Source organism: Paucilactobacillus kaifaensis (assembly GCF_005405145.1).
Classification (GTDB): domain Bacteria; phylum Bacillota; class Bacilli; order Lactobacillales; family Lactobacillaceae; genus Paucilactobacillus; species Paucilactobacillus kaifaensis.
Window position 1 is genome coordinate 1 of record NZ_BJDM01000012.1, and the last position, 52,467, is coordinate 52,467.

Here is a 52,467-nt window from a genome sequence, read left to right on the forward strand (position 1 = left end):
CATAAGGATGTCATGTCCTTTTAATATGCAAAAAAATCTGATATTGGTTATTTACCAACACCAGATAGTGTAGACCCGAAAATACTATATCTATTTTCTAATCACGCGTCCTATTTATTATGCATAATTGATGAGTTTAAATAACTACATTTTCATAAATGCTCCAGCATCACTTAAGATATTTACAAAATCATGTACAGTATCATGCCTGTTCCAGTCTCGTTGTAATTCACAGGCTAATTGGGCGATACTGGTTGGCTGTGCGCCAGCAGATTCAACGCGTCGCAATGCAGCCTCGTGTGCTACTAGTGATGTACCACCAACCGCATCCACAACGGGGTAAACTTCAAAACCTTCTTTCAAGGCATCTAAGGCTGGAAAGGTGAGACAAGCTTCAGTCCATAAAGCGGCAATAATTAGCTTATTACGACCGGTTTTTCTGACAGCTGCATTAAACTCTTTATCTTCCCAAGCGTTAATGGTTGTTCTATCATAACTCGGAACATTGGGCAATAAGTCCTTGATTGGCGCAACTGTTTCCTGATTTTGAGTAGTTCGTACATTGACTGTGGAGAGAATAATTGGGATTTTGAAAGCTTGCATCAATCTGACAGTATAAACAACATTCTTAACTAATTGAGACCGGTTCATTGAATTGATTGAATTAATTTGAGTTGGTTGATAATCAATTAGTAAAAAAGCTGAATTTGCTGGTGTTAGTAATTCATCATCAATAGGGTTTCGTTGTAGTTCACTTGTCATAATCAATCTACTCCTTTGAGTTGTTATTTAAAAATAGCAGTATCTGCGACCAAACCTGATCTAGATATCCTTTAGCATGTTGGGTTCCTGATAAAAAGATAGTTTGAACTGGAATATTAAACTTAATAAGTTGTTCACTAAGCCTCAAGACGCCAGATGTTGGTACAAATTCATTTAACGAATTAACTAGCAACATCGGACCTGTATCTTTATTTACATGATAGTATGGGGTAGCAGATTTAGTAACTGAAAGATCGTTATCTAAATAGTTTAGTACGAACCATTTATAAAATGCATCATTCTTGCCAGATTGGTTAATTGTAGCACTTGCTGAATTAACAAAATCTTGCTGTGAGTCTGGTTTAGCGATGACTTCTGGATGATTATTCAACCAACTATCAATATCTAGAATGCCGGATAGTGAGATACTTGGCAGGCCATATTTAATCCCCATTTCGACAGCCATATTACCACCAGCAGAAGAGCCAAGCACCATTATTTTTGGTTGTTCAAACTGATGTTTAATCCATCCAATTAAGATATCCATATCAACAAGAGGTGCTGGAAAGTGACTAGTGGGAGTTAAACGATAATTAGGAACTAATACGATATAGCCTTCACTTGCTAGTGAAGTTGCCATATCGGCATCCTTTTGTTTGTCACCACGAAACCAGCCGCCACCATGAATATCAATCACAACTGTTTTAGTTGAAGTCTTTACTGGTGTGTACCAGTCTAAGGTTAGCTGGTGTTGCTTGTCATATAAAAGATCGTGGTTTATTGTAATTTCGCTCATTGGCATTACTCCCTCCAAAAAACTAACTTTTCACAATAATATTAGCACCACATTGATTGATAGCGCTATCAATATCACTTACAAAAAAATTTTATTTGATGCAGACTAAATCTCGGTAATTTTAACGCCAATTTTTTTCCTATTCTTATCCATCACCATCAGAACACCATGGGTCATCCCGTGGTCAAAAACATATTTGTTGAAATTAGAGTAATCTGGGATACTCAGAATTTCTTGTTGCATTGGTTTAGTGAAGGTTACTGCAACTAGTCGATATTTAGTATCAATCCCCATCATAGTTGTTTCAATTGCTCGCAAGGCAACATTGCCTGAGGCTAGAAAGCGAGCGTTAGCTGTATTAATTTGCATTTTAATACGGCCATTAAAAATCTCTTCATTGTTTAGTGTGCTGGCATTATAGCAAACAACAACTGATGTCGTTGTTATCCGGTTCGTGAAAAATATTTTATATGGTGTCATCAGAGAAACTCCTTTATGTGAAATTACAAAATAAAAGTTATAGCAGATAGTCGTTTGCGTGGATGCAACAAAATGAATCAAGTCGGAATAAAGTACAGATATTATTTTCTTTAAATATTATAGTTTATATAAGAATCATAGCATATTTAGAAATTTCTTAATAAGAATTCGCTTAATTAATAGCGACATTATCGTACTATGATAAATAAATAGCTCCTGAATGGAGTTAATCCATGCAGGAGCTATTTAAAGTATTATTTACTTTTAACGACCATTTTTCGTGATTTAAGTCTTGGTACAATACGTAGATCAACTAGTATTAAGACCACTAATATTACTAAGCACACAATGCTAATAAGGAAACTGATCTTTAATAGTGGCGTTTGATAAACCAATTTGATCTGATTATGGCCCCGTTTAACTGGAATGCCAATAAAGGCCTCATTAACACGTGGTAGATTACTAGCAGAGCCTTTCAGATGCCAACCGCTAGAATAGGGAATAGTGGTTGCTAAAACTTCAGCATGTTTGGCCTGGTAACTTGCAGTAACTCCATTCTTTTGTACTTTAATATTATTAGCAGGTGTATTTTTGTTAATTGCCCTTGTGACAGTTGCTCCCGTTGGTACAGCCCAGAGTGTTAAATCAAACTCATATTTTCCACTAGAGGGTAATGATAATGCAATTAGGTTTTCTGAGGACTTGATTGTACCTAAGTTAAGCGTTGTTGACTCTTTGGGATCATAAAATGATAGGTTATCGTTACCCGTCTGTTCAAAGACATTGGTTGTTTTACCATATGCAAGTTGAATATTAAAAGCACCAGTGTTGCCACTCATACTGGTGGCATTTTTACGGAGCCAATTTAGCTTGAATAGTTGACTACTATACCGTAAGTCGGGATCCTCACCACTAAGCATCATATCTTCATTGTGAGTTTGAATATAGTTGTTAGTGGCCGTTTTGAAGCGCTTATTTAGTGAACCAGAATGAAAAGAGATGTTACTAATGCGCGCGTGTAACTCATACCCCTTTATGCTCTTTTGAGTTGAATCAATGGTGACAAACGGATCAATATTGGTTGAAGGCATTGTCACTGAAACATGTTTTTTTGTAACAACATTGCCATTGAGGTATGAGAAGGGAAGTTTAACCACCTTATTTAATAAGTTCTGATTTGAAGTGGTTGGGGCGTTTTTAGAAATCGTATTGCTAATTAGAGCGACTTCTTTTTGGCTGGGATCTAACTTACTAAATTGTTTTGTACTCATTGTGCTAGCAGAGTGATAAATTAACGGCATTGTTTGATCGTTAGTCAATAATTTTTGTGAGTTAACAACGGTTTTGGTGTCTTCATAACCGGCTGGTTCAAACTCACTAGTGGTATTTTTAAAGAAGCGAGAAACCCCAAAATATTGCAGGATAAGTGACCGATAGTCAGCGTTGTTAGTTACGTCGTTTGGGTTACCAGTATTATTCTCTAATTCACTATTTAATTTGCTTAGATAAGTGTTTTGCAGTGACCAGTAACTATTAATATTATTGGTTTTGGCCAGAATAGGAAGATTGTCTGCAGGGGCTTTACCAATATAATTTTGCAACTGTCCGTCAATTAGTGCGCGGGAATAATTGGCAGTAGTGGTTTTATCTTTTGAGTCTGTGGTGTTTTCGTAGGCTTTTTGTGCATTCGTTAATTGTTGGGTAGCTGATGAGGTCATCAGCATTGTTTCATCCTGTGAAAACTGGTTAGTATGACGATCACGCATAATAATGACAGCATTTAAACTGGTCAGTATAAGAATAACGGCAGTAATCTTGGGTGCTGTAATGTTAAGGGTGCGATTGCCTTGAACTAAAATTAACAAGACAACCAAACTACCATAAACTATTAGCACTCCGCCTAAATCAAATTTAAAACTGAAACTGTGCGTGATGAACAGACTAATGGCCATTATGAAACCAGCAATTGTAAAAATGATTAAGTCTTTCTTATCGATAGAAACTAAATTATCTAGTAAGAAGATCACAGCAATTGCAACAGGAAACATTACTAGAAATGTCCAGCGATTAGAAGGCGAAGTTCCTCCGTTCATTAAAGCTGCCAAAAAGGGAACCAACAAAATAAGGCCACTGATGGCAAATGTTAAATTGACTGTTTTAAATTGACGGAACCGTCTTAGCGACCAGAGCATTGCAATTACACCAATCGCTAAAATACCACCGGTTACCCAGTAAGGTCTGGAATAATTACTGATAGCCATTCCTGGTAAAGTTAAGTAATAAGCTAGTGGATAGAGTGTCATGCCATTAGCGACTTGACTGCTTGAGCGGGCAGAATTGATAAGCTGGTACATTGATGGAATAAATAGGACTGCACTTAACCCAATGCCACCAAGAACGCTTAAGATTAATTTTAGATTTTGTTTTAGTTGCCGAAATTGTGGCTTGGTGATTAATAAAATTAGCCAGTAAATAACCATACCAATGCCCATAACAGCTCCTAAATAAAAATTATTGAACAATGTCCATGCAGTCATGAAAAATAGCAATGCTGTTTTATTGGTAGTTAGTGCTTTATTAATTGAGTAAATTAATAGCGGTAAAATAATAAGTGGGTTTAAGAAGAACGGATGAGCAAACGTCACGTAAGCCGTATATCCAGAAAATATATACACAAAGCTAGCAGTTAAAATGGAGGCTGGTTTTGCGTGTGGTACTAATCGTTTGGCAGCAAAAATGAAAGCAATTCCGGCTAAAAATAGTCGTAATACAGTCATCACGGAGTAGTAGGCCGCCATATGAGCTTGTGAAAAAAAGATTGCTGGATAAGTGAAAATATCACCCATAACATAGTATGAAAACACTTGAAATGTGTCAGAACCTAAACCAATATTCCAATCCCACTGAGCAAATAAGTGATGATGAAAAATAAGGCCACGCAACAATTTACGCCAGTAGAGGAGTGCTGGATAATGTTGAGTAATTCCGTCTGAATTCCAAATGAGGGTTGATTTGGATAATGGTACGACGGCAAAAACTAAAATTCCAATAATGAAAAAACAAAGTGTATATTTAATGTAAATATTTCGACTTATTTTAAGATGCAATGGCATATCAGTATCGACCTTTAATTTAGTTTGATTTCAAAAATTTGGGATGAACCCATAACCGCTATTTTAGCGTACTTATGGTCCATCGGTCAAAGTTAGCTCTTAAACACAAATAAAAAAGTCTAACAACTTTTTTTGGCTGCCAGACTGATTATTATTTATTGTGTTATTCAATTTCTTCTTGTCGTGGACTGAGTTTGTTTTTAAGGTATGTCACAATCGCTGGTAGCAATGAAATTCCAATGATTCCAAAAATTACAAAGGTAAAGTTATCTTGTACGACTGGTAGATTACCAAAAAAGTATCCTGTTAGACAACAAATTATGACCCATAAAAAACCGCCAATGACGTTGTAGAATGCAAATTTACGATAATTCATATTGCTACCGCCTGAAACAAATGGTGCAAATGTCCGAATGAACGGCATAAACCTAGCAATAACGATTGTTTTACCACCATGACGATTGAAGAATGCTTCTGCTTTATCCAGTTTTTCTTGATTTAGCAAGCGTCCAAACAGTGAATTTTTACTAATTAATAAACCAGCATGTTTACCAATTTCGTAGTTCAGTGAATCACCTAGCACCGCGGCTACAAAGAAGGTGATGAGTAACCAAGCAAAGTTTAGATTAAATGCTTGGTTAGCCGCTAACGCACTGGCGGCGAACAATAATGAATCACCAGGTAAAAATGGCAATATTACCACACCAGTTTCGATGAATACTAGTGCAAATAAGATTAGGTAAGTCATTGAATCAAACTGGTTCACAATCGAAATTAAATGTTGATCAATGTGCATAATAAAGTCAATTAATTGAGGCATCGTTGTCTCCTAGTTTTAATTTATAGTGGGGGCAATTAGTAAGCTAAATGATACAGACTTTGGTGTAGATTGTAAAGATTATTAACTTTTATTTATGAACTACCTTAGAAAAATCATATTTATGAATTCGGTTTCAATGCTATAATTAAAGCGTTAAATGAATTGGAGACGAGGTTATATTATGAAAATTTTAACATTTGGAGAAATGATGTTACGTCTTAAAACACCAAATAATGAGCGAATTATGCAAGCTAGTCAATTTGAAGCAACTTATGGAGGAGCTGAAGCCAATGTAGCAGTTTCATTAGCATCTTTGGGTGATGGGGCCACATTTCTTACCAAATTTCCTGATAATTTATTAGGAGATCGTGGCGAAGCGACATTGGCACAATATCATGTTGATACTAGTGAAATAAGACGGGGAGGCACACGAATGGGAATTTACTTTTTTGAAAAAGGAGCTAGTGTCCGACCAACGAACGTCGTCTATGATCGTGCAGGAAGTGCGTTTGCTACCGCCACGGCGAGTGAATTTGACTGGGAAAATATTTTAACAGATGTTGACTACTTTTATTTTTCTGGTATTACTCCTGCATTATCAGCAGAATTGGAGTTAGCAGTGACGCAGGCTTGTCAATATTGTCAGATTCACCAAATACCAGTTATTTGTGATTTGAATTATCGCGCCAAGTTATGGTCACCAGAGAAAGCACAGGCGACGATGAATAAATTGATGCCATATGTAAATGTTTGTTTAGCACACGATGAGGATTTTGTTTCTTCATTAGGAATTGAAGCATTTGATGGGAATATGCGTCATGGTATTGAACAAAAAGATCAATTCAAAAGCGCAATGCAACAAGTAGTAGCAAAGTATCCGCAATGTCATACAATTGCTAGTGTATTAAGAGATATTAAATCTGTGGAGGATAGTCGATGGACTGCTACAATGTTGCACGATGGTAAATTCTACGATGCACCAACTTACCAAATGCATGTAATGGAAGGAGTAGCTGCGGGAGATGCTTTTGGTGCTGGAATTGTGCATGGCTTAGTCAATGGCTTTTTGCCGCAAGAACAAATTAATTATGCTATGGCGGCAAGTGTTTTGAAGTTAACTATTACTGGTGATTTAAACTTAGTTCGGGATCAAGAGATTCGCAACTTGATGAATGATCATGGTGGCGTGGGGATGCAACGATAACACACACTAGCATTATTAAAAATAAAAAGAGCCCAATTGGACTCTTTTTCAACTAACTACTAAGTTAATTAATTGGGGCTCTTAATTTTAAATTTCATTGCTTTACCGCTAAAAGTTTCATCGGAATGTAAATCGATAAATCTCTGAGCGATATCAGATTGTTGCTTAGTTTTTACATCGACAAATGAAACCTCGTAAGCAGATTCAATAAGTAATTGCATTCGGTTTTTTGTGGCGACATCTATTGCATAGTTAATTAATTCAACACGTGACATTTAACTGACCTCCATTCATTAACTACTAGTAATGTCTATAATGGAATTAGTAGCAATTAATGTCAACCAAATATTTTCATTATGATAACTATTAATTAGTTGAATTAACGATTTTTGCGTCTAAAAGGTCTTTCCAATTTGGAAGGGGTAGTGTAAACTAAAAGATGTTGTTTGCCCGAGTGGCGGAATTGGCAGACGCGCAGCGTTCAGGTCGCTGTATGGGTAACCATGTACAGGTTCGAATCCTGCCTCGGGCACTAAAACTAAATAAAAAATCAGCATTCTAACTGCAAAGAATGCTGGTTTTTTATTTAGTTTAGATTAATCTATCAAGCTGACCATCGTCCCATATCCCGTAACAACTAAGAATTTTGGCGCGACCTGAAGCTGTACAACTTCTGTATTGAATTTGATATCTACGATACCATCAGCATTATGATCCGTTGCAATTTGTTTCATTTTTTCTTCAACGTCTGGAAAAAGCTGCTCAATGGATTCAAACGCATCAATTGTCTCTGACGATAGCATTAAATGACTTGTGGCGTTGACAATTCCTTTAATGACATGTGGTTTATCGATACTGCCAGTGGTTAAAAACATTTATATCATCTCCCATATTTATTGGTAGAGGCGTAAAACAATAAAGTAGATTGCAGAAAAAGATAACGTAATTAAAAATGACAAAAAGCAGTAAATGCCGATGATTCGAGGATTACCATGCTTTGTAACTAGAAGCAAGATAGTACTTAATAGGACTAGTACAGCTATGATTAAGAAAACTAAAATGGTTAATTTAAATAGTTGCATGTTAAGTTCTCACTTTTCTATCGAAATTAAATTTATTTTACCATATTTAATCTAATAAACACGGATGATACATAAAAGAATAGCTTGTTAACAAAAAATGAATCCAACAAAGGATTCATTTTATTTGATGCGATTATTTATTTTTCTGTTCGTCTTCACGTTTCTCTGCATCTTGAAATCCGGATTTAACAGGATAGGTCAGACGAATGGTGCTTGGAATGATGATCGGAATAATAAATACTAAGATAATCAAACCAATAATCACCGCCATAGCAACTTCAATCAAGGTAGGAACACCAGACGGAATCAAGGCAGCAAATGTACCACACAAAATAATTGCCGCGGAAATTACCACGGTACCGATGATTCCAGCAGATTTAACGATTCGTTGTGATGGCATCATATTATCGCGACCGAACTCACGATATTTCATCATTAGGAAGATACTGTAGTCAACACCTAACGCGATTAGCATGATAAACGAGAAAAATGGTGTGTTCCAGGTTAACATGTCTTTACCTAAAATTAGGTGACTAAACCAACGAGTCAAGCTCAATGATGTCATGTAAGCCATCATTAGCGTACCAATGATATAGACAGGTTGTAGAAGTGACCTGGTAACAAAGACAAGGGCTAATGCTATTCCAATTAGCATAATTGCCGCTGTTCGGATGAAGTCTTGGCTAGCAAGGTTTTTAATGTCTGCTAGAGTAGATGACTGTCCACCCATCGCAACTGTTGCATTCTTCAAATCAGTTCCTTTGAGACTCTTCTTGGCCATATTGGATAGTGATCGAACTTTAGTTGTTGCTTTAGCATCACTTGGATTAGTTCCTAAAACAACGGTGATTTTAGCTGATTTTTTATCCTCAGAAAGATAGGCTTTAATCGCCGGTTTATATGATTTGCTATGCAAAACATTGTTAGGCACGTAGTAAGTATCAGCAGCAGCTGATTTTTTCAATGCTGTCAGATACTTGCCACCAGAACCCAAACCACTATTAACTTGGTCAATACCAGAGGTTAGTTTAGGCGATTGCTCTGCCAACTGATTAATACCAGTATTAATCTGAATTAGACCAGTCTGGCTGGCACCTAATGCAGATTGAACTTGATTGAGACCACTAGTAAGTTGAGTAAGGGCAGTGGCGGCGCCAGGAAGGGCTGTATTAGAAGCAGTGGCTAGTTGATTAACTTGAGTCTTTAATGTCGCTACTTGGCCCATCATACTATTTAATGAGGCGGCTGAATTACCGACATCTGTCATTGAGTTAGCTAAACTTTTATCTGCATTTCCAGCCGCTTGAATATTAGCAGCTACCGATGCCAATGAACCTTCAAGAGATTGAGTCTGCTGATCAAGCGCACTAGCTATAACTTTGTTTAAAATAGCTTGTTGTTGAGCATTCAAGCTCGCTCCATTTTGGTTGGCAGCCTGAATGATTGCATTAGCTGAATCACTTGAAGAAGTGCTTTGGCCTTGCAAACTTTGTAACGTGTTTCCGGCACTTGTTAAATTAGTGCCAATAATTTGTGCTTGGTTGCCAACATTAGTTAGCTCAGAAGTAAGACTACTAGTGTCAATTGAACTACCAGACTGTTGCAGCGCAGCATTTAATTGTTGGATACCGCTATTGATCTGTGGCAGACCACTTTCAAGCTGACTGATTTGAGCAGCATTACTACCCGATAACTGCCCATTTAACTGGCTAGTCAATTGAGAGACACCATCTACTAACTGTTGACTACCAGTTGATAGCTGGCCTAACCCATTTGTCATTTGTTGACTACCGTTAGATAACTGTCCCAGACCCTTTTGTGCTGATGATAGACCGGAGTTAACAGTTCCTAATTGATTAGATACATATAATTTTTTTACTTTTGTTCCACCCGGCTGGGTAACAGAAGCCACTGTTTTTACATCTGGATCGGCCTGTAATTTACGGGTTAGTTCGTCGATTAACTTTAGGTCTTTTTCATTATCTAATCGGTGGTTGGATCTGATATATAGCGTTGATGGTTCTGCCGTTCCTTTGGAAAAATGTTTTTGAACGGTTAAGAAACCTTGCTTTGCTGGCATTGAATTACTAATTTCATCAGTGTCATCATAATTTAATTGATTGTTGAAGGTAAAGTAGAAGGGTAACAAAATAACTATCACTAAGATTAACGAAATAATTGGGTGGAGCACGGAACTAGTTGATAGCCGATGCCATAAGGAACTAGTTCCTTCGCCATCAAAGTTTTTGGATGGCCAAAACATCTTTTTGCCCAAAACTGCCATAAAAAACGGATTGAGGGTTAATAAGACGATTAGTAGCACAGCCACACCAACAGCCACACCAATGGCAGACTGGTAAATGGAAAAATTGGCTAAGCCAAGAGCTGAAAAACCGATTAATACTGACGATCCAGAATAAAGAATGGTTTTACCAGCAACTCGTCTAGCTTGTTGAGTTGCTTTCCAATTAGATACACCACGGCTAAGTTCGTCTTTAAACTGATTGTAAAGCAATATATTATAATCGGTACCAATCCCGAAGAGCACAATCACCATGAAAACTTGCGTAAAGTTTGAAAATGGGAAATTAAATTTATCTACAAGGTTAGTGACGATACTTAATGAGGTCATGAATGAAACCCCAACTGTTAATAATGATACTAACGGGACAATTGGTGAACGAAAGACTAGGACTAAAACTAGAAAAATAAAGATCACGGAAATGATTTCAGTTTTCTTAATACCTTCTTGAATTGCACCAGAAAAGTCATCGTTCAAGATATCCGAGCCGGTAATATACGATTTAACACCGCTTGTTTTAATCGATTTAGACAACTGCTGATTGATTTTTTTAACTGTGCCATGATCTTTGCTAATCATTAGCTGAACCAGCTGGGTTGATTTGTCTTTAGAAATTAGTTGAGCTTTGGTTTCATCGTTATCATTTGGTGCGGTGATACTTTTGATACCGTATTTGTCTTTATGTCGTTTGAGATCATTAATGGTTGCCTGAACTTTTTGTTTGTCAGAATGTGACATCGCTGAATTACCATTATTAAAGACAGCAACGACTTGATAGGTATTACCTTGGTGGTAACCCCATTTTTTTTGAATGGTATTTGCAATTTGGCTTTGCGAATCTTTTGGTAGCTCAATAGTTGAATGATCGCGAGTTAGCTGATTGATGTTTGGTAACATGAAAACGGCTACTAATAAAATAGCAATCCAGGCGAGCAAAGCGCCCAAGTGATTTTTGAAAAATTTAGCCAATGGTTCTCCTCCTCTATTTATGCTTTATGTGTAAATAACATTTCCTTATGCCAGTTCACCACTAGGAGTGATGATTCGATTGATCATTTGATGATAGCTTTTTGTTGAACTAGCAAAAGTTTCATCTTTATAAAAACCAGAAGTTTCAATAAAAACGAATCCTAAAACTGATCCAATTAAAGCGTGCGAAAAAGGCTCATCATTTCCTTGATCGATATGTGAAGAGTCGATTACTTGGTTTAACAATTCGACGAGCATCTGGGCCTCGTGATTGAACGTTGATTCCTTAGGATATTCATGTAAATAAAAAATAACTATTCCTAACGTTCCTTCATCAATTAAAAAGTCACGGGCAATATCTGCGAATTTAATCAGAGCTTCAGTACCCGATAGTCCAACAATACCATCTTTAATCTTTTGGCGTAGTTTGTAGACCAAACGTGCACCAATTAATGAAATTAGTTCGTCTAAGTTGGCAATATAGTTGTACAATGATTGTGTTCTAATGTCTAACTCATGTGCCAATTTTGGTAGCGTGAGTGTTTTCAATCCTTCGTTACGCACAATATTAGTTGCTGCGGTCAAAACCTTGTCTTGATCTAAGGTTCTTTTTTTGGTCATTCCTTAGTTCACCTCCAACGAAAACGATAATTACTATATCACTACTAATTGCAGAAATCAATCTACATCTTGTAGTTTATTTTGAAAGGTGATTGCTACGATGAAAAAATGTGTCTTCTGTCAAAAGAATCATCGTGATTTTATACTAGAGAATAATTTAAGTGCCGCTTTTTTCGATTTCGCACCAGTTTCACTTGGACATACGTTGATTATTCCTAAACGGCATGTTGAACAAATCTGGCAACTAAATTCCACAGAATTAAACTCATTATGGGAATTGATAGAGCAGACTAAGCAATATTTAGATCGTCAATATCATCCGGATGGATATAATATAGGGATTAATGCTGGAAGAGCAGCTGGTCAAAGTGTGATGCATTGTCATGTTCATTTAATTCCACGGTATATGGGCAAAGGTCCATCGGTACCTGGGGTAGAGCACTTAATTCCACTAGAACGGTGATCACCAATATTTGAAAATTAAATTATATTTACTTTTCATCTGATAAGAGATATATTGTAGACGATGAAACTAATCTTTAAGGAGACTAGACTAATGACAGATGAAGTTGTGTTAGATAATCAATTGTGTTTTCAGATCAACAGAGCACACCAGTTGTTTAATCGTTTTTACCAATCTCCATTGAAAGAGTTTAAGCTAACCTATGTGCAATATACTGTATTATTAGCATTATGGGAACGACAGGGAGTCACAATTAATCAATTAGGCGATAAACTGGGCTTAGGAACAGGAACGTTAACACCTTTGTTAAAACGTATGGAGGTAGCGGGTTGGTTAACTAGAACGCGATCTACCGAAGATGAGCGACGTGTCATTGTTGAATTAACAGCTAAGGCGCAACAAAGTAAAGCTAAGATTTTGCAAGCTACCAGTGACTGTATCTCGCGACTGGGTTTTGATAAAGCAACTTACCAAGAGACAATGACGACTGTAGCTAATATCCAGCAACGTTTAGAACAAAGTGAGAAAGATTAACGAATCGATCAATTGTTAAGAATGCGCATCTAATTTTAGTCGAATTGGATGTGCACTTTTTTGTTTGTTGGCATGTTGAGTTCAATTTAACCAATTGTTGCGCAAAAATGATATCATATTAGATAAAGTGATGATTGAGGAAGTGGTCAAATGGGAAAGATTAGAATTAATAACATGAGTTTTCACACCTATAATGGTGTTTTTGCAGAAGAAAAGAAATTGGGGCAACGATTACAACTAGACGCAGAGTTGAGCTATCCAATTGAACAAGTTGTAAAACACGATAATCTTAAGGAAACAGTTAGCTATGCAGATGTATATCAAACAATCGAAGATTTTATTTTAACGAACAATTATAACTTAATTGAGAGTGTTGCCAACCAATTGTTAGCAAAACTGCTAAACACATATCCGACAATTCAAGCAATTACTTTACGAGTGCGTAAATATAGTGTGCCAATTGCGGGCATTTTTGATAACGTTGAAATTGAAGTTTCTGGGTCACAAGATAATGACCACTAGTCGTGTTTATCTTAGCGTCGGTTCTAATATTGGTGATCGTAGACAATATCTAAAGCAAGCAATCACGCAGTTAAAACAGAATGCAGCAATCGAAATTGTACGAGTATCTAGTATTTATGAAACTCAACCTGTTGGTGGCGTTAAACAAGACGACTTCCTTAATATTGCGGTGGCACTCCAAACAAGTTTAGCTCCACTGGAATTATTAGACTACTTACATCAAATCGAACAAATATTACATCGAAAACGATTGATTCATTGGGGACCAAGGACAATTGATTTAGATATTTTGTATTTTGATGATTTAGTAAGCCAAGATAAGACATTGACTTTGCCACATCCGGAGATAAAGAATCGACTGTTTGTACTTATTCCAATGAAAGAAATTACGACTGATGATCCCAAAATATTACATCAAATTGAAACGATGATTAGTGAGACTAGCGATCATAATATGGTTCAAAAATATAATAGTGGTGGTGAAAGTAATTAATGGATACGACAAGAATTGAAAAAGCGGTTCAGGAAATATTAAGTGCAATCGGTGATGATCCCACTAGAGAAGGATTAGTTGAAACCCCGGCACGTGTTGCTAAAATGTACAGCGAGGTTTTTGCCTCATTAGATGAAAATAAAGATTTTAATGATTACAAGGTGTTTCATGTTGATGAGGACCCAGGAATGGTGATGGTGCAGCAAATTCCATTTTATTCAATGTGTGAACACCATTTGCTGCCTTTCTTTGGCATGGCTAATGTTGCCTATGTTCCGCGTGATGGCAAAATAATTGGGTTAAGCAAAATACCACGTTTAGTTGATTTTGTGGCAAAACGACCTGGGGTTCAGGAACGAATTACAACTCAGATTGCGGCTCAAATGCAACGGATACTTCAACCTAAAGGAATCGCAGTCTCGTTGTCCGCTCGTCACATGTGTATGGAAATGCGTGGGATAAGCAAGTCAGGGCTGTTCACCTATACTTCTAAGTTTGATGGTGTTTTTAAAAGTGATTTAGAACTAAAAAATGAATTTTTACGACAAACAGGTAATCATAGTGAATAGCTACGAAGAATTAATTAAGCACATGAATCATGGCATGTTAGCAGCCGATGATGATCGTGTGGCATTATTGAAAAAAATTTTAGCTAAAATAGGTCACCCGGATCAACGTTATAAAGTGGTTCACTTAGCTGGCACCAATGGTAAGGGATCAACTGGAAGTTTAATCAGTCAGTTGTTGACGAATGCTGGTAATAAGGTCGGACACTTTGCGAGTCCGGCATTACATGATTTGAAGGAGCAAATAACAATTAATCAGCAAGTAATCAGTGAAGCTGATTTTATCCAAGTGTATGATTGGATTGAACAACGGCTTCCTGATGAAATTGTTGCCGCTGATTTAACAATCTTTGAATGGTTTGTGTTGGTTATGTTGCAGTGGTTTGCTAATCAACATGTTGATTGGGCGGTTATTGAAGCCGGATTGGGTGGCAGAGATGATGCTACTAACGCAATTAGTGCGCCCTTGCTAACTGTTTTTACACATATAGATCTTGATCACACTAAGATATTGGGTAATACAATTAAAAAGATTGCATATAACAAATCACAAATTATTAAACGTGATACAACTGTTTTTATTGCCCCAAATCAGCATGCTGATACAATTGAAGTTTTAAAAAGGACTGCAGTTAAGAACCAGGCCTGCGAAGTGAATGAGGCTAGTCAGATAAAAATAAAAATTAACTCACAAAGTATCGGCGGAAGTGATTTAATTGTTGATTCGTCATATTTAAAGCATGTCTCAGTAACATTAAAAATGATAGGTGAGTTCCAGGTTGATAACTTTAAAACAGTTGTCTCTATCTATGATTGGTTATTATCCCATGACTTTGTCAGCACCTCACAAGCTTTAATAGATGCGGCGCTTCAGGTATCAATACCTGGTCGCATGCAGGTTTTGCAAACTAATCCGGTTGTTATTTTAGATGGTGCCCATAACCCAGATGCTGCACAACAGCTGCTTAATTCGCTCAGTGATTTATTTTTTGATAAACATTTGATTTTTGTAATTGGTTTTTTGAAGGATAAAAACTATCAGATAATGGCACGACAGTACGAAGCGGTGGCAGATCATATTTTTGTGGTGACACCGGATAACGAAAGACGCGCATTATCGGCCAAACAGATTCAGCAAACTTTACCACAGAGCCAAGTTGTTGCTACCGTGCAACAAGGTGTTAATGCAGCTCTTAAAATTGCCGGCATACAGTCAGTAATCGTAGTAACTGGTTCATTTTACGTGGTGAAGGAGCTGACTAATAGATGAAAAGTTTCCCTACTTTTATCATTGCCTCAAATAATAAATCCAAAACAGAGGAATTAATTAAATGCTTTCGGTTTCTAGGACTACAGGCAAAATCATATCAAGATGAAATTGATGTTTTGAAGTTCCCGCCTGAAGGAACAAAAACTTATTTGGCTAATGCACGAAAAAAAGCACGGTTTGTAGCTCAATATTTACCGGATCAGTGGATTGTTGCTGATGATTCGGGGATGGTATTACAGGCGTTGCCAAAAAGGTTAGGAGTGACAACTGCGAGACAGCTGGAGCCATACCAAGATGTGGATGACTTAAATCAAAAAGTATTGAAATTAGTAGCCGGAAAAAGTCGATTAGTTAAGATGATAGCCCAATTAGTATTGGTAACACCTGATAAGGGCGAATTTGGCGGATACGGAGAGTTTAATGGTACGGTAGCTACATCTCAACGTGGTACAAATGGCTCCAGTTTTGATTTAATTTTGGAGCCACAAGGGATGAAGCAAACTATAGCTCAGTTACCAGATCAAGAAAAAATACCAATGTTGCATCGAACTAAAGCTATTTTAGATCTCATTAGTAAATTGGAGGGGTGATAACAATGCGGGTTCAAGAAATTACTTTTAATTCAACAGATGATTTTAAAAGCTTAGTAATGAGGGATATGGGTGTTCGTTCTCAGCAGATCTTTCTTAAATTTGATTTGATGTCTACAGTTGAGACCCAAGAGTTGAGGGTGCTGCTGGACCAGTTTGATCTTGTTCAACAAACGACTAGATCTGTGGTGACTTGTTCGCTAACATTGGATTTGTTGCCAGTTCTTCGTGAGAGACTGTGGGACCTCTGGCAAGATGAAGGCCTAAACGGTAATTTAGAGTTGATTGAAAAGCACCATGCCATTTATTGGCAAGCGGGACGTTTTAACTTTAATGTAACCAAAAAGCCATTAATTTATGGAATTTTAAATGTGACCCCCGATTCTTTTTATGATGGGGGCAGATTTGAAGGCCAGTCGCAAATGATGGAACAAATTGAAAAGATGGTAGTGGCAGGTGCTGATGTAATTGAAGTGGGTGGACAAACGACGCGCCCTGGGTTTCACGAAATTAGTGCGGAAACTGAAATTAATAAAATTGTGCCAGCAATTAAGATTATTCAGTCTAAGTTTCCTCAAGTTGCAGTTGCTGTTGATACTTATAAAATAGAAGTCATGCATGCTGTAATCAATTTGGGCATTGACATTATTAATGATGTTAACGCGTTTGTAGATGACGAGCGCAAGTTGTCACTCCTTGCTTCTAGCAACGTGGGCTTACTGACAATGCACAGTAGTCGTAATCATGAGTACGAAAACTTAACTTATGAAATGAAACTTTTTTTTGAGCAAAATATTGCTACACTTGTTGCACATGGGATTGATCGCCAGCGAATTGCATTAGATCAAGGAATCGGCTATTCGAAAGTGGAGGATGGATATCAGGACTATGCGATGATGCGCAATATCGATCAATTTAACTATTTAAAGCGGCCTATGATGATTGCCATTTCACGAAAAGGTTTTGGAGCAAAACTATTTGGGTTAGCTAAAGATGATCGCTTGCCAGTTACTTTAGTCGTGGAAGCATATATGTACTTACATGGTGGTAATATTTTGCGAGTTCATGATGTTACAGAAACGGTACAGTTGGTTAAAATGTTAGATACGATTAAACGTGGTGTGTGGCAAAAAGAAACAAAAGATTGATAGTTTTTAAAAAAGCGTTCAAATTATAGTCACTAATTTGAACGCTTTTTTATTAAAATTTCAAAGATAATAGCCACAAGCAAACGTTAAAATAAAAAATAGTGAGAGAATTGCCGACAAAGTAAATGTCATTTTGCGTTCTTGCTTTTGCGCAAACGACACTTCAATTAAGATTACTAGGCAAATTGCCAAAATAAACTTAAGTGTGGCTATCAGTGGAGCGGTAGGAAATACAAAGAACAGAATCACGCCGCCAGTGACTAACAAAAGAAGATAGAATATGCGACTTAAAATCATCCACTTTTTAATGCGTTTTTGCGATTTAGCGGTTAAGCCAGTTATGACTGTTACAACTAGTAAAAGTATTGTTCCTAAATGAATTAATGTCCACATACTTAGTGCTCTCCTTTTTAATCTATTTAGATTTTAACATGGTTTAACAATTTGAGTGCAAAGATTATGTAAAACTAATGAAAACGCCTTTTGTAACGATTTTGTGACTATTTGATTACAATGAAACTTTTCTCTTGTGTTTTCAAATGGATGGTCGTATACTTCCAATCATTGTGTTAAATTCAACGGAGGAGGAGTACTTCTATGCGCGATCTTACAAAGGGCAATCCAATCAAATTAATTTTGATGTTTACGATGCCACTATTTATTGGTAACTTATTTCAACAATTATACAATTTTTCTGATGTTTTGGTCGTTGGGCAAACCCTTGGTGTGAACGCATTAGCTGCGGTGGGATCAACGGGTAGCTTGAACTTTTTGATTATTGGGTTTGCATCTGGTTTAACAGCTGGATTATCAATTGTTACCGCACAACGCTTTGGTGCGCATGATTTTCGTGGTGTTCGCCGTAGTTTTGCTGCAAGCATTCTTATCAGTTTGCTTGTAACGATTGTGTTAACAGTTGGTAGTTTGATTTTTCTCGATCCAATTATGCACTTAATGAGTACTCCTGCAGATATTTACGCTAATGCCCGCACTTTTATTTCTATTATATTTATGGGAATTTTTGCTTCGGTGGCTTTTAATCTTCTTTCGAATGAAATTCGAGCATTGGGTGATTCTAAAACACCACTTTGGTTTTTGATTATTGGAACATTAGTGAACTTGGTCTTAGAATTATTGTTTATTCTTGTATTTCATTGGGGTGTTGCAGGTGCCGGTTGGGCAACAGTGGTATCACAAGTGATTTCAAGTGTTCTCTGTGTGATTTACATCTATCGTCATATTCCAATGCTGCAAGTTCATCGAGTCGATTTTGTGAATGTTATTAAGGAATTTGCAGAACATGCTAAGTTTGGTTTTCCAATGGCTTTTCAATCATCAATTATTGCTATTGGTGCAATCTTTATGCAATCAGCTCTTAATGGCTTAGGTACTTCAGCAGTCGCAGCAACAACGGCGGCTTCTAAAATTGATCAGTTAGCAACGATGCCAATGATGTCATTAGGAATTACAATGGCAACATTTACCGCCCAAAATATTGGAGCAGGAGAGTACGAGCGAATTATCAAAGGAGTTCGTCAGGCTTTAATCGTTTCAATTTCATTTAGTATTGTTGTCGGCGCTGCGATCATCATTTTTGGTCAACAAATGGTAATGCTTTTTGTTGGTAGCCAAGATGTTGAAGTATTGAAACTCAGTCAGATTTATTTCAATATTGTCGGAAGCTCGTATTCACTATTGTCGATCTTGTTTATTATCCGATATACGCTTCAAGGACTGGGACAAAGCGTTGTTCCAACTATTGCCGGCGTTTCAGAGCTGGTAATGCGGTCGTTTAGTGCCATTATTTTGGCCGGAACATTTGGTTATGCTGGTGCTAGTTTCTCTGAACCATTGGCTTGGTTAGGATCAACACTTGTGTTGATTGGGTCTTATCTAGCTGCCAACCGTAGATTGCATAAGTTACAAAGAATGCGTGAAATGGTTGAAACCACCACAGACCCAGCTGTGAAAAAAGAAGTCCAAACGCAGATGCGAAAGACACTCAAATTGCGTGGGGAAGCTCGATTGGCTGGGATGAGTGAAGCATAATTTGCTTATTGCGCGTATTTTTGTTACTATTACTTGATTAATTTTATGAGGTGAACTTAATGGAAGAATTTCAAATTGGTGATAATGTCAAATGTAAAAAGTTCGGTTCTTTAGAACATGATTTTACCGGAGAAATCGAAAAGGTTTACGAAAACTCGGTGTTAGTGAACATCAAGGATTTCAATGAACTCGATCAAGTTGCAGTTACTGAATTAAACCAACGTGCAATTGTTCGTAAGAGTGAAATTAAGAAAATTGCTTAAATAATATTCTTGATAAAAAACATCCTCTAATTTTAAGAGGATGTTTTTTTGTTAACTGAGGTTTATCAGCAAAATTCGTATACACAGCATAAAATGGTTATGCTATAATAGTTAATGCATTGCGGGTGTAGTTTAGTGGTAAAATTCAAGCTTCCCAAGCTTGCGTCGCGAGTTCGATTCTCGTCACCCGCTTAGATTGCTTTAAACCTACTTAAATATGGCAAATCAACAATATCTCTAATCGTTGTTAATTCAATGATTAGAGATATTTTTTGTCCTAAAATCGTGTTTTGGTTGAACTCGGTAAAGCACTTATCTAATTGTTTTAAGCAAGAAAGATTTTCTAGAAATGAGCAAAATAATTATTTATAGGATGACAGCGTATGAGTGCGACGCTAAAACTAAAAATTATGTTTTAATATTTGCTAGGAGCTTTTCTAAAGTTTTATAATCTGGCTTGAGGAATCCATCTATTCTATATGTTCTATAAATGAGTTTAAATTTGGACTTTTTATGAAATGTTAAATGTAAATTTACAGGTAGAAAGTAAATTAAGGCAGCGTTAGACAAATGACACCATAATTTAGAACAAATAAAAAAGCCGGCGAACCGGCTTCAAAAGGCAATTAATCATCTCGTTTTCCCATGATAAGTGGGAAGAACTTAAGTGAGTAAAGGGCACATATTCCAACAACAATGTAGATAGCCTTAGAGAGGACAGCAGTTTGACCACCGAAAATAGTGGCAACTAAGTCAAAGTTGAAAAGGCCAACCAGTAACCAGTTAAGCCCACCAACTACTAGTAGACCTAGTGCAACGCTATCTAGAGTTTTCATAAAGAGTTCTCCTTTCTAACATAAATCAGCATTTGTGGAACAAATTAAGCGTAACAAAGAGTTTGAGGTCATATCAAGTTAAATGATTCAAGGGGATGAAGAACAATGAAGTTAATGATGTATGCAAAATAGAGTAAATCAACTTTTATAAATTTTAAAGTGAAAGATTTTAATTTTTTGAACATTTATACGTTGTTTCTATTTATTTCAATTTAATTGGGTTGTTCGTTAACATAGTACGAAACTGACTGTGTGCGTACCACTCAGGATGATTACATTGGATTGTAGATTTATGGGTTAGTTACGTGAAACCCGTGCAAAGAAGTGATCCGCTTGATTAGTTCATTCTTGTGTTTCCAATAACTGTGCTGTCGGCCGCGTTTTGTGTTAAGTTCTAAAGCATCTAGATATAGTAAAAATTTATTCAAGAACAAGGTATCGAAAATAGAACATCTAGAAATAATTAATGCTAAGTTGTCTTTATAGCAAGTTAATATGTATTGGCAATGGAGATAATCTAACTTTTTTGGTTGTTTGTAAACGGTTAATTTGATATAGTTGAGGTATAGGATAAACTAATCGAATTAATAACTTTTACTTGAATTATTTATTTTGGGAGGAGCGTAATTGTGATGCTAAGATTGCAACGATTTTTGATTGCGAGTGCACTACTAGTTATCGGTGTGATGTTAGGAAGCTACTTGAATAGTGGATCTGTTGGGGCAGATGCGACAGATCCACTTGATAATTCCAGCACAAAATCAACTGGCGATGCTAGAACTAGTATAATCCTTTCAGAATCATTAACTACTGAAGAACCTATTGTTGAAGTTCAAACAGTATCTCCACAAATTGTTGACGAAGATGGTAATAGTGAATCAACCAATAGTATGAAAGACAGTGAAAGTCAACAGACCACTACTACAACAGATGCCAGCTTAGTGCAGTCAAGCGATAGCAGTACTAATGAAGTAAACAACAATAGTAACAGCGAGACTGGCACAAAAACAACCAAGACAGAGAGCACTGATAAAAATGCAGCCGGTGTGACTAAAAAGTCTGATGTTACTGATTTAAAACCGGTTAAAATTGTACAAAGCAATGGAAGTAAGGTAGAAATTGCCCCAACGGAGATAAAGACTAAGCCTCAAAACACCGATAAAAAGAAAATTACTTCGGTTGCCAAATATGATAGTCAAGTATTACCAAAGACAAACGAAACTCAAACTAAAGTTGTATTGATGTTATTAGGTGCTGGGGGACTATTTACTTGTGTATTACTCATTAGCATTTGTCGAAAATATAGTTAGGTTTAAAATAGTTGTCTAGGGCTTAAAATCATTAATGATTTTAAGCCTTTTTTGTAGCTGATGTTGACTTTTGTATTAGATGTGATTATTATGATAATTAAATTAAAACGCTATGAGAAAGTTGAGTAATGATTTTAATTCTATCAGCGAGCTTTGGTTGGTGAAAGAAAGCAAGAATTAAATTATGAAAATCCCTTTTGAGCGATGTGGTGAACTAATAGTAATCCACATTGGGCACGCCCATTATCGTGTTAGCGTATCACATTTATTTGTCGTACGTGAAGAGGTTATTTTAGTGATGAGATAACTATTTAAGGTGGTACCGTGCAAAGCACCCTTAATCCAAACTGGATTAAGGGTGCTTTTTAGCGTTAAAGGAGGTGGTGTATTTGGAAGGTCAGATTAGTCAGATTAAGATGAGACATAGTAATTTATTCAAATTAATTGTGGAGGTACATATTAAATGCAAGAAGTTAAAGACTTAAATCCGAAACCATTATCAGTAAAACAGTATTTAGTCGTCAGTTCAATGTTATTTGGCTTGTTTTTTGGAGCCGGTAATTTGATTTTCCCAATTCATTTAGGGCAACTATCAGGTGCAAATTGGGGCTTAGCAACTGTTGGTTTCTTGGTTACGGCAGTTGTTTTACCACTGCTATCTGTGCTGGCTGTTAGTGTCACTCATTCACAAGGTGTATATGATATTGGCCGACCGCTAGGCCCGGCATTTGCCTTAGCGTTTATGGTTTTGATTCATGCCACTATTGGACCGTTGTTCGGGACACCACGAACGGCAACAATTCCGTTTTCTGTTGGAGTTCAGCCGCTATTACCAACTAGCTTGGATCATGTGGGACTATTTGTCTTTTCAGCATTATTTTTTGGAGCAGCCTTTTTAGTTTCATTTAAAGAGTCAAATATTATGTCTAGTGTTGGAAAGGTACTTAATCCTCTATTTTTAGTACTTTTGTTCTCTGTTTTTGCACTGGGATTTATGTCACCAATCGGGTCAGCTGCAAAGCAGTCAGTTACCACTGCTTATCAGCATGCATCGTTTTTCAATGGCTTTTTGCAAGGTTATAATACAATGGATGCATTGGCCGGGCTGGCGTTTGGTGTAACGGTAGTAACTGCAGTTCGTCAGCTAGGAAAAACGTCTTCAAAGAGTAATGCGAAAGTTACTGCTAAGGCAGGAGTAATTGCAACATCAATGATTGGGTTGATTTATGTTGGCTTGATTTGGCTAGGGGCAACCACACTTGGACGTTATAAACTATCTGCAGATGGTGGAGTGGCGTTCAATCAGTTGGTCACACACTATCTTGGTGGTGTTGGTCATACATTACTAGCAACTTTACTTACAGTGACATGTTTAACCACTGCTGTTGGACTGGTTGCGGCGTTTGCACAGGACTTTCATAAACATTTTCCCAAAGTTAGTTATCGGCAATGGCTGGCTTTTATGTGCTTAGCTTCATTTTTAACTGCTAACTTTGGTTTAGATGAAATTTTGTTATGGTCCACACCGATGCTAATGTTTTTATATCCGTTTGCAATGGCACTAATTTTATTGTCTGTTTGCTCTCCATTATTTAAGCGGGATCCTGTTGTATATGCATTTGTAGTTGTCTTCACTGCGGTCCCAGCGCTGTTGGACATGGTGGCAGCATTTCCACCAGTAGTCAGCCAAAGCGCGTTTGGTAAGGCGTTAGGCGGATTTCAACAAAATGTATTACCATTTGCCAGTTTAGGAATGGACTGGGTAGTTCCAGCAGTGGTTGGAGCAGTACTAGGACTTGGAATTCATTTTCTAAAGCCAGTATTCTCACGTCAGTCTGTTGTTACTTCAGAGCATGCTAGCGCTACTAAATAATAAAAATATATATCAACAAAATAATAAAAAGACATTTAGATTCTAGTCAATGCTTAGAAGCTAAATGTCTTTTTTATGTTACAAGTGATATTCGGTAAATACTAATGAAGTTGAAGTAAAAAGATAGTTTTTGTCCAGTTTATAGTAGAACGGTTACTTATTACGAACGATACTGTGACGGTAGCCATAGCTAAAATAAAGAATCAAGCCCAGCGCGAGCCAAATAAAAAATGCAATCCAAGTAAATAATTTTAGTTCTAGCATTAGCACAGCACATAAGATGAACGACACAATTGGTAAAACTGGATAAAATGGAACTTTGAAGGCAGAATCAAGATCCTTAAATTCAGGATCACGTCGCAAGAAAATAATGCCTAGTGAAACCATGGCAAAGGCAAACAATGTTCCAATATTGACTAATTCTGTAATCTTATCAATTGGGATGATACATGCAAAAATACTGCCTACAATCCCAAAGATCCAAGTATTGAGTACCGGTGTATGTGTTCGCGGTGCTAATTTACTGAATACGTGAGGTAACAAACCATCACGACTAATCGCAAAGACAAGTCGAGTACCGCCATATAGGAAAACGATCAAAACAGTAGTCATACCAATTACAGCACCCAAGGAAACGATTCCCGACACCCAGTCTTGATGAATAAAATGAAGTGCGTAGGCAACCGGATCAGCAACGTTTAGTTTTGTATATTTAACAATTCCGACTAAAACAGCTGACAGAGCGATGTACAATGCCGTGGCAATTAATAATGATCCGATAATACCAATTGGGACATTTTTTTGCGGATTTTTAACTTCTTCAGAAGCAGTTGAAACGGCATCAAAACCAATATAGGCGTAAAAAGCAACTGCTGCGCCTGAAACGACACCTTTCATTCCAAATGGTAAGAAAGGATGATAGTTTGTGGGCTTAATGTAAAATAAACCAACGACAATGAATAAAATAATCACTAAAATTTTTAAAATAACCATAACTGCATTGATTCGAGCTGACTCTCTAATTCCGCCAACCAATAACAACGAAATAATCATAATGATAATGAAAGCTGGTAAATCAAAAAATGCGTGCGGCATTCCAGCGGTTCCATATGCTGCTTGTAAGGATGCTGGCAGTTGCCAGTTAAAACCAGCCAAAATATTTTGAAAATAAGACGACCAGCTCGCCGCAACAGCAGAAACTGAGAACAGGTACTCTGAAACTAATGCCCATCCTAGAATCCATGCAATAAATTCACCAAAAACGGCGTAGATATATGTATAAGCACTCCCTGCAAGTGGAATTGTTGATGAGAACTCTGAATAACATAACGCAGCAAGAGAACAGACAACTGCTGCCAAAACGAATGCCAGCATAGCACCTGGGCCAGTGTATTTGGCTGCAATGATTCCGGGGGTAATAAAAATACCTGCTCCTACAATTGCACCAATTCCCATAGTAGTTAGGCTAAAAGCTGTTAATGATTTTTCTAGCCCAGTCTTTTTCAAAACATCTTGAGTGATATTTTTGCGCACAAATAGATTTCGTTTACTTTTATTAATCATTATATGTATTCCTTTCGGATAAATTATCATCTAATTTTAATTGTTTTAAAGTATGTAGTTTTAATGCCTACTTATCAGCGATCTAAGATTAGAAAACTATAATTTAATTGTACCATTTTCATTTTAATTAACTAGTTAATTGTAAAAATAATTATTAATTTAAATATGCAAAAAAATATTTTGCATATTGTTAATTTTATGCAATTGTTACTACCATAGTATTATTAGCATGGTCAACTATAGTTAATCCCATGTTATGATTGACTTAGAGACTAGCTATTTTCATTTCATGAGTGTATATTGTTTACTGAATATTATGGATAAAACCAATCGATAATTTAGAATTTTTAATATAGGAGTGGGTAGATTGAAAATGATTAAAGGTGAGTTCAAATTTATTTTTCACAATAAGTTGATTATGTTATCAACAATTGTGATTATGATAATTCCGTTTTTATATAGTATTTTCTTTTTGAAATCTGTATGGGATCCATACGGCAATACTGGTGATTTACCAGTTGCGGTGGTTAATGAAGACCAACCAGTTCAATATGAAGGTAAGACCATGAACGTTGGTAAGCAGACCGTGCAGGAATTAAAAAAGAACCATCAACTAGGATGGAAGTTTGTTTCAAAAGAAAAAGCTCAAAGTGGATTAAAAAATCGTAAATATTATACTATCGTTACGATTCCAGCAGACTTTTCGAAAAATGCAACTACAGTAATGAGCACCCAACCTAAAAAGATGCATTTGACTTACAAAACAAATGATTCTCTTAATTATATTGGTGAAGTTATCAGTGATATGGGTGCTAAACAGTTAAATACTCAAATTCGTGAGCAGGTAACTAAGGCTTATGCAAAGGCTGTTTTCGCGCAACTAAAGACTGTTGGTGCCGGAATGAAGTCTGCAGCAAAGGCAGAAACCCAGTTGCACGATGGTACGGTGACACTTAATGATGGGTTAAATATTTATGCGGTGGGTGTCAATCAAGTAAATGATGGAGTTCAGACACTTAAGGTTAGCGTAGTTCCATTATCTAATGGAATTAGTCAATTAGCTAATGGTGGGGGCACACTTGCAACTGCACTGCAAACATATACAAATGGTGTTGGACAGGTTAATGGCAGTGTTGGCCAGGCTAGCAGTGGTAGCCAGTTAATGACACAAAAAGTGCAAGAGTCTGCGTCTCAGTTGAATGAACAACTAAGTTCTAGCAAGCTAAATCAGCTAGAACAAGTAAAGAAAGCATTGAGTACTTTAGCAACAATGTCAGAAGAAATTTCAAGTGGCTCAAACACTGAAATTAATAGCTTGACTGACAATATAACGACAATTGGAAATAATACTCAAGCTAGTGCAACACAATTGAATGACATATATAAAAACGTGTTTAATGCGGATGATACAGCAAGTGCAGCTGGACAATTATCGCAGGCGGGAACATCCTTAAAAGATCTGCAGTCAGTTTTAAATAGCGATGAATTTAAACAAATTGCGGTCACAGATCCGGCAACAGCGAAGAAAATTGTAGATGATGTTAATGCTATTGGTACAAACGTCACCAATGCTGGGACTAAGTTAACTGCAGGTGGTCAGTCATTAATCGCTATGAAAGGTAATCTGACTGAGTCAGGTTCAGCGCTTAAATCTATCCAGAGTATGCAAACTCAACTTACCAGTTTGCAAGCACAATTGAAACAAGTTCCAACGGTGCTAAACGGTGGATCTCAAGCGATAGATGAATTGGAAAATGGCTTATTAACAGTTCAGTCAGGCTTAAATCAGCAAGGTAATACAACTTCAACTATGGGGTTACTCCAAGCTTCACAAACTTTAAGCTCAGGGTTACAACAAATTCAATCTGGTACTCAACAATTAGCTAATAATTCTTCAGCAATTAACAATGGGGCTGGCCAATTGAGTTCTGGATTGGGCGAGTTAAATTCTAAGGTACCTACTTTAACTAGTGGAGTTAATCAGCTGGCAGATGGAACACAACAGCTAGTTGATAATTCTGGTCAACTGACAGACGGAGCAACGCAGCTAGCTGATGGTTCCGGGCAATTACAAACAGCTTTAGTATCGGGATCTAAGAAGGTCAACAGTATTCATCCAACTAGCAATACGGCTAACATGTTTGCTGCACCATCGAATTTGAATCATGAATCATATAGTCACGTATCTAACTATGGTCATGCATTGGCACCATATGTTTTATCAGTTGCGTTATTCGTTGGTAGCTTGGTCTTTAACTTTGCTTATCCAATTCGTAAAGTGGCAATGCTAGGTAGGACACCAAAAGAGTGGTTTGCTAGTAAGGTAACTGTTGGTGGGATCGTCGCCGTAGGAATGGCAGTGATTGAAACTGGATTGATGATGGTGGCAGGATTGGATGCCAATCATCCAGCACAGATGTTCTTCGTAGCAATTATGTTCTCCTTGGCTTCTATGTATATTATCATGTTTTTATCGATGACATTCGACAATCCTGGCCGATTCGTAGCAATGGTATTGTTAATGTTGCAGTTAGGTGGTTCAGGTGGGACTTTCCCGATGGAAATTACCAATTCATTCTTTAATGCAATTCATCCATGGTTACCGATGACGTATTCAATTATGGGCTTTAGAGAAGCGCTAACTTCTGGCTTGGGTTCACAAGTTGTTTGGCAAGCCGGGGGTGTTCTACTAATATTTGCATTAATAGGACTGGGATTACTGTTACCAAGCATGATATTACTGCAAAAACTTAGTTGGCATGGTAAATCACAATTAGATAATAATCAAAAATTACAAGATATTGAAAAATAAAGGGTTAGTGAATGCGGGCGTCTAGATATGTTGCCTTACTAACACGTTTTGGATCAAATTAGGATCGATACTTGTTGAATTACAAGCAACTACGATTTTGAAATTAGATAGCAAAAAATATAGCCGGCTTTCTTCATTTTTTTTGAAGAAAGCCGGCTATATTTTTAGTTTTGTGATAATTCTGGTGTTTTCGTAACAATCCAAATTAAATTCTATTAATTACTATTATAGCTTCTTATTGGCGTTTACAAGCAACTAAGCTTTTTGCCCCGCCCAATGATTAATTGGACCAAATTTATGACCAACTTGGATGGAATTAGCGATTGAAACATGGACGACTTTTTTAGCAATTCGAATTGCGTTCTCAACTGAGTTTCCTTTAGCAAGTTCAGCGGCAATCACAGCAGAGAAGGTATCGCCAGTTCCGTTTACTCGATTTGTTTCAATGTAAGCCTCTTTAAGCCAAAAACTAGAGCCATCCTCTAAAAGGACATAGTCATCAACTGTTTTACGATCATTAGTGTGATGTTGACCCTTGATAACGATATTTTTAGCGCCCATTTGTTGCAGTCTAACTGCACCTGTGACAATTTGTTCTGGAGTAGTTAAATCCGATTCGGTTAATTTCTGAGCCTCAAAAAAGTTGGGTGTAATAACAGTAGCAAGAGGGATGATTTTTTGCTTAAATTCTTCGTAGGCGGCTTGCTCCATTAGCATTGCGCCATGTTTTGTACTAATTACAGGATCAACCACTAATGGACCAAAATTAACTTGTTGATAGCAATCCGCAACTGTATCCATAACTTCCACGTTCGCAAGCATCCCAGTTTTAGCAGCTTTAATATCAAAATCGGCTGCTAGGCTGTTAAATTGTTGCTTAATAAATTCAAGCGGGACGATGTGAGCAGCATCAATTCCATATGAATTGCCGGCTACGGCAGAGGTTAGTAATCCCATACCATATACATTTGAAATAAAAAAAGCATGTAAATCAGCGGGCATGCCAGCGCTACCATCAGAATCATTGCCTGCAATTGTCACAGCTTGAACTTGTTCGTTTACCATCCACATCACCATTTTAACCTAACTATTTTTTGTTTAATTCTACCACCGAACCAGTTGATGAACAGCTAAATTTTAAAAATAAAAACAGATTACTTTAATAACCTGTTTTTGTATCATACAACTATTCAATTACTAACATATCGTTATCATCAAATTGCCAATCTTTTGAGTAAGCAACTTCCCAATAATACCCATTGGGATCGCTAAAGTAGCCACTATAGCCACCCCAGTCACCCCAGACAGGTTGTTTAATTAATTGGGCCCCGTTAGCTAAGGCTTTTTTAAAAATAAAATCAACCTCTTCTTTGCTTTTAGCATTAAATGCGTGGGTGACGCCGTTGAAAGATTTAGGAAATGGATGTTCAGTTGCATTTAAGCCGATATCCTTTAATAGTTCACTGTATGGAAATAGTTCCAACTTAGTACCAGTATTATTGAAGAACACAATTTCGTTTGCGTGTTCATCATTTGGTTCAACAAATCCGATTGCACGATAAAATTTACGTGATTGGGCTAGATCTTGAACACCTAAGCAGATTAAATGAATACTATTCATGAGTTAACCACATCCTTTATATTTGCTTTTACCTTACCATATTTCTGTCTTGAAGACTTCCTTTAACCCGGATAAAACAAAGGTTGGCAACGCAGGGAGGAAGATAACGATTAAGTACACTTCCCAACTAAGTGGGCTGGTTCCCATTAGTGTGTTAAAAAATGGTAGGACGGTTATCGTTAGAGAAGAAATCCCTGCAAAGAGCACCGTGGCAATTAAGTACGGGTTACTGAATGGATTTCGGCGGAATAAAGTCCGAGAACTACGGGCATCAAATACGTGCCAAAGCTGTCCAAAAACCAGTGTCAAGAAGGCCACCGTTTGTGCTTCGTTTGGTTGCATACCAGCTTTTGCTGCCCAGTAAAAGGCGATAAAAACTGCAAAGCCCATTACGAACCCGCGAATTAAAACTCGTGATAGTAAGTGGTTGGCAAGGACGGATTCATTGACGTTTCTGGGCTTAACAGACATGATATCATGTTCTGGGTCATCATACCCCATTGCAAACGACGGCATAGAATCACTGATCATGTTGACCCATAACACCATAATTGTAGTTAAAGTGGGTGTAAGTTCTGATATATTTCCAATGGGTTGAGTGATTAAAAAAGTACCCAATAAAATGGATAATACTTCAGCAACGTTGGTCGTCAATTCTTGTCGCATGAAATTTTTAATATTGGCAAAGATAGTTCGTCCGGCTGCTACCGATTTTTCGATTGTGGTGAATTTATCATCCAATAAAATTAAATCAGCGGAGTCCTTGGTAACTTCAGTACCGTTAATTCCCATCGCGATGCCAATATCTGCAGCACGCAGAGCGGGGGCATCATTAACGCCATCACCAGTCATAGCGACTACTTGATCGTTTTTTTGCAGCGCTTTGATAATTCTTTGTTTATGCTCAGGGGAAACTCTAGCATACACTCGAACACCAGGTGCCATTTCAAATAGTTCTTCATCAGTTAATTGTTCAATTTCTCGTCCTTCAACGACAGGCGCTTGATTATCTTTAACAATTCCTAGGCGATAGGCGATCGCTCTGGCAGTAGCGGCATGATCACCGGTAATCATCACGACTTCCACTGATGCTTTGTGTAGGGTGGCAATTGATTTTTGAACCTCAGGACGTGGTGGATCGATAATTCCAGCAACTCCTAGAATCGTTAAATCTTGCTCTAGCTCTTCTTGTGTAGCATGTAAAGCTTGTTCTTCAGTTATCTCTCGTTTGGCTACTGCAATTGTTCGTAAAGCATCATTAGCATAGTTTAATACTTGCTGTTCAAGTAGTTCCTTTGATTCATTAATCGGAACTAAACGGTTATTCAAAATGGCTTTTTTAGCATGGTTAATGATGACATCAGGAGCACCTTTGGTTAATAATTCATATCGTTGACCGATCTTTACAACAGTACTCATCATTTTACGAGTACTTTCAAATGGTAGTACCCGTAAAATATCACAATCTTGGTCACCGGTTTGGCTTAACAACTGATCTCGTGAAATATTAACTTTCCGACCCAATACGACTAACGACACATCGGTTGGGTTTCCCAATGGAGCGTAATTTCCATTTTCATCACGCTGGATTTGAGCCTCATTATTCAAAACAGCACTTTGCAAAAAGGGAATAAAGTCATTTTGACTAACGTTTTTACCATCTTTAACCGAATTAATTTCGCCTACGGGATCATAACCATTACCATCGACCGCAAAATTAACGCCATTGGCAAAAAAACGAATAACAGTCATTTCATTTTTGGTCAATGTTCCAGTTTTATCAGAGGCGATGAAAGTGGTTGCTCCTAGTGTTTCCACACTGCTTAATGACTTAATCAGGCCCTTATTACTTGCCAGTACTCGTGCGCCAATTGTTAAAACAATTGAGAGGACAACTGGTAATGCATCGGGAATGGAGGCAACTGCCAGGGCAATCGCTCCAGAAATATTGTTCATTAAACCGGTTACTGTGATCATACCGGTATTAAGGTATTCTTTAACTAAATCATAGACGATTGCAACAGTTACGACTAAAAAGGCTGCAATCATTAGCCGTTTAGTGAGGTCGCTAACAGTCTGTTCAATAGGTGTTTTTGTATGTTTAGTTTGTTGTAGTAAGTCAGCAATTTTTCCGAGTTCAGTGTTCATTCCAGTAGCGGTAACAACACCGATCCCACTGCCGTTAACCACAGTTGAACCAGAAAAGCCCATGTTGGTACGATCACCTAACTCAGTTTCTTCAGGCAATACGTCACGTGTTTTTTGGACTGCATCCGATTCGCCAGTTAAGTGCGATTCATTAACTTGTAATTCATTAACTGATAGCCAGCGAAGGTCGGCTTCAATGAAATCACCCATTTTGACGTCAACGATATCGCCTGGAACCAACTGATCAGCATCGATTTTTTGCCATATGTCGTCACGCAAAACGTTTGTTTGATGACGTGAGATGGAACTCAGAGCATCAAGTGATTTTTGTGCTTTCAATTTTTGCCAATAAGTAAGGCTAGAATTAACTAAGATGACAATGAAAATTACAAGCCCTTCGTATATCGCATTCATACCGTGAGCATAGTCATTTTTAACCCAAAAATCATAACTGGCACTAATGAGGGTCAATCCAATGGCAATCCATAAAATAATCACAATTGGTTCTGTGAGAGACCGGAGAAAAACTTTCCATGCAGGTTCTCGTTGCTCGTGTTGAATTTCATTATGGCCATATTTTGTGAGTCTGTTGTTAGCTGACGTGGTTGTTAGACCATTATGCCGAGATGTATCTAATTGCTTAACTACGTCTTGGCGGTGATTTGAGTACATGGCAGATTCCTCCTTGGCTAATTGGTCAGTTAAACGTTCATACATAACAAAAACGTTATTATAAACATAATTATTTCAAACAATTATGCCGTAAGTCAACCAATACGCTATGCAGGTTAATTATTAATTTAATTAGTTACAATGAACTACATATTTAATTTAAGTGAGCCATTCTTGTGCCTAAAAAATAGTGTATAATAATTTCGTTGATTATAGTGAGAATGAAGGATTTATGACTATATTATGTGCAAAATCTGGACCAATATATCTCAGTAAGGAAAATAAAAATGTTAAATACCTTGTTTAAAGGACTGTTATTTGGAATTGCCTATATTGCACCAATTGGCTTACAAAATTTATTTATGATTAATACTGCATTGGAACAGCCACGGCGGCGGGCGTTACGGGTGGCATTGATTGTGACATCATTTGATATTTCGCTGGCCGTTGCATGTTTTTATGGCATTGGAAAGCTGCTTCAAATATACCCGTGGTTGGAACTAGTTGTGTTGGCAATTGGCAGTATTATCGTGATGTATATCGGGATAACGCTGCTGCGTTCGCAGGAACAAAGTACGAGTAATGATAAAAGAGATCATCGTTTTAGTTATAAAAGTGCAACTTTATCGGCATTCAGCGTTGCTTGGTTAAACCCGCAGGCATTGTTAGATGGAACGATGTTGTTAGGTGCGTTTCGGGTTTCATTAGCGGTTGGTGTTCAAAATTATTTTATTTTAGGAGTAGCAGTGGCATCGGTAATTTGGTTTATCAGTTTAACCACAGTCGTCTCAATTTTAAAAGACCGATTTCAACCGCGTTTTCTCGTTTTATTAAATCGAATTTGTGGCATTATCATTATTGGTTATGGAATTAAATTACTAGTTACTTTTTTTCAAAAGATTTAAAAAGGACTTGAAAAAGTCCTTTTTTGTTAGCAAATATTAGTATTCTGATTTTATGCTTTGAGCACTGCTCGCTAAAATAGAATCAAATTTAGCAGAGGTGAAAAGCATGAAGAGAATAACACAAAATAGTTTTACGGGAATCGAAGCATTGACAATAACGGAAACAGCTCCACCAATAAAAACACCATTTTCTGCGATTATCGAAAATAAATATACGCCAGTTTTACCGTGGGATTGGCTTAGCGAGAAAGGGCAACTTCAATCTATTCACCCAGTTAACTTACCAACTACAATTGGATTTAGTTTTGCTGGCATTGTCAGAGAAGTCGGCTTATTGCGTAATACAAACTTAATTGGTAAGGCTGTGTTTGGAGCAAATCCAGGGGGGACAGCAGGTGAACTTGTAAACTCACAAATTCCACCACTATTATTTGAGATTCCCACAGGAGTTGATTTACAACAAGCAGCGACAATTATTGGTGGTGCTGATACTGCTTGGCATGCAGTTAATGATGTTTTACATGTTAATCAAAATGATCATATATTAATTATTGGTGCTTCAGGTGGTGTAGGACAATATTTGCTCCAGTTAAGCAAATTGCATAATGCAACTATAACTTCGGTTGTCTCGGAATCAAGCCAGCAATTTGTAGTTAAATTAGGCTCAGATGAAGTTGTTGTATATGACAATAACTTGGAAAATCAGCTAAACAAATTTAATAGCACAGATTGTTATTAATCAAAATTTGATGATGAAAATATTGATAACATGGATAATGGTTTGGGGGACTAAAGTAGTATTAGTTATTTTAATCCTAGCACTTGCTTTTGCTCATTATAAATACAAATGGTGCCGGTTAAAATGATAAATATTTTTTTGTTAAGCTGGTTTCATCGCTTTCAGGAGTATAATAAGAAGAAATCAAGGCTTGTGGTTGGAGGAGACATTTTATGAATGATGTACTGATAGTGGTGGACGTACAAAAGGGTCTTGCGGATATTCCTGATTTTGATAATTTTGTGACTAAAATTAACAGGCGGATCGAAGAATATCGTAGTGCAGGAAAACAAGTTATTTTTGTACAGCATAGCGATGAAGATATGCCATTGAATAGTAATGAATGGAAATTTGCTAGTAAACTGGAAGTTAATAAAGATGATGTGGTAGTCCATAAAACATTTGCTGATTCATTTCTTAAAACTAATTTAGCTGAAATTATGAAAAAAAATGGTTATACTAATTTTGAAATTTGTGGAGCTCAAATTGAGTATTGTATTGACACTACAATTCGCGTAGGATTCCATTTAGGATACCAAATTCGTGTTAAACATGATTTAGTTGGTACTTTAAATAATAATCTAATGACTGCTGATCAGATTAAGCAACATCATGAACACATTTGGCAAGATCGATTTGCTAAGGTGTTTTAAAAACAGGAGATTAAAATGAATTTTATCTGTAAACCATTTGAACAGCTCAGTACGATGGAACTATTTGAAATATACCAAGCTCGAACGGCGGTTTTTGTTGTTGAACAAAACTGTGCCTATCAAGAAGTAGATTATGACGATTTGAAATCATATCATGTATTTGCTCGTGATGAACAGGGTGGCATAATTGCGTATGCACGATTGATCCCATCTGAAAATGGGAATGCTAGACTAGGTCGGGTGCTTGTAAGTGAAAAATATCGGCATCAGGGAATAGCAAAAGAATTAGTGACCTCAGCGATCATCCAGGCAAAAAAATTGTTTCCGATGATGCAGAATTTAAATATCCAAGCACAATATTACTTACGTGATTTTTATGGTAGTTTTGATGCACAAATCGTATCTGAACCGTATCTGGAAGATAATATTAAACATGTTGACATGGTAATAGGTGTAGGATGACTTGTTTTTGGACCGGATTTTGGTATAATACATTGGTGTTGTAAATCTCAATCATGGAAAAGTAGTAGTTGGATTTATTGTGTTAGCGAGCTTACGATGGTGAAAGGTAAGTCACAAAAGTCAATGAAGCGTGTTTTCTAGAGATCAGTTAAATAAATTTGAGTGGATCAAAATCAAGTAGAGTGGTACCGCGGGAAATCTCGTCTCTTATAAGTTCAATTTGAACTTGTAAGGGGCGTTTTTGTTTTCGCACGATTAAGGAGGAAATTATGAATTCAAAACAACAAGTGGTCGATGCATTAATCCCTGTATTGCCAGATACAATGACAAAAGATGAAATTGAAATGAAAATTGAACGGCCAAAAGATAGTGACAATGGTGACTATGCTTTTCCAACCTTTTTCTTAGCTAAGGAACTGCATAAAGCACCACAAATGATTGCTCAAGAGTTATTGCCACAAATCGATCAAAGTAATTTTGAACAAGTAGTGATTGCTGGACCTTATATCAATTTCTTTTTGGATAAAGTACAAGTGGGAGCTGCAATCTTAGATGAGGTGTTAACAGATCCAGCTAACTATGGTTCATCTGATTTAGGAAATGGTGGCAATGTGCCAATAGACATGTCTTCACCAAATATTGCTAAGCCGATGTCAATGGGACATTTACGCTCAACGGTGATCGGTAATTCACTTGCCAATATTTTAACTAAGGTTAACTATAATCCTATTAAAATTAATCACTTGGGTGACTGGGGAACTCAATTTGGTAAATTGATGGCAGCCTACAAAATGTGGGGCAGTGAAGAAGAAGTAAAAGCAGATCCGATTAATACTCTGCAAAAGTATTATGTTCGGTTTCACCAAGAAGATAAAGAAAATCCCGCATTAGATGATGATGCGCGTGCTTGGTTTAAAAAATTAGAGGATGGGGATGAAGAAGCAACCCATCTTTGGGAATGGTTCCGATCTGAATCATTGAAATTGTTCATGAAGATCTATGATTTACTTGGCATTGAATTTGATTCGTTTAATGGCGAAGCATTTTATAACGATAAAATGGATGAAGTTGTTAAAATGCTTGAAGATAAGAATCTACTGCAAGAAAGTAAAGGTGCTGAAATTGTTGATTTAGAGAAATATGATCTGAATCCAGCATTAATCAAAAAGACTGATGGTGCTACCCTGTACATCACAAGAGACTTGGCAGCGGCAATTTATCGTAAGCGAACTTACAATTTTGTGCAATCACTATATGTGGTTGGAAATGAGCAACAGAATCATTTTAAACAGCTTAAGGCAGTTCTAAAAGAAATGGGCTTTGATTGGTCAGATAATATTCATCATATTCCGTTTGGCCTGATTACACAGGGTGGCCGTAAGCTATCAACTCGTGAAGGGCACATTATTCTACTAGAAAACGTGTTAAATGATGCAATTGAGCTAGCACGTAAGCAGATTGATGAAAAGAATCCAGACTTACCTAATGATGATGAGGTGGCTAAAGAAGTTGGTGTGGGTGCTGTTGTATTCCATGATTTAAAGAATGAACGGTTAAATAATTTTGATTTTGATTTAGCAGAAGTAGTTCGCTTTGAAGGAGAGACAGGTCCATACGTGCAGTATGCTCATGCCCGGGCGGAAAGCATTTTACGCAAGGCCGGTAAACCAGATTTAAATGATGTGAATAAATCCATTACTGATCCAAATGCATGGAAAGTTATTAAGGCCTTAGGGCAGTATAAGGATATTATCCAACGAGCAGCTCGTGAATATGAACCATCTGTGGTTGCTAAATATGCAATTCAGCTATCAAAGGACTTTAACCAGTATTATGCACATTCTAAGATTTTAGTCGAAGACAATGAAAAAATGGCTAGGTTAACACTAGTACAGGCCGTTAGTGATGTACTGAAATCAGCACTAGCACTGTTAGGCGTAAAGGCACCGGACGAAATGTAAAAAATAGAGTGTGAGCACCCACGGTTTGACTCCGTGGTATAAGTGCAAAAGCCCCTCATCAACTTTGAAGTTGATGAGGGGCTTTTGCACTTATACTTTAGGAGCCAGTGGGTGCGAACACGTTTAGTAAATAAAAATAGGAAGTAATCGATGTTTTAAGTTGAAGAATTTTTTTGTTCTTATACTTTAAGAATCGGTGGTTACAAACGATTTTACTTCATCAAAGTGATCGGTTTGTTTATAAATCTGATTCATAAAAAAGCAAGCTCATATGCACCTAGTTTATGAATCAATATACGTAAATCAACGAAAACTATTAATATAATTCATTTTTTGGTATAATACATGTAATTATTTTGGACAAAGGGGGTAATAGACTAATGAAAAAATCAGTTCGCCAATCAAAAATTGAACAACTTATCAGTCAGTATCCTATTGCAACGCAAGAAGAGTTGATGAACCAGTTAAAAGAAGCGGGGGCTAGCGCTACTCAGGCAACCATTTCTCGTGACATTCGTGAAATGCAAATTGTGAAGAGTGCTGATGGCAATGGCAATTTAAGATATACCATTTTTAAAACTGGCAATAAAAGCGAAGAATCAAGGTTATACAGCACAATTTATGATGTTGTTACCAATATTACTAGGGTTGAATTTATGAATATCATTCGAACATTGCCCAGCGATGGCAACATGTTAGCCGCGATTATTGATGATTTAGGCCTTAAAGAGGTTGCCGGGACGCTAGCTGGTCATGATACTATTTTCGTGATTAGTCCAACGACCAATGTTGCAAAAGACTTCAATAAAAAACTGATGCAATATGTTAATCAAGAACTGTACGTTAATAAAGACTAAATAGAGGCTGGACAAAAACAAAATTTTTGTCCAGCCTAATTAATATTTTTTACTTTTTGTCAGTTATGGTTGTAGTAAAATTTTACTAATGTTTTGGCCTAACTTAACTGTTAACGAATGGTAGAATCGATGCAATAAAAAGTACTACATGATTTTTAATCCTATTTGTTTGCTTAAGCAAATAAATAAGTATATGATACAGTCGAGGTGATAAAAATGTTATCACAAGTTAGACGGTGGTCGGTTTTATCAATTTTAGGGCTATTCTTTTTTATGGTAATTGTTGATGGAAGTATTGTCACGATTGCGATCCCTGATATTGCCAGAGATTTGAATGTTCCCACGGGAGAAACTAACCTAATTATTTCAGTATATCTAATTACAATTTGTGCCACGTTACTTCTTTTCGGGCAATTTGGTGATCAATTTGGCCGTATTCGTATTTTTGAGATTGGAACGTTAATTTTTTTAATTGGTTCATTTTTGGCTGGAGCAGGACATGACTTAGGCTTCGTCTTAATTGGTCGTTTGGTCCAAGGAATTGGTGCTAGCATGACAATGGCTAACAGTTATGCGATTGTGACTGATATCTTTCCAGCTGACCAACTCGGTCGTGCATTTGGTATTGAAGGCATTTTTATTTCACTTGGAGCACTGGCTGGCCCCGGACTGGGTGGCGTTATTTTAGCCAACCTACCATGGGGATATATTTTTTGGATTAACTTACCTTTGGGGCTAATCTGTTTAATTGTTGGCGCACTTATTTATCCCAAAAACATAAAACTCAAAAAGCAAAAAATTGATTGGTATGGGGCAATAACATTGGCATTAGCTGCAGTTAGCTTATATGTGTTAACCATGCAAATCAATGCTAGTTTTATACGTATAGTTTTGCTAGTAATCATCTTTATTGGGTTCAGCTGGTGGTTTATTAATGTCGAGCGAAAAGCCGTACGGCCATTACTGAATTTAACGATTTTTAGAAATGCCATCTTTAGTAAAAGCATTATTATCGCATTTTTAAGCTTTATTGTGTCATATTTTTTCACTATTTTAGCACCACTGTATTTACAATTGGTGCTAAATTATTCAACACAGTTCACAGGATTATTACTAATGATTGCACCAATTATTTCCATCTTTGCGTCCCCGATAACTGGCTACATTTCTGATCATTACAACCAACAGGTGGAAATGACAGCCGGCATGGTGATGCTAATTATTGCACAAATGGCACTATTATTTTTATCAGGTAAGTTTGAACCATATTATTTCATTGCGATATCAGCCTTAATTTCAATTGGAATGGTTACTTTTGGAACTCCTAATAATGTGCTCGTAATGCAATCTGTGCCAGTCAAATTACGCGGGATGGCCGGTTCAACTAATTCGTTGGTTCGAGAATTTGGATTAGTACTGGGGACCACAATCTCGACAATCATTTTTTATCGGGTGCTCTCTTTTTTGAGTCGACATGAGGTTCGCACAGCCATTGGGGTACCAACTACAACGATTATTAATGCACAAAGATGGACATATGCCGTAGGCTTAATATTACTACTGGTAGCACTGATAATTATTATTCACGCAATTAGAAAGGAACTTAAAAAATGAAATCAGCAGACGATTTAGATTTTTACATTCGGACAATTAATACTGTTTCTCACAAGACACGCCTGTATTTGAACAATCGGTTAAAGGATCTAGACCTGACATCTAGTACGTATTTTTTTATTTTAAAAGTAGGTGATAATGGAGAATTGTCGCAAGATCAGTTGTTTAAACTAATTTACTTGAATCCAAGTAACGTAACGCGGCGACTAAATCGGTTAATCAAATTGGGGTATATAAGTAAAGAAAAATCAACCGTCGATGGTCGAAGTAAAATTGTTAAGCTGACAAAATTAGGTTATCAAAAGTATGAAGTACTGACAAAACGGTTACCACAAATCAACAAAGCAATTGTAAGTTCATTAAATCAGGATCAGCTAGTGGCTTTTAATCAGCTAATGTCAAACATGGAAACCGGGTTGGACGAATTGTTAAGCTAAAAGCATATTATTTGCTTAAGCAAATAATTCGAGTATACTACAGTCAGAAAAGGAGAGTGAGTTGGATGCCAAAGTATGTATTAGTAAAGGGTAAACTGGATCATGACTTAACAATTCCTGATAATTTTGAGCTTGTTTCTTCAACAGAACGTGAACGAAATGGTGAACGAGTGCAAGTTGAAAGATACCAACATGGAAAAGATGTGATTCCAAACAACGCACACGTAACACTAGTTTATGGGGAAGATGACCGACTGATTAGCTACAATAATTTTGTAGGTGATATTAATTTAGAATTGCCTGCTGACGATGAATTAGTACAAACTGCAACTGATGTTTGGCACAATTTAGACGCTAAGTATGCCCGTGGATTGCATTTTATGCGGATAGATACATTACAACGTTTTTTTATTGATAATCATGGTGATAGAAATGAATTTGAAGTTTTGTGGGTAAAGTTCGCGCATAATAACGGTTCATATAACTGGGTGACGATTGGACCAGGTGGACAAATATTAGAAGTCGAACGTGAATCACGGTGGGATTATATGCGCTCTAGAAGGGCTACCGAAGAGTGGAACTATGATGCATGGGTATTAGCTCGTGAAGGTAAGGGTCCTCAGCTAGCAGCTCCTGAAGCACTGGCTTAGCTATCAATAAAGAGAATCGAGGTAAAATAAATGAATGATCTCGAATATGAACGAACAATTGAACAACTGGGTAATCTGCGTGAACAGTTACGCCAATTAGAAGATGTCGACTACATGACTGCGACCTACAAGGGTTATAGTTCTAGTGGTTTAACGCTCGATGAAATCACAGATCAAATTACAGAGGTGAATGCGTCAATTAATATTGTGGAAGAAAAGTTAGAAAATGATGCTGAACAATATAAATAGCTAAGAAGTGGGCTTTATTTGCCACCTCATTATTAATTGGATTAGGTTTCAATTAATAGTGGAGTGGTTTTTTTATGGTTCTAATTAATCCTAACCAAAATAATAATATGAAAGTAGTAATAGAAACAAGTTACCTGGTTTATACATCAATTAACGAAAAATAGCGTTATAAAAGCTTTACTGAATCTTACATTGTAAAATTTATGGATAGTTTCTATAATGGTTATGATAGGTTTTTAGTAGTGGGTTAGGTGGGGGAACTTTGAATAGTAGTTTGAAGCATATGTTGCGAGTCGTGTTTGTCTTTTTTGTGTTGACAATTATTTACACGGTTATCCTAGGGACGGTTAATTCAAGAGCACAAAATAAAAATGATCGTCGCGTAAAACAAACGGTGCAAGTGAAAAAAGAAAAGCCCGTAGTAGAACAAATTGATTGGCGTAAATCGTCTGAATCAAAGCCATATCCAGACTGGACTAGTCATCCAAATGCGTGGGTGCGAGTGTCACTGAAAACTCAGCGAGTCTATATCATGGACGGACAGCGCCAGTTATATAAAATGTATGCCTCAACTGGGAGCGGTGGTAGTAATGCTACACCAACTGGTACATATCATATTCAGGCCGAACGTGGGACTTTCTTTTACAACGCTGAAAGTGGTGAAGGTGCCAGAAATTGGGTTTCTTGGAAAGATCATGGAATTTACTTATTCCACTCAGTTCCAACTGATCAGGCAAATCATATAATTAAATCTCAAGCAGATAAATTAGGAAAAAGTGCAGTTTCACATGGATGTGTCAGATTGTCACTTCCTGATTCAAAGTGGATGTACGACACAATCCCAGAAGGAACAAAGGTGGTAATTGATAATGACTAGTTTTTTAGAACACGTAACTGATGATTGCAAAAGCTCCTATCAATATATTAAAAATCATATTTGGTTAGGCGATCTTGTACGGGCTGACATTGTCCTGTTTATGATGTTGATAGGATACAATTTGATTAGCCGATTAGTTGGGTGGTATTCAGTTGGATTTGGCCGAATGATGCTAGCTTTAGTTTTGATGGATTCTTTTTTGTTCTTTGAGCGAGTGCTAGATTATTTTGGCGGAGACGACGAAAACGAATAGACAGCAAAAAAATGTTCTGCGATTTTGCGGGGCCTTTTTTGTTTGAAGTTAATTTCCTAAACCATACTGATTGTTATTATTAAATATTTTTGATACTTTCAAATAGTGATAGTCAATGGTTCCACTTAATATTTTTAAATTAAAGGATGCTAATATGATTTCCAATTTAAGATCTTTTATTAACAATTATCGATTAAGAAAGATAATACCTTACGTATTGATATTGTTAATGGCCATATTAATTCTAATGCCCCAAATTGTGTTACATAGCACGATTGTCGGATCTGATGCAATGTTTCATTTTAATCGAATTTATGATAGTGCTAAACAAATTCAAAATCTTAATTTTAGTTACTTTCAAACTAGCTATGGCTTTCAGCAAAGTGGACGCATTATCAACGGGCTATATGGGCCGTACTTTTCGTATTTGGGAGGAATTTTATTAATTCTAGTACGAACCTGGTATAACTTTGAAATTGTGACCACGTTATGTATTTATGTGCTTGGTGGAAGCGGAATGTACTTGTTAGCGCGATATGCGCATTCTTCAAATAAAAATGCACTCTTTGTGTCGTTGTTATTTATGAGTATTGGTTGGTTACCCAGATGGGGATTAGCACAGAATTTTAATGCATGGGGTGCAGCATTGGCACCATATGTTTTAATTTGCGCAATTCACATGATTCAAAATCGGCAACGACCAATTAAAATAATTCCACTAGCATTAATTATGGCCATTATCATCCAAACTCATATTTTAAGCAGTATTATTTTTATTACGGTATTGATTCCTTTTTTTATCGTTGGATGGTTACGGGCAGATAAAAAAATACGAGTATGGCGTGATTTAGGATTGTCTATGTTGCTTACCGTAATGTTGACTGCCAATATTTGGGGTAGTTTCTTAACCATTTTTGCGACTAATCAAATTGCTAAACCAGCACAGTTTAATTTGGCTAATAATGCGTTACAGGTAATGGAATTAAATAATGGTCGCTCACAGTTAGGGATTGTTTGCCTGATATTGTTTACAATTCAAATTATATACGTGTTGTTTAACCGCAATGCTGGTCTAACTAATCGAGTTGTGACGATTGTTGGGACTGTTTTTTTAGTCTTATCATCTGAGCTTTTTCCATGGCGATTACTCCAACGTCAGATTCCTATATTAGAGAATACACTCCAATTTCCCGCGCGGTTGACTATTATGGCTTATCCACTGTTGCTTTGTGGACTGGCGATAACACTGTCACAAGTGATTGTTCACTATCGCCCTAGAACTGGCCTTGTAGTCAGCTTGGCAACTATTGCTATTGTATTTTGTACTGTTCCTAATTTCTTTAATATGGTTGATCGTTCTATGACATTTAAGTCATCTACTGTGTTAAATAGTTGGAAAGGAATCACTCTTCGAACCGATAGTCCACATAAAGTTCGCGGAGCGTTGGAGTCCAGTCATCCTGGGAAGGTCTTTCGATTTGTCGAAAAACGACATCCAGATTATCTTCCCGTTCCTCCTAAGGCAGCAAAGGAGAACTTTAAGCGCACCAAGGCCTACGAAAATCAAGTTATCAAGCAACAAAACAAGTTTAACCATCAAGTTTTGCAGGGTGGAAGAATAAAGCTAACATGGAACGCTGATCAGAAAGGTAAGCGACAATTACCTTTGATTGTCTACAAAGAATCATATATTAAACTAAATGGAAATCAGCTAAAGCATAAAAATATTCGACGAACCAATATTGGGGCTCTAATTGTTAATCAGCAGGTTGGCAAAAACACAGTTGTGATGCGTTTTAGACAACCAGTTACTTTTACGTATTTACTGATTTTGTCGCTTGTGTCATGGATTCTAGTGGCAGTTTTTGGTATTTATAAAATGTGTAAAAAAAATAATACCAAAATCGAGTAAAATCACTTGCTTACTTTTTGTAAGTGAACTATTATTTATTCGTATCTTAATGAAAGAGGGCTTTAATAATGAGTTATCAAGCAAGTAATGATGAAAGAAAGCTTAAGGTTGTTAACTTAGCTTCGTTAGAATCACAAGTTAAACCAAGAATGGAAGCTGGAGCATTTGGCTATATTCGCGGTGGTGCGGAAGATGAATGGACCATGCAGCAAAATACAGAGGCGTTTAAGCATAAGAAGATTTTGCCTCATATCTTGAAGGGTATTGATAATGCTAACTTGCACACCAGTATTTTTGGTATTGATTTGGATACTCCAGTGATTGAAGCACCATCGGCTGCTCAAGGGCTAGCCCATGAAAAAGGAGAGGTTGACACTGCTAAAGGAGTTGCTGCTGCAGGTTCGATTTTTTCAATTAGTACGTATGCAAATACTAAAATTGAAGATGCAGCAGCTGCTGCACCTAATGCTCCTCAGTTTTTCCAGCTTTATATGAGTAAAGACGATGGTTTTAATAAGTTTATTTTAGATAAGGCTGTTAAGGCTGGTGCCAAAGCAATTATTTTAACAGCTGATTCAACCCTTGGTGGCTATCGTGAAGCTGACGTTCTCAACGATTTTCAATTTCCATTGCCAATGCCTAATCTGGCAGCTTACAGTGATAAAACAGGTAGTGGTGATGGTAAAGGCAAAGGAATTGCTGAAATTTATGCGGCTGCTAAGCAAGGACTAGTGTTAGAAGATATTCAAAGGGTAAAGCAATGGACTAATTTACCGGTTATTGTGAAAGGAATTCAAGCAGCAGAAGATGCTGAAGCTTCAATTCTAGCTGGAGCAGACGCAATTTGGGTGTCTAATCATGGTGGCCGTCAATTGGATGGTGGTCCAGCTTCGTTTGATGTTTTACCAGCGGTTGCCAAAACAGTTGCTAAACGAGTACCAATTATTTTTGACAGTGGTGTTCGCCGGGGTGAACACGTATTTAAGGCGCTTGCTAGTGGTGCGGATTTAGTTGCCATCGGTCGACCCGTAATTTATGGTTTAAATCTGGGTGGGGCTGAAGGTGTTAAATCTGTATTTGACCATATAAATATGGAATTATCGATCACGATGCAACTAGCCGGTACGAAAACGATTGACGCAGTAAAAAATACGACTTTGCTTGATTAAAGTATGATTGAATAAAAAATGGATTGCAGACTTAATGTTTGCAATCCATTTTTTATATAATTAGTAGTCTTAACGTGATTTATTTTCGTTATTAATACGTTCCCTTAATAACGAAAAAGGATCCGCGGATTGTCCCCGCTAGTTTTGAACGCTGTCGGGCAAATTTAAACTTACCTTCAAATTCAACTGGAATATCCATGCCATCCGAAAGCTTGAAACCAACCGCCCGTTTGCCATCTTCTGCTAAACTGTACATCACGTTAACTGAGAGCCCATTTTCGTAAAATACATAGGCCATTCGGGTTTCATCCACTTCAAACGAAGTTACTTCAAGTGCTTTATAAGGGAAATGCATATCTTTTTCTAGCAAAATGGTTTCAATCCATTTTAACGTGGTGGGATCTTCACTAGCAGGGACAGTGATAAATTCATGTTTGTATTTGTTCCAATAATAGCGTGCTTCGTTGGCTCGTAAACCAGCTAGAGCATCTGCAACTGGTGAACTTTCAAGTCCAATGGTGGAAACATCCTTAAAATCTACTTTGTAAGCCATCGTGTTACCTCAATTCATTTTATTTTGCTTCTGATTATATCAGATTATTGATCGTGTTGAGCATGCCAATTTTTGATGTACTCGAGGCGTTGTTTAAAGCGTTGTTCATTACCTTGTTCACTAGGAAAATAGTACTGGTGATCGTCAAGCTCGGGTGGCATTGTTTTCATTGATGTGAGCTTATCTTCAGTAGAATGAGCGTACTGATAATCCTTACCATAACCCAGTTCGTTCATCAGTTTAGTTGGAGCATTCCTGATTTGAAGCGGTACAGGTTCGTTACCAGTTTTTTTAACGTCTTTTTTTGCATTTAACCGCGCTTTATAAACGGAGTTTGACTTTGGTGCTAAGGATAAATAAATTACTGCTTCAGTCAGATGAACGTCACATTCAGGCATTCCAAGAAATTGGCATGCTTGGAAAACGTTAATCGTTAGTTCAAGCGCTTTTGTGTCCGCAACGCCAATATCCTCACTGGCAAACCGAACAAGCCGCCTAGCGATATAAAGGGGATCTTCGCCACCATCCAACATCCGGGACATCCAGTAAATCGCGGCGTCAACATCGCTATTGCGCATCGATTTATGTAGTGCAGAAATGATGTTGTAATGTTCTTCACCATTTTTATCATAGCGCAATGATTTAGTATTGATTAACTGGTTAAGATTTTCTTGCTCAATTGTAACTACGTTTCGATTATGAGCAGCATTTAGGACAACCATTTCAAGTGTATTTAGAGCAACGCGAGCATCACCGTTAGCAAATTCAGCGATTAATTTCAGCGATTCATCATCGATGTTGATAGTTAGTTTGGGAAAGCCGTTTGGATGATTGATTGCATGATGTAAAAGTTCGACAATAGCTGGTACATCTAAAGACTTCAAAACAAATACTTTACATCGTGAGAGAAGGGCAGAATTAATTTCAAACGATGGATTCTCTGTGGTGGCCCCAATCAAAGTGATACTGCCTTTTTCAACGTATGGTAAGAAGGCATCTTGCTGGGCTTTATTGAAACGGTGAATTTCATCGACAAAAACAATTGTTTTTTCTCCCAGTTCACGATTTTCTTCAGCTTCATCCATAATTTTACGAATATCTTTAATCCCACTGGTCACCGCACTAAATGTAATAAAATGAGCCTTTGTTTTATTAGCAATAATACGGGCTAAGGTAGTTTTACCAACGCCTGGAGGACCCCAAAAAATAATTGACGGTAGTTGATCCTGATCAATTATTTCACGCAAAACTTGACCCTTTGCTAGGAGATGATCCTGGCCTGTAAATTCATCAAGTGTCTGTGGTCGGACCCGGTTAGCAAGTGGACTATTTTGTTTGTTCTCATCTTTGAATAATGATTCTTGTTTCAAAATGGATTCCTCCAAACTTTGAATTCGATAATTAAGTTAAATTTACCACTCTCAGAATTAAAAATTTAGCAATAAGCTCTATTTAGGAGCAGTGTTTAAACTATTAATGATTTTAATAGCAGTTTGAATTTCATCGGGTGAAAAATTAGCAAGTGCTTGTTCATTATTTTGTTGTTCCAACTGGTGCATACGTGTGTGTAGCTTTGCCACATACTGACCAATGGTTGTGATTGATAAGTAAACCTCTTTTTTATTATCTGCTTGCTTAGTTTTAATGATTAAATTAGCCCGATTAAGGCGATTAATGTAGCGAGAAAACATGCCTTGTGAAAAGGAAACTTCTGCTTGCAAAGTTTTATAAGGTGTCAGCGGTATATGAAATCCAGCTAGTTTGCTTAAAATTTGCATTTCTGAGTGGGTCATTTTTAAAGATTTAAATTGACGAACCACTTCTGCAGGAATCTCATTGGATAAGTTATTAACGGCAAATTGCCAAAAATCGGTTTTAAACTCCTCATGTTGCTTTTGAGCATTACGAATAGCCTCAAGTAACTCCGCTGTTTGACTAGCCATATTAAAATCCCTCCAAAATTAATTACCGGTAATCTATTGTGTTATGAAATAAACTGAGTATACTAATTATGTATTACCGGTAATTAATATTCAAGTCAAAATTTAAAAAGAGGTTTTAGTAATGAAAGCAGCAGTAGTAAATTCGTTTAATCAGGTACCACAATTTAAAGATTTTGAGACCCCTCAAGTCACTGAAAAAAGTGTATTAATTAAGGTGTTGGCAAGTAGCGTAAATCATCGCGTTCAATCACAGGCAAATGGATCTCACTATACAAGTGACGGTAATTTACCATTGATTCCTGGGTTGGATGGAGTTGGACAGTTGAAAGATGGTAAATTAGTTTATTTTGTTACATCTGATCCAGTTTATGGAGCGTTAGCTGAATATACTGTGGTTGATCGTCGAAGAGTTATTCCACTATCGGCAGGGGTTGATGTTAATGAAGTAGCGGCTTCGATGAATCCGGCTATGTCTTCGTGGATGGCAATTCAGGATCGGTTAGCTGGTAATATTAGTGGTAAAAAGGTATTGGTATTAGGAGCCACTGGTAATTCTGGTAGATTGGCAGTTGAAATTAGTCACTATTTGGGGGCAAAAAGTGTTGTGGCAATTGGCCGCAATCGAGCTAAACTAGCTAGTTTAGGGGCAGAAAAGACGATCTCACTGTTAGATGACGAAAAAGAGTTAAGCCAAGCAATTAAATCAGTGGCGGATGTTGATATTGTACTTGATTATCTTTGGGGGGATGCAGCAAAAAAAGTGTTGACGACGTTATTACCCGCCAGAGCTGATCACAGTCAAGAAATCACATGGATTGAGATTGGTAGTATGGCTGGTGCTGAAATGGCATTACCATCGGCAGCATTAAGATCGGTTAATTTAAAAATGATTGGCAGTGGTCAGGGATCAATTTCACCTAGGATATATCTAAGTGAGTTACCTAAACTTGCACAGCTAATTAGTCAGGGAAACTTCAATGTAGCAGTTGGCGCCTTTCCGCTGGCAGAAGTTGCAAGTAAGTGGAATCAAAAAAGTGATCAACGATTGGTGTTTAATCCTTAGTATTTTTCTCATTATTTTTTGTTCACAAGTGTTTTAACTACAATCAAATTGAGATGTTTGCTAAACTCATTCATACGTTTATAACGTTTAAATGACATAATATTGAGGAGATTAAACTTATGCAACAGGCTAATGAGGTAAACATTATTAATGCAGCGCGGGAATTGATCTATCAAGACGGTTATTCTACCGTTACCATGAGTAAAATCAGGCAACGGGCCGATGTTGATAAAAAAGAACTTGAAAACTATTTTGATTCAAAAAAAGAGGTTGCACTTGCTGTTATTTCACAAATAACGAATTATTGGGACCAGGAACTAAATCAAAATATATTAGCAAAGAAAACGGGCGAACAAGCAATTAGCGCGATGTTTGATTGGATTATTGATTTACACCAACAAAAAGGTGCTAAGTTTTCATACTCGATCAGTAATATTTTGTACGAACTTTATAATGTAAATCATGATTTTGCAGTTCAGATTGATAAATTTACTAGTACTTGGGTGCTGTTGTTATCGACGAAAATAAGTGAACTGCACACAGGAATTGGCAAGGATAACAGTAATTCGCAGGCAAACAATGCAGTTAAGCTACTTGAAAGTACGATGATCATGACCAAAATGACTGGACGCATTGAACCAATCAAAGCAGCGATCCAAGAAATTAAGATTAAACTTAATCTTTGAGAGCTAGACTCAAGAATAAGTCGGGGTTTTATTGCATAAATTGAGTTAATCTTTTATGCTTGTGAGGTAATTAATAATTGGAGGTCAAGACCTTGCAAAATTATCGCACGGAGGAAGATACATTAGGACCAGTTAAAATCCCAGCAGATGCGCTCTGGGGCCCTCAAACACAGAGAAGTCTACAAAATTTTAAGACCGGTGCTAAAATGCCGTTAGAACTAATTAAAGTATTGTTACAATTAAAGAAAGCGGCCGCAGTTGCTAATGAAAACGAAATTACGCTTGTTAAGTCTAATTTGATTATTGCAGCGGTAGACCATTTATTAAAATTAGACGATGCTGAATTGAGAAAAAGTTTCCCACTTGTCATTTATCAAACGGGCTCTGGTACTCAAACCAATATGAATGTTAATGAAGTTGTGGCCAATATGGCTGCCAAGCTTGATAATACGGTTGAAATTTTACCCAACGATGATGTTAATCATGGCCAAAGCTCCAATGATATTTTTCCCACGGCAATGAATATCACCGCAGCAGTTTCGGTTGGTGAACTGGAACAGGTAGTTTCACGATTGATTAATAAATTGGCTGAGAAACAAGATCAGTATTGGCGAGTGGTCAAAATTGGTAGAACTCATCTACAAGATGCGACTCCATTGACTTTTGGTCAAGAAATTAGTGGATGGAAAAGTATGTTGGAGCACGACTTAGGCTATCTCAAGAAATTAGCTAGCACCTTAAATGAACTGGCAATTGGCGGCACTGCAGTGGGAACTGGACTAAATACTTCTCCTCATTTTGCAGAAGCGATTGCTCACGCCATGAGTGTACTTTATGGAATTGATTTTACTGCTGACACTAATAAATTTTATGGTTTAGCCGCGCACTCAGGATTAAACATTGTTCACGGAGCATTGAAGACTTTAGCTAGTGATTTAATGAAAATTGCAAATGATATTCGATTTTTGGCCAGCGGTCCCCGAGCTGGATATGGAGAACTAAACATTCCAGCTAATGAACCAGGTTCTTCAATTATGCCTGGAAAAGTTAATCCAACGCAGGCGGAAGCTGTGACAATGGCAGCGGTAAAAGTAATTGGAAATGATGTGACGATCTCAATGGCTGCCAGTCAAGGCAACTTTGAAATGAATGTATACAAGCCAGTTTTGATTAGTACATTTCTCGAATCTGCTAAACTATTGACTGGAACTATCATTGCCTTCACTGATTTGATGGTTGCTGGAATAACCGTCAATGAGGAACGCATGCAAGAACTTGTTGATTGCTCACTGATGACGGTGACGGCCTTGTCGCCCCATATTGGTTACCATGACAGTGCCAAAATTGCGCAGCAGGCGCAAAAAGATGGCATGACGTTGCGAGAGGCAGCCATTAATTCTGGTATGGTTTCCGCAGATCAGTTTGATCAGTGGGTTGATCCAGTTAAGATGACAAGGATTGACGAAAAATAGGCATTTATTAATTGCACTGGTCGGGGGGTTCTAATGGAAATTAGGTTATTAAGGTATTTCGTAACAATTGCTGAAGAAGGTAGTGTCTCTAAAGCAGCCGAAGTATTGCATATTACGCAACCGACTTTAAGTCGCCAACTGAAGGCGTTAGAAACACAACTTGAAACTGAATTATTTACTCGTAATAAGAACCATTTAAATTTAACTCAGGCAGGGCTGTTTTTAAAAAGTCGGGCTGCTGAAATTTTGGAACTAGCTGACCAAACTGAAGAGGAATTTATTGCGCAGAAACGTCAACTTTTTAGTGGGCATATCTCGATTGGCTGCATTGAGGCTGATAATTCAGACACAATGTCGTTAATGCTGGAAGAGTTTATTGCGGATTATCCAGAAGTGACGTTCAGTATTTACACTGGCACAAGCGATGAAATAGTTGATCGGTTAGACAAGGGATTACTAGATTTGGCGATTCTGTTGGAGCCAATCGACACGGATAAGTATCATAAAATAATACTTCCTAAAGTTGAACGATGGGGCTTGCTAGTATCCAAAGAATCATTTCTGGCTGACAGTAAAGTGGTACAACCGAAAGATTTAGTTGGGATGCCACTATTAATTTCTGGCAGATCAGAGGTTCAAGATTTATTAGAAAAATGGTCGCATAAATCAATTAGTGACATGAATATTATTGGGAATTTTAATTTGAGTTTCAACATTATTTCTTTGGTCGAACGTCAAGTGGGTGCTGCTGTTGCAATTGAAGGTGCTCCCACATATGCGGGGAAAACTAAATTTGTTCCGTTTGAACCAGCAGTGCAAACTAAATGTGTACTAGTCTGGCGTCGGGAACGTGAAACATCACCAGTTGTAAGGGAATTTATTCGTTATTTTAGGCAGAAATTTGAGAAATAAAGTTAAAAAACATCACGGTTAGGAACTGCAACTATTTTTTGAGACAGTCAAATAAAAGCAGATTCTAAAAAGTCATTTTGCTTCCGATTAGGCAACCGATTTCCGGTATTGGACTGGGGATTGGTTGCCTAATTTGGTAAAGATACGAGTATTATTCCAAAATTGGATGTAGTTTTGGA

The 52,467-nt window shown here is 37.2% G+C and carries 51 protein-coding genes, 2 tRNA genes and 1 other annotated feature; of the genes, 34 read left to right on the top strand and 19 right to left on the bottom strand.

Annotated features, from left to right (window positions below; genetic code table 11):
* Positions 1-144: 144 nt before the first annotated feature.
* The 5 genes from FFM51_RS05940 to FFM51_RS05960 form a co-directional block, all read right to left on the bottom strand.
* Entirely contained in the window at positions 145-762 is a 618-nt protein-coding gene (locus FFM51_RS05940) for a hydrolase (protein WP_137597725.1), read from the bottom strand.
* Between the two features lie 7 nt (positions 763-769).
* Positions 770-1,558 (bottom strand): alpha/beta hydrolase, encoded by a 789-nt coding sequence (locus FFM51_RS05945; protein WP_137597726.1) that lies wholly within the window; start codon positions 1,556-1,558, stop codon positions 770-772.
* Between the two features lie 105 nt (positions 1,559-1,663).
* Entirely contained in the window at positions 1,664-2,038 is a 375-nt protein-coding gene (locus FFM51_RS05950; protein WP_137597727.1) for a hypothetical protein, read from the bottom strand.
* 254 nt (positions 2,039-2,292) lie between these two features.
* Positions 2,293-5,151, bottom strand: a complete 2,859-nt coding sequence (locus FFM51_RS05955; RefSeq protein WP_137597728.1) for a YfhO family protein — start codon at positions 5,149-5,151, stop codon at positions 2,293-2,295.
* A gap of 163 nt (positions 5,152-5,314) precedes the next feature.
* Positions 5,315-5,971, bottom strand: a complete 657-nt coding sequence (locus FFM51_RS05960; RefSeq protein ID WP_137597729.1) for a VTT domain-containing protein — start codon at positions 5,969-5,971, stop codon at positions 5,315-5,317.
* 178 nt (positions 5,972-6,149) lie between these two features.
* Here FFM51_RS05960 and FFM51_RS05965 point away from each other — a divergent pair, with 178 nt between their 5' ends.
* Positions 6,150-7,175 carry a sugar kinase gene (locus FFM51_RS05965; RefSeq protein ID WP_170999581.1) on the top strand — a complete coding sequence of 342 codons (1,026 nt, stop codon included), beginning with the start codon at positions 6,150-6,152 and terminating at the stop codon, positions 7,173-7,175.
* A 68-nt stretch (positions 7,176-7,243) separates the two neighbouring features.
* Here FFM51_RS05965 and FFM51_RS05970 read toward each other — a convergent pair whose 3' ends face one another.
* Positions 7,244-7,450: a hypothetical protein gene (locus FFM51_RS05970; protein WP_137597731.1), complete on the bottom strand. Its 207-nt coding sequence runs from the start codon at positions 7,448-7,450 to the stop codon at positions 7,244-7,246.
* 173 nt (positions 7,451-7,623) lie between these two features.
* Here FFM51_RS05970 and FFM51_RS05975 point away from each other — a divergent pair.
* Positions 7,624-7,707 (top strand) — tRNA-Leu (locus tag FFM51_RS05975).
* Between the two features lie 64 nt (positions 7,708-7,771).
* Here the strand turns inward: FFM51_RS05975 and FFM51_RS05980 are convergent.
* The 3 genes from FFM51_RS05980 to FFM51_RS05990 all read right to left on the bottom strand — a co-directional run bounded on the left by FFM51_RS05980 (position 7,772) and on the right by FFM51_RS05990 (position 12,149).
* The gene (locus FFM51_RS05980; protein WP_137597732.1) at positions 7,772-8,050 is read right to left on the bottom strand and encodes a hypothetical protein; all 279 of its coding nucleotides are present in this window, start codon (positions 8,048-8,050) and stop codon (positions 7,772-7,774) included.
* 340 nt (positions 8,051-8,390) lie between these two features.
* Complete coding sequence (locus tag FFM51_RS05985; protein ID WP_137597733.1) at positions 8,391-11,528, bottom strand: MMPL family transporter; 3,138 nt, start codon at positions 11,526-11,528, stop codon at positions 8,391-8,393.
* Positions 11,529-11,573: 45 nt separating this feature from the next.
* A complete protein-coding gene (locus FFM51_RS05990; RefSeq protein ID WP_137597734.1) occupies positions 11,574-12,149 on the bottom strand; it encodes a TetR/AcrR family transcriptional regulator in 576 nt (191 codons plus the stop codon).
* 100 nt (positions 12,150-12,249) lie between these two features.
* Here FFM51_RS05990 and FFM51_RS05995 point away from each other — a divergent pair, with 100 nt between their 5' ends.
* The 8 genes from FFM51_RS05995 to folP all read left to right on the top strand — a co-directional run bounded on the left by FFM51_RS05995 (position 12,250) and on the right by folP (position 17,735).
* A complete protein-coding gene (locus tag FFM51_RS05995) occupies positions 12,250-12,612 on the top strand; it encodes an HIT family protein (protein ID WP_137597735.1) in 363 nt (120 codons plus the stop codon).
* A gap of 93 nt (positions 12,613-12,705) precedes the next feature.
* A complete protein-coding gene (locus FFM51_RS06000; RefSeq protein WP_170999580.1) occupies positions 12,706-13,146 on the top strand; it encodes a MarR family winged helix-turn-helix transcriptional regulator in 441 nt (146 codons plus the stop codon).
* A 150-nt stretch (positions 13,147-13,296) separates the two neighbouring features.
* Positions 13,297-13,668 carry a dihydroneopterin aldolase gene (gene folB, locus FFM51_RS06005; RefSeq protein WP_137597737.1) on the top strand — a complete coding sequence of 124 codons (372 nt, stop codon included), beginning with the start codon at positions 13,297-13,299 and terminating at the stop codon, positions 13,666-13,668.
* Positions 13,658-14,161 (top strand): 2-amino-4-hydroxy-6-hydroxymethyldihydropteridine diphosphokinase, encoded by a 504-nt coding sequence (gene folK, locus FFM51_RS06010; protein ID WP_137597738.1) that lies wholly within the window; start codon positions 13,658-13,660, stop codon positions 14,159-14,161. Before folB ends, folK begins: the two co-directional genes overlap by 11 nt.
* Entirely contained in the window at positions 14,161-14,730 is a 570-nt protein-coding gene (folE, locus tag FFM51_RS06015) for a GTP cyclohydrolase I FolE (RefSeq protein WP_137597739.1), read from the top strand. Before folK ends, folE begins: the two co-directional genes overlap by 1 nt.
* The gene (locus tag FFM51_RS06020) at positions 14,723-15,997 is read left to right on the top strand and encodes a bifunctional folylpolyglutamate synthase/dihydrofolate synthase (RefSeq protein WP_223875902.1); all 1,275 of its coding nucleotides are present in this window, start codon (positions 14,723-14,725) and stop codon (positions 15,995-15,997) included. The genes folE and FFM51_RS06020 overlap by 8 nt, the downstream gene beginning before the upstream one ends.
* Positions 15,994-16,587: a non-canonical purine NTP pyrophosphatase gene (locus tag FFM51_RS06025; RefSeq protein ID WP_137597741.1), complete on the top strand. Its 594-nt coding sequence runs from the start codon at positions 15,994-15,996 to the stop codon at positions 16,585-16,587. Before FFM51_RS06020 ends, FFM51_RS06025 begins: the two co-directional genes overlap by 4 nt.
* A 5-nt stretch (positions 16,588-16,592) precedes the next feature.
* Positions 16,593-17,735 (top strand): dihydropteroate synthase, encoded by a 1,143-nt coding sequence (gene folP, locus FFM51_RS06030; protein WP_137597742.1) that lies wholly within the window; start codon positions 16,593-16,595, stop codon positions 17,733-17,735.
* 60 nt (positions 17,736-17,795) lie between these two features.
* Here folP and FFM51_RS06035 read toward each other — a convergent pair whose 3' ends face one another.
* A complete protein-coding gene (locus FFM51_RS06035) occupies positions 17,796-18,128 on the bottom strand; it encodes a DUF1516 family protein (protein WP_137597743.1) in 333 nt (110 codons plus the stop codon).
* Between the two features lie 204 nt (positions 18,129-18,332).
* On the opposite strand from FFM51_RS06035, the gene FFM51_RS06040 reads away from it, so the two are divergent.
* The 3 genes from FFM51_RS06040 to FFM51_RS06050 all read left to right on the top strand — a co-directional run bounded on the left by FFM51_RS06040 (position 18,333) and on the right by FFM51_RS06050 (position 20,239).
* Complete coding sequence (locus FFM51_RS06040; RefSeq protein WP_137597744.1) at positions 18,333-19,784, top strand: MATE family efflux transporter; 1,452 nt, start codon at positions 18,333-18,335, stop codon at positions 19,782-19,784.
* 59 nt (positions 19,785-19,843) lie between these two features.
* Positions 19,844-20,047, top strand: coding sequence for a DUF2187 domain-containing protein (locus FFM51_RS06045; RefSeq protein WP_137597745.1), 204 nt, complete (start codon positions 19,844-19,846; stop codon positions 20,045-20,047).
* Positions 20,048-20,168: 121 nt separating this feature from the next.
* Positions 20,169-20,239 (top strand) — tRNA-Gly (locus FFM51_RS06050).
* Positions 20,240-20,673: 434 nt separating this feature from the next.
* On the opposite strand, the gene FFM51_RS06055 is transcribed toward FFM51_RS06050, so the two are convergent.
* Positions 20,674-20,883, bottom strand: coding sequence for a DUF378 domain-containing protein (locus FFM51_RS06055; RefSeq protein WP_137597746.1), 210 nt, complete (start codon positions 20,881-20,883; stop codon positions 20,674-20,676).
* A gap of 629 nt (positions 20,884-21,512) precedes the next feature.
* On the opposite strand from FFM51_RS06055, the gene FFM51_RS06060 reads away from it, so the two are divergent.
* Together FFM51_RS06060 and brnQ are read left to right on the top strand one after the other, a co-directional pair.
* Positions 21,513-22,193, top strand: a complete 681-nt coding sequence (locus FFM51_RS06060; protein WP_137597747.1) for a hypothetical protein — start codon at positions 21,513-21,515, stop codon at positions 22,191-22,193.
* Between the two features lie 103 nt (positions 22,194-22,296).
* Positions 22,297-22,535 (top strand) — a binding site (T-box leader).
* Between the two features lie 121 nt (positions 22,536-22,656).
* The gene (brnQ, locus tag FFM51_RS06065) at positions 22,657-24,066 is read left to right on the top strand and encodes a branched-chain amino acid transport system II carrier protein (protein WP_137597748.1); all 1,410 of its coding nucleotides are present in this window, start codon (positions 22,657-22,659) and stop codon (positions 24,064-24,066) included.
* A gap of 153 nt (positions 24,067-24,219) precedes the next feature.
* Here the strand turns inward: brnQ and FFM51_RS06070 are convergent, their stop codons facing one another.
* The gene (locus FFM51_RS06070) at positions 24,220-25,629 is read right to left on the bottom strand and encodes an APC family permease (RefSeq protein ID WP_137597749.1); all 1,410 of its coding nucleotides are present in this window, start codon (positions 25,627-25,629) and stop codon (positions 24,220-24,222) included.
* Positions 25,630-26,002: 373 nt separating this feature from the next.
* Between FFM51_RS06070 and FFM51_RS06075 the strand changes: the two genes are divergently transcribed.
* Complete coding sequence (locus FFM51_RS06075) at positions 26,003-28,441, top strand: YhgE/Pip domain-containing protein (protein ID WP_137597774.1); 2,439 nt, start codon at positions 26,003-26,005, stop codon at positions 28,439-28,441.
* 255 nt (positions 28,442-28,696) lie between these two features.
* Here FFM51_RS06075 and thiD read toward each other — a convergent pair whose 3' ends face one another.
* The 3 genes from thiD to FFM51_RS06090 form a co-directional block, all read right to left on the bottom strand.
* Positions 28,697-29,506 carry a bifunctional hydroxymethylpyrimidine kinase/phosphomethylpyrimidine kinase gene (gene thiD, locus FFM51_RS06080; RefSeq protein WP_137597750.1) on the bottom strand — a complete coding sequence of 270 codons (810 nt, stop codon included), beginning with the start codon at positions 29,504-29,506 and terminating at the stop codon, positions 28,697-28,699.
* 121 nt (positions 29,507-29,627) lie between these two features.
* On the bottom strand, positions 29,628-30,062 hold the full coding sequence (locus FFM51_RS06085; protein WP_137597751.1) for a VOC family protein: 435 nt from the start codon (positions 30,060-30,062) through the stop codon (positions 29,628-29,630).
* 33 nt (positions 30,063-30,095) lie between these two features.
* A complete protein-coding gene (locus FFM51_RS06090) occupies positions 30,096-32,882 on the bottom strand; it encodes a cation-translocating P-type ATPase (RefSeq protein WP_137597752.1) in 2,787 nt (928 codons plus the stop codon).
* A 287-nt stretch (positions 32,883-33,169) separates the two neighbouring features.
* Here FFM51_RS06090 and FFM51_RS06095 point away from each other — a divergent pair, with 287 nt between their 5' ends.
* The 14 genes from FFM51_RS06095 to FFM51_RS06160 all read left to right on the top strand — a co-directional run bounded on the left by FFM51_RS06095 (position 33,170) and on the right by FFM51_RS06160 (position 45,659).
* Entirely contained in the window at positions 33,170-33,787 is a 618-nt protein-coding gene (locus FFM51_RS06095; RefSeq protein WP_137597753.1) for a LysE/ArgO family amino acid transporter, read from the top strand.
* Positions 33,788-33,893: 106 nt separating this feature from the next.
* On the top strand, positions 33,894-34,526 hold the full coding sequence (locus FFM51_RS06100; protein ID WP_137597754.1) for a quinone oxidoreductase family protein: 633 nt from the start codon (positions 33,894-33,896) through the stop codon (positions 34,524-34,526).
* Between the two features lie 212 nt (positions 34,527-34,738).
* Positions 34,739-35,218: an isochorismatase family protein gene (locus FFM51_RS06105; RefSeq protein WP_137597755.1), complete on the top strand. Its 480-nt coding sequence runs from the start codon at positions 34,739-34,741 to the stop codon at positions 35,216-35,218.
* A gap of 15 nt (positions 35,219-35,233) precedes the next feature.
* Positions 35,234-35,680, top strand: a complete 447-nt coding sequence (locus FFM51_RS06110) for a GNAT family N-acetyltransferase (protein ID WP_137597756.1) — start codon at positions 35,234-35,236, stop codon at positions 35,678-35,680.
* A 269-nt stretch (positions 35,681-35,949) separates the two neighbouring features.
* Positions 35,950-37,641: an arginine--tRNA ligase gene (argS, locus tag FFM51_RS06115; RefSeq protein WP_137597757.1), complete on the top strand. Its 1,692-nt coding sequence runs from the start codon at positions 35,950-35,952 to the stop codon at positions 37,639-37,641.
* A gap of 380 nt (positions 37,642-38,021) precedes the next feature.
* The gene (locus FFM51_RS06120) at positions 38,022-38,498 is read left to right on the top strand and encodes an arginine repressor (protein ID WP_137597758.1); all 477 of its coding nucleotides are present in this window, start codon (positions 38,022-38,024) and stop codon (positions 38,496-38,498) included.
* 216 nt (positions 38,499-38,714) lie between these two features.
* Complete coding sequence (locus tag FFM51_RS06125; RefSeq protein ID WP_137597759.1) at positions 38,715-40,112, top strand: MFS transporter; 1,398 nt, start codon at positions 38,715-38,717, stop codon at positions 40,110-40,112.
* Entirely contained in the window at positions 40,109-40,549 is a 441-nt protein-coding gene (locus tag FFM51_RS06130) for a MarR family winged helix-turn-helix transcriptional regulator (protein ID WP_137597760.1), read from the top strand. Before FFM51_RS06125 ends, FFM51_RS06130 begins: the two co-directional genes overlap by 4 nt.
* Before the next feature lie 65 nt (positions 40,550-40,614).
* Entirely contained in the window at positions 40,615-41,199 is a 585-nt protein-coding gene (locus tag FFM51_RS06135; RefSeq protein WP_137597761.1) for a hypothetical protein, read from the top strand.
* Positions 41,200-41,229: 30 nt separating this feature from the next.
* Positions 41,230-41,448: a hypothetical protein gene (locus FFM51_RS06140; protein WP_137597762.1), complete on the top strand. Its 219-nt coding sequence runs from the start codon at positions 41,230-41,232 to the stop codon at positions 41,446-41,448.
* Between the two features lie 262 nt (positions 41,449-41,710).
* Positions 41,711-42,325, top strand: coding sequence for a L,D-transpeptidase (locus FFM51_RS06145; RefSeq protein ID WP_223875903.1), 615 nt, complete (start codon positions 41,711-41,713; stop codon positions 42,323-42,325).
* On the top strand, positions 42,318-42,578 hold the full coding sequence (locus tag FFM51_RS06150; protein WP_137597763.1) for a hypothetical protein: 261 nt from the start codon (positions 42,318-42,320) through the stop codon (positions 42,576-42,578). Before FFM51_RS06145 ends, FFM51_RS06150 begins: the two co-directional genes overlap by 8 nt.
* A 229-nt stretch (positions 42,579-42,807) precedes the next feature.
* Positions 42,808-44,490, top strand: a complete 1,683-nt coding sequence (locus FFM51_RS06155) for a 6-pyruvoyl-tetrahydropterin synthase-related protein (RefSeq protein ID WP_137597764.1) — start codon at positions 42,808-42,810, stop codon at positions 44,488-44,490.
* A gap of 68 nt (positions 44,491-44,558) precedes the next feature.
* Positions 44,559-45,659: a lactate oxidase gene (locus FFM51_RS06160; protein ID WP_137597765.1), complete on the top strand. Its 1,101-nt coding sequence runs from the start codon at positions 44,559-44,561 to the stop codon at positions 45,657-45,659.
* 91 nt (positions 45,660-45,750) lie between these two features.
* On the opposite strand, the gene FFM51_RS06165 is transcribed toward FFM51_RS06160, so the two are convergent.
* The 3 genes from FFM51_RS06165 to FFM51_RS06175 form a co-directional block, all read right to left on the bottom strand.
* Positions 45,751-46,212 carry a phage tail protein gene (locus tag FFM51_RS06165; protein WP_137597766.1) on the bottom strand — a complete coding sequence of 154 codons (462 nt, stop codon included), beginning with the start codon at positions 46,210-46,212 and terminating at the stop codon, positions 45,751-45,753.
* A 44-nt stretch (positions 46,213-46,256) separates the two neighbouring features.
* Positions 46,257-47,582, bottom strand: a complete 1,326-nt coding sequence (locus FFM51_RS06170; protein WP_137597767.1) for a replication-associated recombination protein A — start codon at positions 47,580-47,582, stop codon at positions 46,257-46,259.
* Positions 47,583-47,660: 78 nt separating this feature from the next.
* Positions 47,661-48,155, bottom strand: coding sequence for a MarR family winged helix-turn-helix transcriptional regulator (locus FFM51_RS06175; protein WP_137597768.1), 495 nt, complete (start codon positions 48,153-48,155; stop codon positions 47,661-47,663).
* Positions 48,156-48,276: 121 nt separating this feature from the next.
* On the opposite strand from FFM51_RS06175, the gene FFM51_RS06180 reads away from it, so the two are divergent.
* The 4 genes from FFM51_RS06180 to FFM51_RS06195 all read left to right on the top strand — a co-directional run bounded on the left by FFM51_RS06180 (position 48,277) and on the right by FFM51_RS06195 (position 52,288).
* Positions 48,277-49,218 (top strand): quinone oxidoreductase family protein, encoded by a 942-nt coding sequence (locus tag FFM51_RS06180; RefSeq protein ID WP_137597769.1) that lies wholly within the window; start codon positions 48,277-48,279, stop codon positions 49,216-49,218.
* A gap of 119 nt (positions 49,219-49,337) precedes the next feature.
* A complete protein-coding gene (locus FFM51_RS06185) occupies positions 49,338-49,904 on the top strand; it encodes a TetR/AcrR family transcriptional regulator (RefSeq protein ID WP_137597770.1) in 567 nt (188 codons plus the stop codon).
* 92 nt (positions 49,905-49,996) lie between these two features.
* Entirely contained in the window at positions 49,997-51,376 is a 1,380-nt protein-coding gene (locus tag FFM51_RS06190) for a class II fumarate hydratase (protein WP_137597771.1), read from the top strand.
* Positions 51,377-51,409: 33 nt separating this feature from the next.
* Positions 51,410-52,288: a LysR family transcriptional regulator gene (locus tag FFM51_RS06195; protein WP_137597772.1), complete on the top strand. Its 879-nt coding sequence runs from the start codon at positions 51,410-51,412 to the stop codon at positions 52,286-52,288.
* An 87-nt stretch (positions 52,289-52,375) separates the two neighbouring features.
* On the opposite strand, the gene FFM51_RS08965 is transcribed toward FFM51_RS06195, so the two are convergent.
* A partial coding sequence (locus FFM51_RS08965) for an IS3 family transposase (RefSeq protein WP_137597773.1) occupies positions 52,376-52,467 on the bottom strand: 92 nt, incomplete at its 5' end.

What these genes read in the sequence shown, in the direction of transcription:
- FFM51_RS05940 (WP_137597725.1), bottom strand. Translation starts at nt 762, where the DNA reads ATGACAAGTGAACTACAACGAAACCCTATTGATGATGAATTACTAACA.
- FFM51_RS05945 (WP_137597726.1), bottom strand. Translation starts at nt 1,558, where the DNA reads ATGAGCGAAATTACAATAAACCACGATCTTTTATATGACAAGCAACAC.
- FFM51_RS05950 (WP_137597727.1), bottom strand. Translation starts at nt 2,038, where the DNA reads ATGACACCATATAAAATATTTTTCACGAACCGGATAACAACGACATCA.
- FFM51_RS05955 (WP_137597728.1), bottom strand. Translation starts at nt 5,151, where the DNA reads ATGCCATTGCATCTTAAAATAAGTCGAAATATTTACATTAAATATACA.
- FFM51_RS05960 (WP_137597729.1), bottom strand. Translation starts at nt 5,971, where the DNA reads ATGCCTCAATTAATTGACTTTATTATGCACATTGATCAACATTTAATT.
- FFM51_RS05970 (WP_137597731.1), bottom strand. Translation starts at nt 7,450, where the DNA reads ATGTCACGTGTTGAATTAATTAACTATGCAATAGATGTCGCCACAAAA.
- FFM51_RS05980 (WP_137597732.1), bottom strand. Translation starts at nt 8,050, where the DNA reads ATGTTTTTAACCACTGGCAGTATCGATAAACCACATGTCATTAAAGGA.
- FFM51_RS05990 (WP_137597734.1), bottom strand. Translation starts at nt 12,149, where the DNA reads ATGACCAAAAAAAGAACCTTAGATCAAGACAAGGTTTTGACCGCAGCA.
- FFM51_RS05995 (WP_137597735.1), top strand. Translation starts at nt 12,250, where the DNA reads ATGAAAAAATGTGTCTTCTGTCAAAAGAATCATCGTGATTTTATACTA.
- FFM51_RS06000 (WP_170999580.1), top strand. Translation starts at nt 12,706, where the DNA reads ATGACAGATGAAGTTGTGTTAGATAATCAATTGTGTTTTCAGATCAAC.
- folB (WP_137597737.1), top strand. Translation starts at nt 13,297, where the DNA reads ATGGGAAAGATTAGAATTAATAACATGAGTTTTCACACCTATAATGGT.
- folK (WP_137597738.1), top strand. Translation starts at nt 13,658, where the DNA reads ATGACCACTAGTCGTGTTTATCTTAGCGTCGGTTCTAATATTGGTGAT.
- folE (WP_137597739.1), top strand. Translation starts at nt 14,161, where the DNA reads ATGGATACGACAAGAATTGAAAAAGCGGTTCAGGAAATATTAAGTGCA.
- FFM51_RS06025 (WP_137597741.1), top strand. Translation starts at nt 15,994, where the DNA reads ATGAAAAGTTTCCCTACTTTTATCATTGCCTCAAATAATAAATCCAAA.
- folP (WP_137597742.1), top strand. Translation starts at nt 16,593, where the DNA reads ATGCGGGTTCAAGAAATTACTTTTAATTCAACAGATGATTTTAAAAGC.
- FFM51_RS06035 (WP_137597743.1), bottom strand. Translation starts at nt 18,128, where the DNA reads ATGTGGACATTAATTCATTTAGGAACAATACTTTTACTAGTTGTAACA.
- FFM51_RS06040 (WP_137597744.1), top strand. Translation starts at nt 18,333, where the DNA reads ATGCGCGATCTTACAAAGGGCAATCCAATCAAATTAATTTTGATGTTT.
- FFM51_RS06045 (WP_137597745.1), top strand. Translation starts at nt 19,844, where the DNA reads ATGGAAGAATTTCAAATTGGTGATAATGTCAAATGTAAAAAGTTCGGT.
- FFM51_RS06055 (WP_137597746.1), bottom strand. Translation starts at nt 20,883, where the DNA reads ATGAAAACTCTAGATAGCGTTGCACTAGGTCTACTAGTAGTTGGTGGG.
- brnQ (WP_137597748.1), top strand. Translation starts at nt 22,657, where the DNA reads ATGCAAGAAGTTAAAGACTTAAATCCGAAACCATTATCAGTAAAACAG.
- FFM51_RS06070 (WP_137597749.1), bottom strand. Translation starts at nt 25,629, where the DNA reads ATGATTAATAAAAGTAAACGAAATCTATTTGTGCGCAAAAATATCACT.
- FFM51_RS06075 (WP_137597774.1), top strand. Translation starts at nt 26,003, where the DNA reads ATGATTAAAGGTGAGTTCAAATTTATTTTTCACAATAAGTTGATTATG.
- thiD (WP_137597750.1), bottom strand. Translation starts at nt 29,506, where the DNA reads ATGGTAAACGAACAAGTTCAAGCTGTGACAATTGCAGGCAATGATTCT.
- FFM51_RS06085 (WP_137597751.1), bottom strand. Translation starts at nt 30,062, where the DNA reads ATGAATAGTATTCATTTAATCTGCTTAGGTGTTCAAGATCTAGCCCAA.
- FFM51_RS06090 (WP_137597752.1), bottom strand. Translation starts at nt 32,882, where the DNA reads ATGTACTCAAATCACCGCCAAGACGTAGTTAAGCAATTAGATACATCT.
- FFM51_RS06095 (WP_137597753.1), top strand. Translation starts at nt 33,170, where the DNA reads ATGTTAAATACCTTGTTTAAAGGACTGTTATTTGGAATTGCCTATATT.
- FFM51_RS06100 (WP_137597754.1), top strand. Translation starts at nt 33,894, where the DNA reads ATGAAGAGAATAACACAAAATAGTTTTACGGGAATCGAAGCATTGACA.
- FFM51_RS06105 (WP_137597755.1), top strand. Translation starts at nt 34,739, where the DNA reads ATGAATGATGTACTGATAGTGGTGGACGTACAAAAGGGTCTTGCGGAT.
- FFM51_RS06110 (WP_137597756.1), top strand. Translation starts at nt 35,234, where the DNA reads ATGAATTTTATCTGTAAACCATTTGAACAGCTCAGTACGATGGAACTA.
- argS (WP_137597757.1), top strand. Translation starts at nt 35,950, where the DNA reads ATGAATTCAAAACAACAAGTGGTCGATGCATTAATCCCTGTATTGCCA.
- FFM51_RS06120 (WP_137597758.1), top strand. Translation starts at nt 38,022, where the DNA reads ATGAAAAAATCAGTTCGCCAATCAAAAATTGAACAACTTATCAGTCAG.
- FFM51_RS06125 (WP_137597759.1), top strand. Translation starts at nt 38,715, where the DNA reads ATGTTATCACAAGTTAGACGGTGGTCGGTTTTATCAATTTTAGGGCTA.
- FFM51_RS06130 (WP_137597760.1), top strand. Translation starts at nt 40,109, where the DNA reads ATGAAATCAGCAGACGATTTAGATTTTTACATTCGGACAATTAATACT.
- FFM51_RS06135 (WP_137597761.1), top strand. Translation starts at nt 40,615, where the DNA reads ATGCCAAAGTATGTATTAGTAAAGGGTAAACTGGATCATGACTTAACA.
- FFM51_RS06140 (WP_137597762.1), top strand. Translation starts at nt 41,230, where the DNA reads ATGAATGATCTCGAATATGAACGAACAATTGAACAACTGGGTAATCTG.
- FFM51_RS06150 (WP_137597763.1), top strand. Translation starts at nt 42,318, where the DNA reads ATGACTAGTTTTTTAGAACACGTAACTGATGATTGCAAAAGCTCCTAT.
- FFM51_RS06155 (WP_137597764.1), top strand. Translation starts at nt 42,808, where the DNA reads ATGGCCATATTAATTCTAATGCCCCAAATTGTGTTACATAGCACGATT.
- FFM51_RS06160 (WP_137597765.1), top strand. Translation starts at nt 44,559, where the DNA reads ATGAGTTATCAAGCAAGTAATGATGAAAGAAAGCTTAAGGTTGTTAAC.
- FFM51_RS06165 (WP_137597766.1), bottom strand. Translation starts at nt 46,212, where the DNA reads ATGGCTTACAAAGTAGATTTTAAGGATGTTTCCACCATTGGACTTGAA.
- FFM51_RS06175 (WP_137597768.1), bottom strand. Translation starts at nt 48,155, where the DNA reads ATGGCTAGTCAAACAGCGGAGTTACTTGAGGCTATTCGTAATGCTCAA.
- FFM51_RS06180 (WP_137597769.1), top strand. Translation starts at nt 48,277, where the DNA reads ATGAAAGCAGCAGTAGTAAATTCGTTTAATCAGGTACCACAATTTAAA.
- FFM51_RS06185 (WP_137597770.1), top strand. Translation starts at nt 49,338, where the DNA reads ATGCAACAGGCTAATGAGGTAAACATTATTAATGCAGCGCGGGAATTG.
- FFM51_RS06195 (WP_137597772.1), top strand. Translation starts at nt 51,410, where the DNA reads ATGGAAATTAGGTTATTAAGGTATTTCGTAACAATTGCTGAAGAAGGT.